The sequence below is a fragment of the Sandarakinorhabdus sp. genome, assembly GCF_051860625.1.
Lineage (GTDB): Bacteria > Pseudomonadota > Alphaproteobacteria > Sphingomonadales > Sphingomonadaceae > Sandarakinorhabdus.
The window spans coordinates 333797-391467 of the sequence record NZ_JBHYDQ010000001.1 but is presented as its reverse complement, the minus strand read 5'-3'; the positions used below and the strand labels follow the sequence as shown (position 1 = coordinate 391467).

The 57671-nt window shown below is 65.3% G+C and carries 45 protein-coding genes (2 of these 45 running past the window's edge); 29 read left to right on the top strand and 16 right to left on the bottom strand.

Translation table 11 applies throughout. From position 1 onward, the window contains the following. Positions 1-114, bottom strand: the 5' end (the start) of a protein-coding gene (locus tag ACTIEZ_RS01820) for a YggS family pyridoxal phosphate-dependent enzyme (protein WP_439544933.1). 558 nt of this gene lie to the left of the window's left edge; 114 of the gene's 672 nt are visible here — the first part of the coding sequence; its start codon is at positions 112-114; its stop codon lies beyond the left edge, outside the window. Between the two features lie 4 nt (positions 115-118). Further along, on the bottom strand, positions 119-871 hold the full coding sequence (locus ACTIEZ_RS01815; RefSeq protein ID WP_439544932.1) for a hypothetical protein: 753 nt from the start codon (positions 869-871) through the stop codon (positions 119-121). A 247-nt stretch (positions 872-1118) separates the two neighbouring features. Here ACTIEZ_RS01815 and ACTIEZ_RS01810 point away from each other — a divergent pair, with 247 nt between their 5' ends. Genes ACTIEZ_RS01810 through holA form a run of 4 tightly spaced genes read left to right on the top strand, consistent with a single transcriptional unit; the run spans position 1119 to position 5654 of the window. Beyond that, the gene (locus tag ACTIEZ_RS01810) at positions 1119-1556 is read left to right on the top strand and encodes a DUF3576 domain-containing protein (protein WP_439544931.1); all 438 of its coding nucleotides are present in this window, start codon (positions 1119-1121) and stop codon (positions 1554-1556) included. A gap of 17 nt (positions 1557-1573) precedes the next feature. Next, positions 1574-4132, top strand: a complete 2559-nt coding sequence (leuS, locus tag ACTIEZ_RS01805) for a leucine--tRNA ligase (RefSeq protein WP_439544930.1) — start codon at positions 1574-1576, stop codon at positions 4130-4132. Between the two features lie 28 nt (positions 4133-4160). Further along, the gene (gene lptE, locus ACTIEZ_RS01800; protein WP_439544929.1) at positions 4161-4625 is read left to right on the top strand and encodes an LPS assembly lipoprotein LptE; all 465 of its coding nucleotides are present in this window, start codon (positions 4161-4163) and stop codon (positions 4623-4625) included. Positions 4626-4634: 9 nt separating this feature from the next. Continuing rightward, entirely contained in the window at positions 4635-5654 is a 1020-nt protein-coding gene (holA, locus tag ACTIEZ_RS01795) for a DNA polymerase III subunit delta (protein ID WP_439544928.1), read from the top strand. On the opposite strand, the gene ACTIEZ_RS01790 is transcribed toward holA, so the two are convergent. The 6 genes from ACTIEZ_RS01790 to ACTIEZ_RS01765 are packed head-to-tail and all read right to left on the bottom strand — an operon-like array spanning position 5651 to position 12095. Next, positions 5651-6517, bottom strand: coding sequence for a ParB/RepB/Spo0J family partition protein (locus ACTIEZ_RS01790; protein ID WP_439544927.1), 867 nt, complete (start codon positions 6515-6517; stop codon positions 5651-5653). The genes holA and ACTIEZ_RS01790 overlap by 4 nt on opposite strands. 12 nt (positions 6518-6529) lie before the next feature. Then, the gene (locus ACTIEZ_RS01785) at positions 6530-7306 is read right to left on the bottom strand and encodes a ParA family protein (RefSeq protein ID WP_439544926.1); all 777 of its coding nucleotides are present in this window, start codon (positions 7304-7306) and stop codon (positions 6530-6532) included. Continuing rightward, entirely contained in the window at positions 7303-7923 is a 621-nt protein-coding gene (rsmG, locus tag ACTIEZ_RS01780) for a 16S rRNA (guanine(527)-N(7))-methyltransferase RsmG (protein WP_439544925.1), read from the bottom strand. Before rsmG ends, ACTIEZ_RS01785 begins: the two co-directional genes overlap by 4 nt. Then, positions 7923-9764 (bottom strand): tRNA uridine-5-carboxymethylaminomethyl(34) synthesis enzyme MnmG, encoded by a 1842-nt coding sequence (gene mnmG, locus ACTIEZ_RS01775; protein WP_439544924.1) that lies wholly within the window; start codon positions 9762-9764, stop codon positions 7923-7925. Before mnmG ends, rsmG begins: the two co-directional genes overlap by 1 nt. Positions 9765-9823: 59 nt before the next feature. After that, positions 9824-10600: an IclR family transcriptional regulator domain-containing protein gene (locus ACTIEZ_RS01770; RefSeq protein WP_439544923.1), complete on the bottom strand. Its 777-nt coding sequence runs from the start codon at positions 10598-10600 to the stop codon at positions 9824-9826. 31 nt (positions 10601-10631) lie between these two features. Next, positions 10632-12095 (bottom strand): NAD-dependent succinate-semialdehyde dehydrogenase, encoded by a 1464-nt coding sequence (locus tag ACTIEZ_RS01765; protein ID WP_439544922.1) that lies wholly within the window; start codon positions 12093-12095, stop codon positions 10632-10634. Between the two features lie 221 nt (positions 12096-12316). Between ACTIEZ_RS01765 and ACTIEZ_RS01760 the strand changes: the two genes are divergently transcribed. The 14 genes from ACTIEZ_RS01760 to ACTIEZ_RS01695 all read left to right on the top strand — a co-directional run bounded on the left by ACTIEZ_RS01760 (position 12317) and on the right by ACTIEZ_RS01695 (position 33799). Then, positions 12317-13990: an FAD-dependent oxidoreductase gene (locus tag ACTIEZ_RS01760; protein WP_439544921.1), complete on the top strand. Its 1674-nt coding sequence runs from the start codon at positions 12317-12319 to the stop codon at positions 13988-13990. A 3-nt stretch (positions 13991-13993) separates the two neighbouring features. Beyond that, the gene (locus ACTIEZ_RS01755; protein ID WP_439544920.1) at positions 13994-15145 is read left to right on the top strand and encodes an NAD(P)/FAD-dependent oxidoreductase; all 1152 of its coding nucleotides are present in this window, start codon (positions 13994-13996) and stop codon (positions 15143-15145) included. A 176-nt stretch (positions 15146-15321) separates the two neighbouring features. Continuing rightward, the gene (locus ACTIEZ_RS01750) at positions 15322-16680 is read left to right on the top strand and encodes an ABC transporter substrate-binding protein (protein WP_439544919.1); all 1359 of its coding nucleotides are present in this window, start codon (positions 15322-15324) and stop codon (positions 16678-16680) included. Continuing rightward, complete coding sequence (locus tag ACTIEZ_RS01745) at positions 16673-17575, top strand: carbohydrate ABC transporter permease (protein ID WP_439544918.1); 903 nt, start codon at positions 16673-16675, stop codon at positions 17573-17575. Before ACTIEZ_RS01750 ends, ACTIEZ_RS01745 begins: the two co-directional genes overlap by 8 nt. Continuing rightward, the gene (locus tag ACTIEZ_RS01740; RefSeq protein ID WP_439544917.1) at positions 17572-18402 is read left to right on the top strand and encodes a carbohydrate ABC transporter permease; all 831 of its coding nucleotides are present in this window, start codon (positions 17572-17574) and stop codon (positions 18400-18402) included. The genes ACTIEZ_RS01745 and ACTIEZ_RS01740 overlap by 4 nt, the downstream gene beginning before the upstream one ends. A gap of 5 nt (positions 18403-18407) precedes the next feature. Beyond that, positions 18408-19496 (top strand): ABC transporter ATP-binding protein, encoded by a 1089-nt coding sequence (locus ACTIEZ_RS01735; RefSeq protein ID WP_439544916.1) that lies wholly within the window; start codon positions 18408-18410, stop codon positions 19494-19496. Between the two features lie 18 nt (positions 19497-19514). After that, complete coding sequence (locus ACTIEZ_RS01730) at positions 19515-20420, top strand: dihydrodipicolinate synthase family protein (RefSeq protein ID WP_439544915.1); 906 nt, start codon at positions 19515-19517, stop codon at positions 20418-20420. A 25-nt stretch (positions 20421-20445) separates the two neighbouring features. Beyond that, a complete protein-coding gene (locus ACTIEZ_RS01725; RefSeq protein ID WP_439544914.1) occupies positions 20446-21879 on the top strand; it encodes a diaminopimelate decarboxylase family protein in 1434 nt (477 codons plus the stop codon). Between the two features lies 1 nt (position 21880). Beyond that, positions 21881-22663 carry an SDR family oxidoreductase gene (locus ACTIEZ_RS01720; RefSeq protein ID WP_439544913.1) on the top strand — a complete coding sequence of 261 codons (783 nt, stop codon included), beginning with the start codon at positions 21881-21883 and terminating at the stop codon, positions 22661-22663. A gap of 26 nt (positions 22664-22689) precedes the next feature. Continuing rightward, complete coding sequence (locus ACTIEZ_RS01715; RefSeq protein ID WP_439544912.1) at positions 22690-23403, top strand: SDR family NAD(P)-dependent oxidoreductase; 714 nt, start codon at positions 22690-22692, stop codon at positions 23401-23403. A gap of 428 nt (positions 23404-23831) precedes the next feature. Continuing rightward, a complete protein-coding gene (locus ACTIEZ_RS01710; protein WP_439544911.1) occupies positions 23832-26987 on the top strand; it encodes a TonB-dependent receptor domain-containing protein in 3156 nt (1051 codons plus the stop codon). A gap of 183 nt (positions 26988-27170) precedes the next feature. Beyond that, entirely contained in the window at positions 27171-30329 is a 3159-nt protein-coding gene (locus tag ACTIEZ_RS01705; protein ID WP_439544910.1) for a WD40/YVTN/BNR-like repeat-containing protein, read from the top strand. 13 nt (positions 30330-30342) lie between these two features. Then, positions 30343-31788 (top strand): M24 family metallopeptidase, encoded by a 1446-nt coding sequence (locus ACTIEZ_RS01700; protein ID WP_439544909.1) that lies wholly within the window; start codon positions 30343-30345, stop codon positions 31786-31788. Positions 31789-31819: 31 nt separating this feature from the next. Then, positions 31820-33799 carry a TonB-dependent receptor plug domain-containing protein gene (locus ACTIEZ_RS01695; RefSeq protein WP_439544908.1) on the top strand — a complete coding sequence of 660 codons (1980 nt, stop codon included), beginning with the start codon at positions 31820-31822 and terminating at the stop codon, positions 33797-33799. Here ACTIEZ_RS01695 and ACTIEZ_RS01690 read toward each other — a convergent pair. The 5 genes from ACTIEZ_RS01690 to ACTIEZ_RS01670 all read right to left on the bottom strand — a co-directional run bounded on the left by ACTIEZ_RS01690 (position 33791) and on the right by ACTIEZ_RS01670 (position 42976). Next, a complete protein-coding gene (locus tag ACTIEZ_RS01690; protein WP_439544907.1) occupies positions 33791-34993 on the bottom strand; it encodes a YihY/virulence factor BrkB family protein in 1203 nt (400 codons plus the stop codon). The two genes, ACTIEZ_RS01695 and ACTIEZ_RS01690, sit on opposite strands and share 9 nt — an antisense overlap. Before the next feature lie 2 nt (positions 34994-34995). Next, positions 34996-39150: a translocation/assembly module TamB domain-containing protein gene (locus ACTIEZ_RS01685; protein WP_439544906.1), complete on the bottom strand. Its 4155-nt coding sequence runs from the start codon at positions 39148-39150 to the stop codon at positions 34996-34998. Then, positions 39147-41150, bottom strand: coding sequence for an autotransporter assembly complex protein TamA (locus ACTIEZ_RS01680; protein WP_439545080.1), 2004 nt, complete (start codon positions 41148-41150; stop codon positions 39147-39149). Before ACTIEZ_RS01680 ends, ACTIEZ_RS01685 begins: the two co-directional genes overlap by 4 nt. Positions 41151-41400: 250 nt before the next feature. Beyond that, positions 41401-42702: a tRNA uridine-5-carboxymethylaminomethyl(34) synthesis GTPase MnmE gene (gene mnmE / locus ACTIEZ_RS01675; protein ID WP_439544905.1), complete on the bottom strand. Its 1302-nt coding sequence runs from the start codon at positions 42700-42702 to the stop codon at positions 41401-41403. A gap of 10 nt (positions 42703-42712) precedes the next feature. After that, on the bottom strand, positions 42713-42976 hold the full coding sequence (locus ACTIEZ_RS01670; protein ID WP_439544904.1) for a DUF6489 family protein: 264 nt from the start codon (positions 42974-42976) through the stop codon (positions 42713-42715). Positions 42977-43122: 146 nt separating this feature from the next. Between ACTIEZ_RS01670 and ACTIEZ_RS01665 the strand changes: the two genes are divergently transcribed. Further along, complete coding sequence (locus ACTIEZ_RS01665) at positions 43123-44088, top strand: quinone oxidoreductase family protein (RefSeq protein ID WP_439544903.1); 966 nt, start codon at positions 43123-43125, stop codon at positions 44086-44088. 4 nt (positions 44089-44092) lie between these two features. Here the strand turns inward: ACTIEZ_RS01665 and ACTIEZ_RS01660 are convergent, their stop codons facing one another. Continuing rightward, the gene (locus ACTIEZ_RS01660; protein WP_439544902.1) at positions 44093-45496 is read right to left on the bottom strand and encodes a M20/M25/M40 family metallo-hydrolase; all 1404 of its coding nucleotides are present in this window, start codon (positions 45494-45496) and stop codon (positions 44093-44095) included. 11 nt (positions 45497-45507) lie between these two features. Then, positions 45508-46920 (bottom strand): M20/M25/M40 family metallo-hydrolase, encoded by a 1413-nt coding sequence (locus ACTIEZ_RS01655; protein WP_439544901.1) that lies wholly within the window; start codon positions 46918-46920, stop codon positions 45508-45510. Positions 46921-47153: 233 nt separating this feature from the next. Here ACTIEZ_RS01655 and ACTIEZ_RS01650 point away from each other — a divergent pair, with 233 nt between their 5' ends. From ACTIEZ_RS01650 to ACTIEZ_RS01605, 10 genes are all read left to right on the top strand, one after another. After that, entirely contained in the window at positions 47154-47729 is a 576-nt protein-coding gene (locus tag ACTIEZ_RS01650; RefSeq protein ID WP_439544900.1) for a TerD family protein, read from the top strand. A gap of 16 nt (positions 47730-47745) precedes the next feature. After that, positions 47746-48975: a TerD family protein gene (locus ACTIEZ_RS01645; protein WP_439544899.1), complete on the top strand. Its 1230-nt coding sequence runs from the start codon at positions 47746-47748 to the stop codon at positions 48973-48975. Positions 48976-49015: 40 nt separating this feature from the next. After that, positions 49016-50092 carry a DUF475 domain-containing protein gene (locus ACTIEZ_RS01640; protein WP_439544898.1) on the top strand — a complete coding sequence of 359 codons (1077 nt, stop codon included), beginning with the start codon at positions 49016-49018 and terminating at the stop codon, positions 50090-50092. 30 nt (positions 50093-50122) lie between these two features. Continuing rightward, positions 50123-50701: a TerD family protein gene (locus tag ACTIEZ_RS01635; protein ID WP_439544897.1), complete on the top strand. Its 579-nt coding sequence runs from the start codon at positions 50123-50125 to the stop codon at positions 50699-50701. A 77-nt stretch (positions 50702-50778) separates the two neighbouring features. Continuing rightward, positions 50779-51849 (top strand): ATP-grasp domain-containing protein, encoded by a 1071-nt coding sequence (locus ACTIEZ_RS01630; RefSeq protein WP_439544896.1) that lies wholly within the window; start codon positions 50779-50781, stop codon positions 51847-51849. Positions 51850-51852: 3 nt separating this feature from the next. Next, a complete protein-coding gene (locus ACTIEZ_RS01625) occupies positions 51853-53031 on the top strand; it encodes a phosphoribosyltransferase domain-containing protein (protein WP_439544895.1) in 1179 nt (392 codons plus the stop codon). Then, complete coding sequence (locus tag ACTIEZ_RS01620) at positions 53028-53813, top strand: hypothetical protein (protein WP_439544894.1); 786 nt, start codon at positions 53028-53030, stop codon at positions 53811-53813. The genes ACTIEZ_RS01625 and ACTIEZ_RS01620 overlap by 4 nt, the downstream gene beginning before the upstream one ends. Beyond that, positions 53810-54907 (top strand): cysteine protease StiP domain-containing protein, encoded by a 1098-nt coding sequence (locus ACTIEZ_RS01615; protein WP_439544893.1) that lies wholly within the window; start codon positions 53810-53812, stop codon positions 54905-54907. The genes ACTIEZ_RS01620 and ACTIEZ_RS01615 overlap by 4 nt, the downstream gene beginning before the upstream one ends. Before the next feature lie 29 nt (positions 54908-54936). Beyond that, on the top strand, positions 54937-55866 hold the full coding sequence (locus ACTIEZ_RS01610; protein WP_439544892.1) for an HpcH/HpaI aldolase/citrate lyase family protein: 930 nt from the start codon (positions 54937-54939) through the stop codon (positions 55864-55866). 39 nt (positions 55867-55905) lie between these two features. Then, positions 55906-56430, top strand: a complete 525-nt coding sequence (locus ACTIEZ_RS01605) for a hypothetical protein (protein ID WP_439544891.1) — start codon at positions 55906-55908, stop codon at positions 56428-56430. 6 nt (positions 56431-56436) lie between these two features. Here ACTIEZ_RS01605 and purH read toward each other — a convergent pair whose 3' ends face one another. Beyond that, a protein-coding gene (gene purH, locus ACTIEZ_RS01600; RefSeq protein ID WP_439544890.1) for a bifunctional phosphoribosylaminoimidazolecarboxamide formyltransferase/IMP cyclohydrolase crosses the window boundary here: on the bottom strand, positions 56437-57671 show its 3' portion. Its footprint extends 352 nt past the window's final position; the window shows 1235 of its 1587 coding nt (coding positions 353-1587); its start codon lies off the right edge, out of view — the gene reads right to left on this strand; the stop codon is at positions 56437-56439.

Here is a 57671-nt window from a genome sequence, read left to right as displayed (position 1 = left end):
AGCGAAGGTTTTGGACACGGCGACGAGCAGTGGCCGGTCGCTGCGCCCGGCATCGCGGCAGGCCCGGTAGAGCCCGGCCTGCACCGCAGCCAACCGTTCGGAAGCATCTGTCATGCGATCAGAAGGCGATGCTGGTGCCGAGATAGACAGCCTGATCGTCACGGTCGGGCAGCACCAGGCTCGGCGGTTCCGGCGCGATGCGATAGCGGACGCCGCCGGTGACCGACAGGCGCGGCGCCACGCGATAGGCGCCGCCCAGTTCGAGCGAATAACGGCGGGTGAGCGGCGCGAAGGCCAAGGGTTGGCTCTGTTCGGCGGTGCCCTCCAGCTTGGTGCGCCAGTTGTTGCCACCATAGGACAGGCCCAGGTTGAGCGCGTCGGTCATCCGGCCGGCCAGCGGCGCCGAGAGCACCGGTTCGGCATGGCTGTAACCGGTATCGAGCGCGAAGCCCTTCCAACCGAACGAAACATTGACGCCATAACCGGCGGGCACGACCAGATTATCGGCCGGCGTCGCCGCCTTGGAGCGATCGGCCGCCGGCGCGGTGACTCGCGTCGCCAGCGCCAGCGACAGCGCACGCAGATTTTCGGCCTGGCCCGATGGCGTGAAGCGGAAGCCGCTGGACAGTGACTGCGGCTGTGCCGGTGCGCCCGGCGCCGTGAAGGCAAACCGCCCGAATTCAGCAATCTTCGGCTGGAACGGCGTGATCGGCGTGTCGACCGTCAAGCGCTGCTTTGGTGTCTTCGATGCTGGCTTTGCGGCCTGCGCCGATGCGGCCAGCCCGACGCATAGCAAGCCGGCCACCAGCATCTGCGCGATGCGGTGAGCAGAGGCGCGCGTGTGCGCGACCGAATCGGCCCCAAGCTTCATGTCATCAACCTAGCAACAGCCATGCGCCAAGCCCATAAAACTTTGGACGTATAGCCAGCCTGAACGGCGCCAAGCCCGCGTTTTTGCAAAGTTTGTGGCGGGAAGCCCACAGTTGTTGCAGCCAAGCCTTGGTACAGCGCGCCTGCAGGCCTGTCTGTGGGCGCGTCGGGCTTGGCGGCAGAGGTGCAACATGCCAATAAGCAGCGCGAGCCGGCCCGACGGGGCCGCATCCGATGAAGGGCCTGCCATGCGGCGTATCGTTACCCTGGTTTTCCTGTCTTCGCTGGCACTGATGGCGCCGGCCTGCGGCCGCAAGCAACCGAAGATTGCCGCTGAAGCGCCGCCGCGGGTGACCACGCTGGGCATCAATGCCTATCTGTGGCGCGCGGCGCTGGATACGATCGGTTTCATGCCTTTGGCCCAGGTCGATTCCAATGGCGGCGTGATCATTACCGATTGGTATGTGTCCCCCCAAAGCGCCAATGAGCGGGTGAAGGTGACCGTCACCGTGTTGGATACCGAACTTCGCGCCGATGCGTTGACGGTGAATGTGCAGCGCCAGACGTTGGGTGCCACCGGTTGGACCGATGCGGGCGTGCGCGCCGGGACCGTGCAGCGCATGGAAGAAACCGTGCTGGCCAAGGCGCGGGATCTGCGGCGCAGCACCATGGCGCCAGACCGTTGATCCGCTGACCAGACGCCATGCCCCGTTTTGACCATCAGGCCGCAGAAGTGCGCTGGCAGGCCATCTGGGAGGCGCGCGAAAGCTTCGTCGCCCGCGACGACAGCCCGCGGCCCAAGGCCTATGTGCTTGAAATGTTTCCCTATCCGTCAGGGCGCGTGCATATTGGGCATGTGCGCAACTATACGATGGGCGATGTCGTGGCGCGCACCCGCCGCGCGCAGGGTTTCGAGGTGCTGCATCCGATGGGGTGGGATGCGTTCGGCATGCCGGCCGAAAATGCCGCGATGGAGCGCGGCGTAGACCCCGGCAGTTGGACCCGCGCCAATATCGAGGCGATGCGCGCCCAACTGAAGCGGCTGGGCTTTGCGCTGGACTGGAGCCGTGAGCTGGCCACCTGTGATCCGGGCTATTATGGCCAGGAACAGGCGCTGTTCCTGGATATGCTGGCCGCCGGGCTGGTCTATCGCCGCGAATCGGCGGTGAATTGGGATCCGGTCGACATGACCGTGCTGGCCAACGAGCAGGTGATCGACGGCCGTGGCTGGCGATCGGGCGCGCTGGTGGAGCGTCGCAAGTTGAACCAGTGGTTCCTGAAAATCACGGACTTTGCGGATGATCTGCTGGATGGGCTGAGCGGCCTCGATCAGTGGCCCGACAAGGTGCGGCTGATGCAGGAGAACTGGATCGGGCGTTCGACGGGGCTGCGGTTTCGTTTCGAGTTGGCGACTGACTTCCCCACCCCCGGCCCCTCCCCTGAAGGGGAGGGGAGAGGTTTCGACGTGTTCACCACGCGGCCGGACACGCTGTTCGGCGCCAGCTTCGCCGCCATCGCCGCCGATCACCCATTGGCGCAGCAATGTGCACGCGACAACCCGGCGCTGGCCGATTTCATCGCGCAGTGCCAAGCTGGCGGCACCGCGGCGGCGGATATCGAAACACAGGAAAAGCTGGGCTTTGATACCGGCTTGTCGGTGATCCACCCGCTGGATCCCGGCCTTCAGTTGCCAGTATTCGTCGCCAATTTCGTGCTGATGGATTATGGCACCGGCGCGCTGTTCGGCTGCCCAGGCCACGACCAGCGTGACCTCGATTTTGCCCGCAAATATCAGCTGCCGGTGCTGCGCGTGGTGGCGGCTGAGGGCGAGGAGCAGGCGCCGATCCACAACGATGCCTATACCGGGCCGGGCCGCATGGTGAATTCGCGGTTCCTGGACGGCATGACCGCCGAAGATGCGCGCGCTGCGGTGATTGCCCGTGCGACGTCCGAGGGCTGGGGGACAAGCGTCACGCAATATCGCCTGCGTGACTGGGGTGTCTCGCGCCAACGTTATTGGGGCACGCCGATCCCGATCATCCATTGCGACGCGTGCGGTGTGGTGCCGGTGCCCAAGGCCGATTTGCCGGTGATCCTGCCCGAAGACGTGAGCTTCGATGTGCCCGGCAACCCGCTGGAACGCCACCCGACCTGGGGCCAGGTGGCCTGCCCGACGTGCGGCGCGTCGGCGCGGCGGGAGACCGACACGCTGGATACCTTCACCAATTCATCCTGGTATTTCATCCGCTTCGCCAGCGCGCCGCTCGATCGTCCGTTCGATCCGGCGGTGGCGGCGCAATGGCTACCGGTGGGCCAGTATATCGGCGGGGTGGAGCATGCCATCCTGCACCTGCTTTATGCGCGCTTCTGGACGCGGGCCTTGCAGCGCATCGGGGCCCTGGATGTCGCGGAGCCGTTTTCCGGGCTGTTCACGCAAGGCATGGTCACCCACGAGACCTATAGCCGGCCGCAGGGCGAAGGCCTGCCGCCGATCTGGTTCGCGCCCGAAGAGGTTGATCGCCGCAGCGACGGCGCCTGGTTGAAGGCGGATGGTGACAAGGTCGAGGTCGGCCGCGTCATCAAGATGTCGAAATCGAAGAAGAATGTCATCGATCCCGATGCCATTCTCGGTCGCTATGGCGCGGACGCCGTGCGCTGGTTCATGTTGTCGGACTCGCCGCCGGAGCGCGACTTGGCCTGGTCGGAAAGCGGTATCGATGGTGCCTGGCGCTTCGTGCAGCGTGTGTGGCGGTTGGCGGAAGAACATGTCGCGACCGCCGAAGGTGTCGCAGACGGCAAGCTGGATCGCCAGGTGCATCGGGCCATTGCCGCAGTGACAAGCGATATCGATCGGCTGCAGTTCAACAAGGCGGTTGCGCGCCTGTATGAACTGGTCGGCGCACTGGAACGCGCCAGCCCCGGCCCCAGCCGCAGGGCCGGCGTTGTCACGCTGATTCAACTGGTTGCGCCGATGGCGCCGCATCTGGCCGAAGAGGCCTGGGCGCTGCTGGAGCAGGACGGGCTGGTGTGTGACGCGGCGTGGCCGGTGGCAGACCCGGCGTTGCTGATCGACGATGAAGTGACCATCGCCGTGCAGGTGAACGGCAAGTTGAAGGGCAGTTTCACCGCCGCCAAGGGCAGCGAGAAGGCCGTTCTGGAGGCCGATGCGCTGGCCCTGCCGACAGTGCAACGCAGCCTGGATGGCGCGAGTCCACGCAAGATCATCGTGGTGCCCGATCGCCTGGTGAACATCGTTGCGTAGCCCCGGTCTGCTTCACGCCCTGCTGTTTTTGGCGCTCGCCGTTTCCGGCTGCGGCCTGCAACCGGTCTATACTGGTGGCAGCGCCTCGGCGCCGGCCAGCCTGATGGCAGACATCGGCATTGCGCCGATCCCCGAACGCGCGGGCTTTCTGGTGCGCCAGGCGCTGGAGGATCAGTTTGGTCGCGCCGTCGACAATCCGCGCTATCGGCTTGAAGTCGTTCTGGACGATCAGATCACGGCCTTTGGTTTGCGCGGTGATTCTTCGGCGGCCCGCGAACGGCGCACGTTGCGCGCGCGCTTTCGGCTGGTGGAGGCGGCCACTGGCCAGGTTGTGCTGGATGACAGCGCGTCGGCCGATGCCGGTATCGATCGCGTCAGCTCCAACTATGCCGTGGTTGCAGCGGAAAATAGCGCGCTCGACCGGCTGTCCGTTGATATCGCTCGGCAAATCAGCGCCCGGCTGGCACGCCATGCCCGCGCCACCGCCAGGTGAGCGGCGGCGATGAAGGCCGACCCTGGCCGCATCGCCAGCATCGCCCGGGTCTGGCCGCCGGAGCTGCGGCTGGTGCTGCTGTTCGGGCCGGATGATTCCGCCTCGCGCGATCTGGCCGGCCAGCTGGTGGCGGGGATCGCGCCAGAGACGCTGACCGAGATTGATGGCAGCAGCCTGAAGCATGACCCGCAAGCGCTGGTCGCCGCCGCAACCAGCCTGTCGATGTTTGGCGGTCGCGAGTTGGTGCGGGTGGACGGTCTGGATGAGGCCGGGCTTCCTGCTGTCGAGGCCCTGCTGTCGGCGCCTGCGGGGCATCCGGTGGTTGCCGTGGCTGGCGATCTGAAGGCTGCCAACAAATTGCGCCAAGCTGCGGAAAAACATGCCGCAATCGCCGCCTGTGCCCAGTATGAGGCGACCTTGCGTGATGCGCCCAAGCTGCTCGCCGAGATGGCTGCGCCGCTGGGTTTGCGGTTGGAGCGCGGGGTGGCTGAAACATTGTTTGCATCTGCCGCGGGCGATCGGCAGGTGATGCGCCGCGAGCTGGAAAAATATGCGCTTTTCAAGGACTCAGCGGCCGATAATCCACAGCGCTTGGACGCGGACGATCTCGCGGCGCTTGGCATTGCCAGTGGTGAGGCGGAACTGTTCGCTCCGATTGCAGCCATCACCACTGGCGACGTTGCGACAGCGAGCGATCTGTTGGCGCGGCTGCCCGATGGGACTGCGATTCCACTGCTGCGCGGATTGGAGCGCCGGTTCGTGCAATTGATCGCGTTGCGCGTCGAGGTAGATGCGGGTCGCAGCCCCGATGCCGTGGTGGAAGGTGCAAGGGCAATCTTTTTCAAGGAGAAGCCGATAATTGCCAAAGCCTTGGCGATATGGACGCAGGATCGTCTGCGCCGCGCCATGGGCGAGATTCTGGCTGCAGAACGCGCCGTCAAGGCCAGTGGAGGGCTTGCCGATGTGGGCGCGCATGCGATGCTGCTGGCAATGACGCGCCGGGCGGCAGCGGCGGCGCGCAGACGTTAGCTGGCGCCGAGGCGGGCGCAGAGCATGTCGAGTTGATCGAGATCGGCAAAGCGGATGGTCAGGCTGCCGCTGCTGGCGCCGGCAGCGACCTGCAGGGCGACGGGCATGCCGAGTGCCTCAGCCAGTTGGCTTTCCAGGGCTTCGCTGTTGGGATCATTGGCCGTTGCGGGGGGCGGTGATGGCGCGCCTTGTTTGCCACGCCCGCCAGCGAGCTGCTGTTCCAGGGCACGCACAGACAGGCCCTGACGCACCACCTTGTCGGCCAGTGCCTCGGCATCGGCGGTTCCGACCAGCGCGCGGGCATGGCCCATGGAGAGTGTGCCGGTTTCCACCATGGCCTGCACCGGGGTTGGGAGGTCCAGCAGGCGCAGTAAATTCGTGATGTGGCTGCGGGATTTGCCGACGATATCGGCCAAAGCTGACTGGGTATGGCCATGTTCGGCGATTAGCCGTTGATAGCCGCGGGCTTCTTCGATGGCATTGAGATCGGCGCGCTGGATGTTCTCGATAAGTGCAATTTCAGAGACTTGACGGTCATCGAGCGGGCGGACGACGACGGGAATCTCGTGCAGGCCGGCGGCTTGCGCTGCGCGCCAGCGGCGTTCGCCGGCGATGATCTGGTGGCGGCCGGCGTGTGGGCGGACGAGGATTGGTTGCAATATGCCGTGGGCGCGAACCGAGGCGACAAGTTCGGCCATGGCCTGCTCATCGAAGTGGCGGCGGGGCTGATAGGGATTGGTGGCGATGTCGGCGACGGGCAGGCGCACCACGCTTGGGGCATCGACGGATGGCGGCGAAGCGATGTCGTCCAGCAGGGCCGACAGCCCGCGGCCGAGGCCGGATTTTTTTCTCGTTTCAGCCATTTGTTTGGCTCCTTATCCCGCCAGTGCCAGTCTGGCATCGATGCGGCCGAGCAGTTCGCGGGCCAGCGCGACATAGGCTTCGGAGCCGAGGCAGCGGCTGTCGTAGATCAACGCCGGCAGGCCGTGGCTGGGGGCCTCGGACAGGCGGACGTTGCGCGGTACCATCGTTTTCAACACCTTTGCACCCATCACGGCGCGGACATCGTCGCAGACCTGATCGGACAGCCGGTTGCGACGATCGACCATGGTCAGCACAATACCCAGCAATTCCAAGCGCCTGTTGAGGCCAGCCTTCACGCGATCGATGGTGCCGAGCAGTTGCGACAGGCCTTCGAGGGCGAAAAACTCGCTTTGCAGCGGCACCAGCACGCTGTCGGCCGCGACCAGTGCATTGACGGTGAGCAAGCCGAGCGATGGAGGACAGTCGATGAGCATGAAATCAAAGGGTGGCAGTGTGGCGAGCGCGTCAGCAAGGCGGTGGGTGCGGCGGTCGGTGCTGACCAGCTCGACTTCTGCACCGGACAGGGCAGACGTTGCCGGGATCAGCGACAGGCCCGGAACGGCGGTGGGCTTGACGGTGTCTGCGGCCGGAACATCGCCGATAAGCAATTGATAAAGCGAGGGTTCGCGATCCTTGCGGCCGACGCCGAGGCCAGTGGAGGCATTGCCCTGCGGGTCGCTGTCGATCACCAGCACGCGCTTGCCGATGGCGGCCAGTGCGGTGGCCAGATTGACCGCCGTCGTCGTCTTGCCGACGCCGCCCTTCTGGTTGGCAATGGCGATGATCATCGGCGTTTCACCCCTGTTGCCACCACGATGCGGGCGGCCGAATCGGTGCGGCTGGGAATCAGCTCGTGACCAAAGTGGAAGCGCTGTGCCGCGCTGGCAAGTTCTTCCTGCACGCGGGCGCCCTTTGGCAGGATCCAGCGCGTGCGTGGGCCGGCAAAGCGGACGCTCCAATCGAACAAGGTGGCCAGCGGTGCGGCAGCTCGGGCAGTGATGATGTCAAAACGCTGGGTTGGTGTGTCCTCAACGCGGGCGTTGGTCACTGTAACCTGGGCAGATGAGCCAGTTTCTTGGGCTATCGTGGCCAGAAACGTGCATTTCTTGGTGATGGATTCGACCAACATGAAGTTGGCGGTGGGGTCCATGATGGCGAGGACGAGGCCGGGGAAACCGCCACCGGCGCCGATGTCCAGCCAGCGTTGGCCGGGCCCGGCGATGGGCAAGAGCTGTGCTGAATCGCGGAAGTGGCGGTCCCAGATGTGCGGCAGTGTGGATGGCCCGATCAGGTTCATGCGCTGCTGCCAATCGGTGAGCAACTCGGCGTAACGGTCCAGACGCGCCAATGTTTCACGTGAAACATCAAACTCGGCTGCAAAGGCTGCGCGTTCCGGATTGTCCATCAGGCGGCCCGGCGCGATGCGAGCGGCAGCAAGGCGATGAGCGCCGCCGGCGTGATGCCCGGAACACGGCTGGCCGCGCCGATGGTCGCTGGGCGCGCGCGGGTCAGGCGTTCGACCATCTCGTGGGACAGGCCAGGGACTGCTGCAAAATCGATCGATGCGGGCAGCACCAGGCCCTCATCGCGGCGCAGCGCAGCCACTTCGGCATCTTGCCGGGCCACATAGGAAGCGTAGTTGGCATCCACCGCGAGGCTGGCGAACAGCTCGTCAGGGATGCTGGCCAGTTGTGGCCAAACACGGCGCGCCGCTTCATGGGTAACGGCCGGGAAGCGCAGCCAGTCGAACAGGTTGCGTGATTGGCCATCCTGACGCACATCAATCCCGTGGGTGGCGAGTTGGTGAGGGGTGGCGGATAGCGTGTCGAGCAAGCTACGGGCCACGTTGCGTGCCGTGGTTTCGGCGACAAAGCGCTCAGCCTGCGCGGCGGGGATCAGGTCCAGCGTCTGTCCGAGCGGTGTCAGTCGCTGATCGGCATTGTCGGCGCGCAGGCGCAAGCGATACTCGGCGCGGCTGGTGAACATGCGATAGGGCTCAGCGGCACCGTGGGTGGTGAGATCGTCGATCATCACGCCGATATAGGCCTGGGTGCGATTGATGGTCAGTTCGGGCAGTCCAAGCGCCGTCGCGGCGGCATTGGCGCCGGCGACCAGGCCTTGGGCGGCGGCTTCCTCGTAACCCGTGGTGCCGTTGATCTGGCCAGCGAGGAACAAGCCGGCGATGTCCTTGCAGGCCAGGCCGGGCGTCAATGCGCGCGGATCGACATGATCATATTCAATGGCATAGCCCGGCCGCAGGATGTGCGCGCGTTCCAGGCCCTTGATGGTGGCGATGAATTCTTCCTGCACGGCCAGCGGCAGGGAAGTGGACAGGCCATTCGGATAGATGCTGATGTCGTCATAACCTTCCGGCTCCAGGAATATCTGGTGGCCTTCACGGTCACCGAAGCGCACGACCTTGTCTTCGATGGACGGGCAGTAGCGTGGGCCAAGCGAGTCGATGTGGCCGCCGTAAAGCGCCGATTCGCCAAGGTGATCCCGGATGATCTGGTGGGTCTTTGCATTGGTGCGGGTGATGGCGCAGGGCAGGGGCGGGCGCGGGTTCGGCTCGCTGCTGCGGCTGAAGCAGGGATTGTCGCCGTCGCCGTGTTGCCAGTCTAGCACAGACCAGTCGATACTGCGGCCATCGAGGCGCGCCGGAGTGCCCGTCTTCAGCCGGTTGACCGGCAGGCCAAGTGCACGCAGAGCAGCGCCGAGGTCTGACGCTTGTGCACCGACGCGGCCGCCGGATTCGCGCTGGTTGCCGATGTGCATCATGCCGCCCAGGAAGGTGCCGGTGGTGAGGACTACGGCGGGGGCGCTTAGACGGCCCTGTGCGGTTTCCACACCAGTGATTTTGCCCTGGTCGATGATCAGCGCTTCAACGGCGGTGGTGATGACGGACAAGTTCTGGTGCTCGGCCAATACGCTGGCCATGGCCTGACGGTAGAGTTTGCGGTCGACCTGCGCGCGAGGACCGTGGACAGCCGGCCCCTTGGAACGATTCAACAGCCGTGATTGCAGGCGCGCTGCGTCGGTGACGCGCCCCATGATGCCGCCGAGGGCATCGATCTCGGTAACGAGGTGGCCCTTGCCGATCCCGCCGACCGCCGGATTGCAGCTCAGGGTACCTGGATCATCAGCGCGCAACGTGACGAGGGCCACGCGCGCGCCGCGGCGGGCAGCGGCGGCAGCCGCTTCGCAGCCGGCGTGGCCCGCGCCAACAATGATGACATCGAAGTGCATGAACGGGCTTTAGCCGGTTGGTGCGCGATGTTCCACGTGAAACATCATTGGCTGGCGCCCTAGAGGCCGGCAGTGATCTTCTGGCTGGCGGCCATCATTTCCGGCAGGATCTGCTTCTGCATGTCCTGAATCGTGGTGCGTGATGACGGGCAGCAGACGTTGAGCGCGGCGATCACCTTGCCTTCGCTGTTACGGATCGGCACGGAGATGGCGCCAAGGCCGACCTCCAACTCCTGGTCCACGATGCTGTAGTTCAGGACACGCGCTTCCTCGATCAGTGCACGCAGCTTGACCTTGGAGGTGACGGTGTTGGGGGTGAGTTTCTCGAGCTTCACGCGCTCCAGATAGTCTTCGCGCACATCCTCGGGCTCGGCAGCCAGCAGGATGCGGCCGGTTGACACCGCAAAGGCCGGCGAGCGCTTGCCAACAGTGATGCCGACATTGATCAGCCGTTCCGACGTGGCCCGCGCGACATAAAACACGTCGTCGCCGGCGAGGACGGCGGCAAACACCGATTCCTTCAGGGTGTCCGCGAGTTCATTCATGACCGGCTGGATGACATCGAGCATGCTCATCGACGAAACAGCCGAGTAACCGAGCTTGAGCACCTTTGGTTTCAGATAAAAAAGCTTGTCATCCTTGTCGGCATAGCCTTCGCGCACCAGGGTGAGCAGCAGCCGACGGACAGTGGCGCGGGTCATGCCGGTGCTGCGCGCGATATCAGAGAGGGTCATTTTCGGGCGGGATTTGGTGAACGCCGAAATAACTTCCAGACCACGCGCGAGTGACGCGACATAATCACGGTCACTCACATCGATCACGTCCATCGAATTCATGAAACTGCTTCCAGCGATTGAACCGGCCCCGTCAACCTAGCGGCGGGATACCTGCCATACAAACATATTTGATTTCAAGAAACTCATCGAGGCCGTGGCGGGAGCCTTCGCGGCCGATGCCCGACGCTTTCATGCCGCCGAACGGCGCGCCTTCATAGGATGTGGCACCGGTATTGACGCCAACGATACCGAATTCGAGCGCTTCACTGAAGCGCCAGACGCGCGCGTGATCCTTAGTGAAGAAATAGGCGGCCAGGCCGTATTCGGTGTCGTTGGCCAGGCGCACAGCTTCGGCTTCGGTATCGAAACGGAACACTGGCGCGACCGGGCCGAAGGTTTCCTCGCGGGCGATCTGCATGGCCTGGGTGACGTCCTTCAGGATCGTCGGTTGGAAAAATGATCCGCCCAGCGCGTGGCGGCCGCCGCCGGAAACCACGCTGGCGCCGTGGCTGAGTGCGTCGGCGATATGTTCTTCGCATTTGGCCACCGCAGCCATGTCGATCAGTGGGCCTTGCACGACGCCGTCGGCAAAGCCGTCCCCGATCTTCATCGCCTCGACCGCCGCGGTCAGTGCAGCCAGATAGCGATCATAGATGCCCGATTGGACATAGATGCGATTGGCGCAGACGCAGGTCTGGCCCATGTTGCGGAATTTGGTGGCAATGGTGCCGGCCACCGCCGCTTCGAGATCGGCATCATCGAACACCACGACCGGGGCATTGCCGCCCAGTTCCAGCGCGATCTTCTTGATGGTGGGCGCGGCCTTGGCCATCAGTTCGCGGCCGACTTCGGTCGATCCGGTGAAGGTGAGCTTGCGCACCGTATCGCTGCTGACCAGCTCATCGCCGACCGCGGCGGCGGAGCCGGGCACGATGTTGAACACGCCAGGCGGCAGGCCGGCGCGGATGGCGAGTTCGCCGAGTGCCAGCGCCGACAGCGGCGTGGCGCTGGCCGGTTTCAGCACCATCGTGCACCCCGCAGCGATGGCGGGTGCGGCCTTGCGCGGGATCATCGCCATCGGGAAATTCCACGGGGTGATGGCAGCGACAACGCCGATCGGCTGCTTGAACACCGCGAGGCGGCGATCGCGGGCGTAGCTGGGCAGCAATTCGCCGTAGATGCGCTTGGCTTCCTCGGCATAAAATTCAAAGAACGCAGCGCCATAAAGGATCTCGGCGCGGGCTTCGGCCAATGGCTTGCCTTGTTCAGCGGTCAGGATCTGCGCCAGATCCTCGACATGTTCGACGACCAGATCATGCCAGCGGCGCAGGATGGTGGCGCGTTCCTTGGCGGTGCGGTCGCGCCAATCGGGCAGGGCGGCGTCGGCCGCGGCGATGGCGGCGGCGGCTTCGGCCTGGCCGCCTTTGGCAACCTGGGCCAGTATGGCGCCGGTCGAGGGATTGGTGACATCGAAGCTGGCCAAACCGGCCGGTTTCAGCCATTCCCCATTGATGAGCAGCGCGTCTTTCAACAGGCTCTGGTCGGTCAACTTCATGTCATGCTCCTCATAACGCGCTGGGCATCGCGCCGGCCACGCAGAAGCTTGCTGCGCACATAATGACGCATAGCGAACATGTTGCGGCAGCGTCTACAGGCTGATAGCGCGGTAAGCCCATGGCAACTCTGTTGTGGGGCAGCTAGACTATCGAAGTCAACCGGCGAACCCGCGTTCGCATGGTGAACAATTTGCGGGGAAACGGACGTGCGGGCGCAGCAATGACCGGATTTGTGCGGATCCTGTTCGAAGGCGAGCCCGTGTTGGCGCGCGCTGGCGAGAGCGTTGCTGCGGCGCTGACGGCGCATGGGATCAAGGGTTTCCGCACCACGCGATCCGGGGCCGAGCGCGGCCTGTTCTGCGGCATGGGCGTGTGCCAGGATTGCTTGGTGGAAGTGGATGGCCAGCCGAATCGGCGGGCCTGCATGACCAGTGTGAAGGAGCCGCTTAGCATCCGGCGGCAGCAGCACGGGCAGTCGGGCGTTTGCGATCCGAAATCGCTGCCGCCGGCGACGATCGCGGACATGCCGGTCGACCGGCCGGAATTGCTGGTGATCGGCGCCGGGCCCGGCGGGCTGTCGGCGGCCATTGCAGCGCGCAAGGCCGGTGTGGACGTGCTGCTGGTGGATGAGCGGCGCTTGGCCGGCGGGCAATATTTCAAGCCGGTGGCGGTGGCAGGCGACGATGTGGTGCCGCCGGATGCGCAGCATCGCGAAGGCCTGGCTTTGGCGCGGCAGGCGCTGGATGCCGGCGTGGTGATCCGCAACGGGGTGACGGTGTGGGGGGCGTTCAAGCCGCTGGAATTCGTGGCGTCGGTGGAAGGCGCCGGGTCGCGGCGGATCTTGCCCAGGGCTGTGATTGTGGCGACGGGCGCCTTTGAACGGGCCTGGCCGGTGCCGGGTTGGCATCTGCCCGGCGTGATGACCACCGGGGCGGCGCAAACCTTGTGGCGCACGGCGCGGCGGCTGCCGGGGCGGCGAGTGCTGATTGCCGGCAATGGCCCGCTGAATTTGCAGTTGGCGGCGGAATTGCAGGGCGGCGGTGCCGACGTGCTGGCGGTGGTGGAGGCGGCGCCGGCGGCCACGCATGATCTGGCAGCGGTGGCGGCGATGGCTGCGGCGTCGCCGGGGCTGGTGGTGCAGGGCTTGCGCTATCACTGGCAGCGGCTGCGTGGCGGGGTGGAAATGCTGCATGGCATGGTGGTGCGGGCTGTCGAGGCGGCGCCTGCGGGGCTGCAAGTCACGCTATCTGGCAAAGGCAGAGAGCGGGTGTTCGACACCGATGTGCTGTGCCTGGGCTATGGCTTTGAACCGTCGAACGAATTGCTGCGCGCGCTGGGGTGCCGGCATGATCATGATGCGGCGCAGGGCCGCCTGGTGACGTGGCGCGACGCGGACGGTCGCACCAGTGTGGCGGGCATTTATGCGCTGGGCGATTGCACCGGGCTGGGCGGCGCCCGGGTGGCGGCAGCGGATGGGCTGCTGGCGGGCTTTGCGGCGGCTGCCGATCTTGGCCATGGCATCGGGCCGGCATTGGCGCGGGAACGGCAGGCGGCGGCTGCAGCGGGGGAGCGGCATCGCCGTTTTCAGCGGGCGCTTTGGCAGGTGTATCGCGTGCCGCCGGCGATGGCCCCAGGCGACGAGACGCTGATCTGCCGGTGTGAAGAGATTAGTTTCGGCGCGGCACGGGCGGCGCTGGCCGATGGCCATGGCCAGGCCGGTGCGGTCAAGCGCGCGACCCGCATCGGCATGGGGCCGTGCCAGGGGCGTTATTGCCGGCCGCTGCTGGAGGCGCTGATCCGCGAAAGCGGCGGCGCGGCGCCCGATGAGATGTCGGGCTTTGCGCCGCGGCCGCCGGTGAAGCCGGTGCTGATCCGCGATTTGGCTGGCCGCTGAGTGATGGCGCCGGATTTGCCCGCCGAGATCGGTACGCTGGTGGTTGGCGGCGGTGTTGTCGGAAGTTGCGTGGCGGGGTTTCTGGCCGACGAAGGCCAGGATGTGCTGGTGGTGGATGATGGCGGCGGGGCCGGATCGTCGTCGAACGCCGGCAGCCTGCATGTGCAGATGCAGAGCCGCTTCATGCGGCTGTACCCGGAAAATGTGCCCAATATGGAACGGCAATTGCCGCTCTATCCCAAGGCGGTGGCGTTCTGGCAGGCGCTGGGTGCGCTACTGGGCGCCGATTTCGATCTGAAGATGACCGGCGGGCTGATGGTGGCCGAAAGCCAGGCGCAGCTGGATTTCCTGGGCATCAAGGCCGCGCGGGAGCGGCAGTTCGGGCTGGATGTCGAGATTCTGGATCGCGCGGCGCTGGACCGGATTGCACCCTATTTCGGGCCGGCGATTGTCGGCGCCGAGCTGTGCGCGAACGAGGGCAAGCTGAACCCCTTGTTGTGCAATGCCGCGATCAGGGCCTGGATCAAGGCGCGCGGCGTGGTGCTGGCGGAGCAGGTGCGGGTGACGGCGATTGCGCGGGCCGGCGCGGGCTTTGCGGTGACGACATCGCACGGCAGTGTGCGGGCCGGGCGCGTCGTGCTGGCGGCGGCGGCGGGCAGCAAGGCGCTGGCGGCCAGTGTGGACGCACGGATCGCCATCCCCGCCACGGCCGAACCGCTGCACATGAACATTACCGAAGCGACGGCGCCGATGATCGGCCATCTGGTGCAGCATGCCGATCGGATGATCACGCTGAAACAATTCGGCACCGGGCAGATCGTGATCGGCGGCGGCTGGCCGGCGCGGCAGGATGTGCCGGGCGGCCATGCCGAGGTCGAGCTGGCCAGCATGATCGCCAACGCCAGCCTGGCGCAGCATATCGTGCCGCGCATCGGCAATCTGCGGATCATCCGGACCTGGGCCGGGATCAACACGTCTGTGGACGGGATGGGCGTGCTGGGCGCGGTGCCGGCGGCGCCGGGCTTGTTCATGGCCATTCCGGGCGATGCCGGCTATACATTGGGGCCGTTGTCGGCGCGGCTGGTGGCCGATGTGGTGCTGGGCCGTTCGCCGGGGGAAGATATCGGCCCGTTCCGGCCGGACCGATTCTTCTGAAATTCGTTCGCTATGCGTACAGACTGCGCAGAAATCGTCAAAAGCCTGGGCGGTGCTCGTGGGTCCACACTCTCACAACGCTGATAAGTTACAGGAAAATTTGGTCTTGCGCGGCGTGACCCTTCTGCCCATAGTGAACAGATGGTCGCACTGCGAACAATATAGGAGCGGAATCGTTGGGGGCGACTCAGCCGGAACGCGGTCCATTGGGGCAGCATATCACGCGCCGCAGCGCGCTGCGCCTGCTGGCGGCCACCGGCGCGGCGACGGCTGTCGGGTTGACGGCTGGCTGTGGCAGCGACGACAAGCGCACCACGTTGCGCTGGTGGTCACCGCAGGCGGCGCCCGATCAGTTGCGCGTCTACAAGGCGCAGATCGCCGCTTTCGAAGCCGCCAATCCCGCCATCCGCGTGGTGTTCGAACCGACGTCGGACGAAGGCTATCCGGCGCAATTCGCGGCGGCGTTTGCGGCCAAGCAGGTGCCCAACATCGTCACCCATTTGCCGTCCTTCGCTGCGCAAAATTATTATGCCGAAGGCCTGCTCGAACCGGTCGATGATGTGATCGCGGCGGTTGGTGCGGACCAATATTTCCCCGGCGCCAACGACGTGTATCGCACCGCCGACGGTCATTATTGCGCCACCGGTATCGGCAATACCGCGGTCGACATGTTCTGGTATCGCAAGGATTTGCTGGCTGCTGCCGGTATCGCGGCGCCGCCAGCCACGTGGGATGAACTGCGCAGCGCAGCGCAGAAAATGCAGCGCGGCGGCGTGTATGGCGCGGCGCTGCCCTATGGCATGAACGCGATGACGTCGCTGATCTTCATCGGCTTCATCCACCGCGCTGGCGGCCGTGTGTTCACGCCCGATCTGGAGGTCGGCATCGATGCCCAGGCGACCTATGACGCGCTGGAATTCTTCCGGTCGATGTGGGAATTTTGCCCGTCGGGCGCGTCCAATTTCAGCTGGGGCGAAAGCCTGACGGCGTTCGTGTCGGGATCGACCGCGACGGGCATCTACGGCGGCCGCGTGCTGGCCAATGTTGCGGCGCAGAATCCGGCCATCGCCGATGCGATCAGCTGCACCACCTACCCGACCCTGTCGCGCGACATTCCGGCGTGGACGTTCAATGATTTCCCCTGCCTGCTGATCCCGAAGGGCGCGCCCAACCTGGCCGAAACCAAGGCGTTCGCCGCCTCGCTCTACCAGACCGAGCTTTATGTGCAGCAACTGCACGCGGCGCCCGGCCATGTGCTGCCGGTGCTGCGCACTGTTGCCGCGGACCCGACCTATCTCGCCAATCCGCTCATCGCCAAATATGCCGGTGAAGTCGATCTGATGACGCGCACCGCGGCGGCCGGCCATAATCTGGGCCAGGAAACGGCGGCCCACAAACCCAATCTGAAGGCCAACGAGATCATCGCCAGCAACACCATTGCCGAACTGGTGCAGCGCGTGGTGCTGAACAAGGAAAATCCGCGTACGAGCGTCGCCGCCACCGCCAAGAAGCTGGCGGAGCTGATGCGTGCCTGACGCCGCCGCCGCGCGGGGGCCGTCGCTGGAACGCCGGGATGCCCTGCTCGGGCTGGTGCTTATTGCGCCGACCATCCTGGTGCTCGGCGCGGTGATCGTCTATCCGCTGCTGTCGGCGATCTATCTGTCCTTCTTCTCGATCTACACGCCGACGCTGGACGGCAACTGGGTCGGCCTCAGCAATTATCGGGAATTGCTGGCCAATGGCGGTTTCTGGAGCGCGCTGCTGACCACCGCGATCTGGACGGTCGGCACGCTGACGCTGCAGATCATCGTCGGGGTCGGCATGGCGTTGCTGCTGCACCAGAATATCCTGTTCCGATCCCTCGCGCGTGGTCTGGTGCTGTTCCCCTATTTCCTGTCGACCGTCGTGGCCGTGCTGGTCTGGCGTTGGCTGTTCAATGATCTCTACGGTATTCTCAATGCCATGCTGATGTCGGCCGGCATCATCGATGCGCCGGTGAACTGGCTTGGCGCCATGCCCAATGCGATGCTGAGCATCATCGTGGTCGGCGCCTGGAAATTCTTCCCGTTCGTGGTCATCGCCGTGCTGGCGCGGCTGCAGACCATCCCCGAGACTCTCTATGAAGCCGCCAAGATCGATGGCGCCGGGCCGATTGCGCGCTTTTTCGATGTGACGCTGCCGCAGTTGCGCGATGTGTTGACCATCGTGATCCTGCTCAGGACGGTGTGGGATTTCAAGGAGTTCGATCTCATCTACCTGATGACCGGCGGCGGGCCGGTGAACGGCACCCGTACCTTGCCGTTGATCGTCTACCAACAAGCTTTCGGGCTGAACCAGATGGGCATGGCCGCAGCCTATGCCGTGTCGATGATGCTAGTGATGCTGGTGTTCATGCTGGCCTATCTGCAGCGCGCGCGGGCCGCATCATGAGCACGCGCCGCCCTGCCGTGCTGGCCAGCCTGATTACCTGGCCGCTGGTGCTGATCATCTCCTTCCCGTTGGTGTGGATGCTGCTGACATCGATCAAGCCGGCGGTGGAATTGTTCAGCCGGACGCCGAAGTGGCTGCCCGAAGCCGTCACCTTCGAACATTACACCCGCGTGCTGACGGACACGCCGTTCCTGAAATATTTCGGCAATTCGATGATCCTGGCGATTTCCACCACCGTGCTGGTCATCCTGATCAGCGTGCTTGGGGCCTACAGCCTGGTGCGCTTCAAATATCGCGGGCGCGAGACGCTGGCGACCTTGGTGCTGTTCACCTATCTGCTGCCGTCGGTGGTGCTGATCTCGCCGCTCTATCTGATGCTGGTCAATCTGGGGCTGGCCAACACGCTGGCCAGCCTGGTTGCGGCCTACATGACCTTCGCTCTGCCCTATGCGCTGTGGCTGCTGCGATCGTTCATGGCCGGCATTCCGGAGGATCTCGAATCCGCCGCGATGGTCGATGGTGCCAGCCGGATGGGGGCGTTTATTGATGTGGTGCTGCCGCAGGCGTTGCCAGGGATCATTTCCACCGCGCTGTTCACCTTCATCCTGGCCTGGAACGAATATCTTTATGCGCTGGTACTGGTGAACAGCGATGAGGCGCGGCCGTTGACCACCGGCGTGATGAACATGCTGATTTCGGCGTTCAACATCGAATGGTCGCTGCTGATGGCGGCATCGGTTATGATGAGCGTGCCGTTGGTGATATTGTTCGCCTTTTTCCAGCGTTATCTGACCAGCGGCTTCGGCGCTGGCGGCGTGAAGGGCTGACGCGCGTGAAAGTGGTATTTGAACAGGTTCGCAAGCTGTTTGGCGAGACGGTCGCCATCCCCAGCCTGGACCTGACGATCGAGTCCGGCGAATTCGTGTCGCTGTTGGGGCCATCGGGCTGCGGCAAGACGACGACCCTGCGCATGCTGGCCGGGCTGGAACAGACGACCAGCGGCAATATCTGGATCGGCGATCGCAATGTCGTCGATCTGGCGCCAGCGGCGCGGGATATCGCGATGGTGTTCCAATCCTACGCGCTCTACCCGCACATGACGGTTGCCGAGAATATCTGTTACCCGCTGAAGAAGCGTGGGCTGGCCAAGGCGGACCGGGCGACGAAGCTTGCCGAAGTGGCCGAGTTGCTGAAGCTGGGCGCGCTGCTCGACCGCAAGCCGAAGCAATTGTCGGGCGGCCAACAGCAGCGGGTGGCGCTGGGCCGGGCGCTGGTGCGCGATCCGTCGGTGTTTCTGCTCGATGAGCCGCTGTCCAACCTCGATGCCGCGCTGCGCGCCCATATGCGCGCCGAGCTGATCGAGCTGCATCGGCGGCTGGGCAAGACGATGGTCTATGTGACGCACGACCAACTCGAGGCGATGACGATGTCGACGCGCATCGCCGTGATGAAGGACGGCGTGCTGCAGCAATTTGCGCCGCCGGCGGAGATCTACAACCGGCCGGCCAATGCCTTTGTTGCCGGATTCATCGGCACGCCGGCGATGACGCTGGCCGATGGCATTCTGGACCATGAAGGCGGCACGGCCCGGCTGCATATCGGCGAGATGGTGATCGAACTGCCGTTCGCGGTGGCCACGGTGGGCCCGCGCGCCGTTTCCATCGGCATCAGGCCGGAGGATGTGCGGGTGGGGACAGGCCCCTGGGCTGCCGAAGTGCGCCTGGTCGAGCGGACCGGCCATGAGACGATCCTGTTTCTGGATGCCGCCGGCCAGTCGCTGACCGCGCGCCTGGCCGGATCGGTGTCGCTGCGCGCCGGCGAGATGGTGCCATTCGATTTGCGGCGGGACCGCCTGCATCTGTTCGACAAGGCTGACGGACGCCGGATCGAGGCCATGGTGGCCGATCCGGTGACTGCGTGATTGAGAAGGAAGAAGCAAGTGGATCGGAACAGTGTCAATTGGTCGGGCCCGATGCCGGCTGTCACCACCGCCTTTCATGATGACGGCCGCATCGATGAGGCGGGCTTTGCCGCCAACCTGCTGGGGCTGATCGAGGCGGGTGCCACCGGTGTGGTGGTGGGCGGCTGCACCGGCGAATTCTGGGCGCTGAGCCATGACGAGCGCAAGCATCTGTTTGCGGTGGCGTACGAAGCCATCGCGGGCCGCGCGACGCTGATCGTCGGCACCGGTGCGATCACCGTGGAGGAGACGGTGGCGTTGACCCGCCATGCCGAAGCCATCGGCTGCGACGGCGCGCTCATCCTGCCGCCCTATTTCGTGAAACTGTCGGATGACGAGATTTTCGCGCATTATGCGGATGTGACGGGCCAGATTGGCCTGCCGGTGGTGCTGTACAATATCCCCGGCAATGCCGTGAACGCGATCTCGCCGGCGCTGGCGGTGCGGCTGGCAGCGCTTGATCCGGTGGTGGCGATCAAGGAAAGCTCCGGCGACTGGAACAATTTCTATGGCACCTATCTGGCGGTGCACGACCAGTTGCGGGTGTTCTGCGGCCCGTCGTCGGTGTTTGGTGTGCCGGCCGTGCAGCTGGGGGCAGATGGCACCATCGATTGCTTCCCGAATGTCTGGCGGCGCGGTGGGCTCGATCTGTATTTTGCGGCCAAGGCCGGCGACAGCGCGCATGCGGCAGATTTGCAGGCAATCGGGCGCAAATTGACTGACCTGTTTACCAGCGAGGGCCGCACGCTGTATCCGGCAACCAAGGCCGCGATGGACATGCTGGGCTATCCGGCGGGCGGCCGGCCGCGGGTGCCATTGCGGCCGTTGACGGGGGCGCCGCTCGATGGCCTGCGCACGGGCATGCAAGCGCTCGGCCTGTTGTGATCAGCGATAAAAAGGGAGTTTTGTCATGAATGTTCAGACCAGAATATCGCGGGCTCCGGCACTGCAGCCGCCCGAATATGCGGTGGCCTTTGGTGATTATATCGGGATCGGGCCGAACGGCAATTTGTGGGTGGACGGCTGCGATGTGGCCGATCTGGCCGCCAAATATGGCACGCCACTCTATATCATTTCCGAAAACCAGCTGCGCACCAGCTATCGGGCGTTTCGCGACGCGTTTCGCGCCCATTACCCTGACGTAGAAATATTGTTCGCCAACAAATCCAACAACGGCCTGGCCATTCGCCACATCATGAACAGCGAAGGCGCCGGCGGCGATTGTTTCGGCGCGCAGGAAATGTACATGGCGCTGCTGGCCGGCACCAACCCGAAAACACTGGTGCTGAACGGCTCGAACAAGCAGACCGAAGAGCTGGAAATGGCGATCGCCAACGGTCTGTGCGTGAATATCGATGCGATGGACGAGCTGGACCGCATCAACGAAGTCGCGCAGCGGCTGGGCGTGGTCGCCGATGTCGGTATCCGCCTGAAGCTGGATCTCAATCCGCTGCATGACCGGATGGGCGTTTCGATGCACGGGCCGGGCACGCTGAAGCAGCAGAGCGATTCCACCAAATGGGGCATGACCCGCGAACAGACCGCCGACATCGTCGAGCGCGCGTTGGCGATGCCGGCAGTGCGGCTGATGGAGACGCATTTCCACCTGTCGCGCATGTCGAATGACCCTGCGGATTTCGCCGTGATGGCGCGCGAGATGATCACATGGTCCGGCTATTTGCGGGATCACACCGGCTGGGTGCCGCCGTGCATCGATATCGGCGGCGGCTGGACCTTCGGCAAATGGTACGGCACCGGGCCGAACAGCCAGCTCGATGACCAGACCGCGCCGACGGCGGAAGATTATGCCCGCCTGTGCTGCGCCGCGATCAAGGATGAGGCGCAGAAACTAGGGCTGCCGCTGCCCAAGCTGCGGCTGGAGCCTGGCCGCGCGCTGTCGGGACCGGCGGGCGTCGCCGTGGGCCGGGTCGGTGCGGTGAAGGAAGGCGAAACCCGCAAGTGGGTGAACATGGATATTTCCACCAACCATCTGTCGTGGGCGGCGGTGCTGGATTGGTATTATCATGCGGTGCCAGTGGTCGATGCCGGGGCCGAACCGACCGAGACGGTCGATCTGGTCGGGCCGCTGTGCAACAGTGATGAGGTGGGCAAGCATCGGCGCATGCCGGCGTTGCAGCGCGGCGATCTGGTCGCCTTCCTCGATACCGGTGGTTACACCGAATCCTCGGCGGCGCGGTACAATGCGCAATTGCTGCCGGCGACGGTGCTGGTGACGGGCAGCCGCGCCGAAGTCACCACCGAACGCGAGCAACTGAAGGATGCTGTCGGCCGCTTCCGCGTGCCGGCGCACCTGCTCGCCGCTTCGTTTGCGCCGGCCGAATAACATGGATCTTGGTATTTCAGGGCGCCGGGCGCTGATTTGCGGCGGCAGCAAGGGGCTGGGCCTGGCCGCGGCGCAGTCGCTGGCGCGCGACGGCGTTCACCTGACGCTGGTGGCACGATCACCCGACACGCTGGCGACGGCGGCGCAGCAGCTTGCCGACGAAACCGGTGTCGAGGTCAACTTCGTTGCAGCAGACCTGACCTCACCCGAGGACCGGGCTGCGGTGCTGGCGGCGTGCCCGGACCCGGATATCCTGGTCTGCAACCCCGGCGTGCGGCAGACGCCGGACGATTTCCGCACCATGAGCCGGGCCGACTGGGATTTCTGGCTGGAGGCACATTTCCATTCGCCGCTCGATCTGATCCGCGCGGTAGTGCCGGGCATGTGCGACCGCAAGTTCGGCCGCGTGGTCAATATCTCGGTGAGCAACATCAAGTTTCCGCAGGTGAATTTCGCCCACAGCCACTCGGCGCGGGTTGGCCTGGCCGGCGCCATCGCGTCGATGGTGCGCGAACTCGTGCCGCACAATGTGGTGATCAACAGCGTGCTGCCGGGGTTTTTCGATACCGACGCGCTACGTACCAATCTGCACAGCCACGCCGCGCGCGGCAACACCACCTACGAAGCGATTGTCGAGGATCGGCTGAAACTGACCCCGGCCCGGCGCTTTGCCGATGCGGCGGAGTGCGGTGAGCTGATCGCCTTTTTGTGCAGCGCCAATGTCGGCTTCATGACCGGGCAGAATATCGTCATCGACGGCGGCGTTTACCAGGGATTGTTCTGACGATGGAGGCTGCGGCGCCCGCGTTGATGCTCGTGCCGGCTGGCCGGGTGGTGATGATATCGGGGGCGTCGCGCGGCATCGGGCTGGCCATCGCGCGCAAGCTGGCGGCCGAAGGTTATTGTCTGTCGCTTGGCGTACGCAGTCCTGCCCGCTTCGATGCCGGTGGCTTCGATCCGGCGCTAACGTTGATTCATGGGTTCGATGCGACCGTGCCGGAGACGGCACTGGCCTGGGTGGAGGCCACTGCGGCGCGGTTCGGGCGCATCGATGGCCTGATCAACAATGCCGGCGTGCTGCGTCAGATCGATTTCGCGGACGGCGACGAGGCGATGCTGGACGATATCTGGGCGATCAATGTGAAGGCGCCGTTCCGCCTGATCCGCCACGCGCTGCCGCATCTGGCGCACGGCGACAATGGCCGTATTATCAACATCGCTTCCACCGACGGTAAGCGCTACCGGCCCGGTGTTTCGGTGGGTTACACGATGAGCAAGCATGCGGTGCTGGCGCTGACCCATGCTGCCAAGTTCGCCGGCTGGGAACATGGCGTGCGGGCAACCGCGCTGTGCCCTGGCGCGGTCGACACCGATCTGATTGCGAATATCCCCGGGGTTACGCCGCGACAGGACCGGATCGATCCGACCACGATCGCCGAAACCGTCGCCTTCCTGTTGCGCCTGCCGAACAGTTCGTCGGTGGCGGAGCTGGTGATGAACACGCGGCTTGAGACCTCGATCTAGCTGCTTTGTTTGCGCTCTGCCGGGGTACATTTCGACTCAGAATGTTGCCGCATAGCGGTTGCCTGTGCGCTCTGCGCCCACATTGGGAGGCGCTATCCAGTGCAAATGGGCCACAGTTTTCGGGCAAATGATCGTGACTCGCAACACAGTGCAGCCGGTTGCCGACTTGCAAAAGCGATCATTTATATATTAAAAACAGTATTTTACCCAGAACGCCAGCTGCGTTGAGCAACAGTGCGATGTGGCATCGACGTCCAAATTTCGGCGGCATGAAATGTTCGCATAGCAGATGCCTTGCAACACTATTGACACTCGAACGCGTTGACATTCAGACTGTGATTCCAAGGCCGCGCGTGGGGAAAGAGCGGGCCAGCCGAACATTCAAGGGGGAGCTGGACGCGGTCCGGCCTGCACAAGGGGAACGATAAATGTCGAGACTATCAACGCGTCGCCATCTGATGTCGTCGACGCTGCTTTCGGCCATGCTGGCGATGTCTGCTGGTGCCGCCTTTGCGCAAAGCGCGCCGGCCGCCGACCAGACGATGACGACTGCCAACGTGGCGGCCAATGCGGCCGAAGACCCGGCGGAAACCATCACGGTCACCGGCTCCCGGCTGGCGACCAAGAATGTCGTCTCGTCCAGCCCGGTGCAGACGATCACCGAGGAGGCGTTCGACATCCTGGGCGCCACCGACACCATCGATCTGCTCAACACGCTGCCGTCCGTCACCCGTGCGCAGGACACCAGCTTTGCCAACGGCGCCAACGGCACCTCGACGCTCGATTTGCGCGGCCTCGGTTCGATCCGCACGCTGGTGCTGGTCAACGGCAAGCGCCTGCCGCCAGGCTCGCCGACGCCGGGTGGTTATCCGTCGGATATCAACCTGATCCCGGCGCAGTTGATCCAGCGGGTCGAAATCGTCACCGGCGGCGCGTCGGCCGTCTATGGTTCGGATGCGATCGCCGGCGTTGCCAACTTCATCATGAAGAAGGATTTCGAAGGCCTGGAGATCGATGGCCTGTTCGGCTTCAACCAGTCGGTCAACAACAGCCTCGATCTGCAGCGCCAATTGGTGGCCGCCAATATCGAGCCGCGCACCGGCAGCACCACCGGCAACCAGACGGTCGATATTTCCGGGGTGTTCGGTGCCTCGCTGGGTGGCGGTCGCGGCAATGTGACGGCCTACGGGCGCTATCTGCGCAACGAGGGCCTCAACCAGTCGGAGCGCGATTTCTCGCAATGCGCGCTTGGCCTGTTTGCCAACACCGAAGCCACCTGCATCGGCGCGACCACCGGGCCGTTCCCGACCAATTTCGTGCTGAACCCGGTGTTCGCACCGGGCAGCACCACCGCCGTGCCGCTGCGCAATCCCGATGGCAGCATCCTTTTGAATGCCCAGGGCCAGCCGCGCACGTCGGGCGGCTTTGCGCTGCAGGAGGATGGCACGCTGCGTGAAGGCGCCAACAGCTTCAACTTCAACCCGTTCAACCCGCTGCGTCGCCAAGTGACGCGCATCAACGCCGGCTTCAGCGGCTGGTATGATATCACCGACGATATCGAGGCCTATGCCGAGTTCGGCTTCACCAAATCGACATCGCCGCAGATCATCGCGCCGTCGGGCGGTTTCGGTTCGGAAATCAACCGGCTGAACTGCGACAACCCGGTGCTGACCACCCAGATGCGCCAATTGTTCTGCGGCAGCGATTCGCTCACCGGCCCGTGGCCGCGCGATCCCGATGGCGATCGTTATGTGCAGGCGCAGGTGCAGCGGCGTTTCGTCGAAGGCGGCCCGCGCACGGATGATCGCACGCTCACCAACTTCCGCGCGGTTTATGGCGTGCGCGGCGACGTGACCGACAACATCAAGTTCGACGTGTTCGGCCAATATGCCGAAACCTCGCTCGATCGCCTGCAAACCAACAATGTCACCCGCCAGCCGTTGCTGAACGCGCTGGACATCATCACCGATCCCGCCACCGGCCAGCCGGCCTGCCGCGTCGCGGTGCAGGGGACAGACCGCAACTGCGTGCCGTTCATCACCAACTATGATCCCAACGGCACCAATGATCCGCGCTTGGGGGCTTATCTCGACACCCCGACGCTGACGCGCGGCAAGACCGCCCAGACCATCGTGGGCGGTACGTTGCAGTCTGATCTGGGCGCGTTCGGTATCGCCAGCCCGTGGGCAACGGATGGCATCTCCCTGCTGATCGGCGCCGAATATCGCAGCGAGACGCTGGTCACCCGGCCGGATGCGACCGCATCGTCGGGCACGCTGCTGGCTGGTGCCGGGGCGCTGCTGCCCGGCGACGGCACCACCGAGGTGCGGGACTTCTTCCTCGAAACCTCGATCCCGCTGGTGCAGGACAAGCCGTTCTTTGAATCATTGGCCTTCACCGGCGCCGTGCGCCATTCCAGCTACCAGTCGCGCAACAATCTGACTGGTGTCGAAGGCGGCAACTTCAATGCCACCACCTTCGCGCTGGGCCTCAGCTGGGCGCCGGTGCGTGAACTGCGGCTGCGCGGCCAATATCAGCGCGCCATCCGCGCGCCGAACATCCTGGAGCTGTTCCTGCCGGTCAACACCGGCCTCGCCAACGTGTCTGATCCGTGCGGCGGTTTCACCGGCAGCGCGGCGCCGCCCACGCGGTCGGCTTCGGATTGCGCGCGCACCGGGCTGCCGACCGCGCTCTATGGTTCGGTCCCGCCATCGGGTGCACAGGTCAATGTGCAAACCGGCGGGAACCCCAATCTGCTGCCCGAAGTCGGTGACACGGTCACACTTGGCGCCGTCTTCCAGCCCAGCTTCGTCAGCAACCTGTCGATCTCGGTGGATTATTTCAATATCCGCCTGAAGGGCGCGGTCGGCACGGTCCCGGCGGTGTTCACCCTGAACCGGTGTCTGGATACGGGTGAAGAACAATTCTGCAATCTGATCTTCCGCGGCCCTGACGGCTCGCTCAGCTTCCGCGGCGACCAGCCCTCGTTCGTCGATCAGCGCACGCAGAACATCGCCGGCCTGTCCACGTCGGGCCTTGACGTGCAGATCAGCTATAATCACGACATCGGCAAGCTGGGTCGGCTGATGTGGAATTATGCGTCCACCTATCTGGTCGATTTCAAGACGACGCCGGTTGCCGGTTCGATCACCACCAACTGCGTCGCGCTGTACGACAGCCAGTGCCAGACGCCGCGCTTCCGCTATCGCCATGTGTTGACGACGACATGGCGGACGCCGTGGACGATCGATATTGCGGCAAACTGGCGTTACACGTCCGGCGTTGACCGTATCAATTCGATCAATGCCACCACTGGTGAACCTGTCACCTGGACTGAGGCTGGTCGCGGCAACGCGACCGGTGCACGACTTCCCGCCCAGAACTATGTCGATCTGACGGCTTTCTGGAAGGTCCGCCCGAATTTCCAGATGCGCGTTGGTGTCCGCAACCTGCTCGACAAGGATCCGCCCGTGGTGCCGCAGTTCGGCCCGTCGCCGTCGTTCATCGTCGAAGGCAACACCGTGTCCGGCACCTACGAAGCCGCCGGCCGCTTCATCTTCGTTGGCGGCAACGTCCGTTTCTGAGGATGGGCCTTGCCGAGGAGACAGCTTGCAGCCTGGTCTGATGTCCGCTTCAATCGGCTGATTGATGATGAACCCTGGTCCAGTGGCTGCGCATGGGGCCCGTCTCGCTTCCCCCGAGACGGCCCCCCATGTTGTTTTGCGGGTCCAGCCCGTTTTGATTGCATAGCAAGGAGAAGAGCCGACATGTCCGCTTCCGCACCCCGGCTGATTGCGCCGCTCACCCGCATGACGGCAACCGCCTTTGCTGCATTCCTGCTGGCATCATCCGCCTGGGCGGCAGCGCCCGATGGCCTGGTGGCCGATGATCTGGCGGCGCTGCAATGGCGTGAAGTCGGCACCGCGATGTCGAGCGGGCGCATCACCCGCTTTGCCGTGCATCCCACCGATCAGCGGATCATTTATACCGCCAGCGCGTCGGGCGGCCTGTGGAAGACGGTGAACGGCGGCACCACCTGGACGCCGGTGTTCGAAAAGGGCGGCACCATCTCGATGGGTGAAGTCGTGCTCGATCCGAATGATCCCGAAACCGTGTGGATCGGTACTGGCGAGCAGAATAATGTGCGCAGCTCGCTTTATGGCGATGGCGTCTATCGCTCGCGCGACGGCGGCACCACCTGGGAGCATATGGGGCTGAAAGAAAGCCGCCACATCGGCCGTATCGTGGTGCACCCGAAGGACAGCAACACCGTGTTCGTCGCGGCGCTGGGTTCGTTGTGGGGACCGAACGAGGAACGCGGCCTGTATCGCACCAAGGACGGCGGCAAGACCTGGACGCGCCTGCTGCGGCCGAGCCAGTTCACCGGTGTCGTGGACGTGGCGATGCACCCGAACAATCCGAATATCCTCTATGCCGCCACCTTCCAGCGCGAACGCCGCATGTGGAGCATGATCGGCGGCGGCCCGGAAGGCGGCCTGTGGCGCAGCACCGATGGTGGTGACACCTGGGCGCGGGTCGGTAATGGCTTCCCGACCACGGCGGTCGGCCGCGTCGGGGTGACCTTCTGCCCCAACAATCCCGATACGATGTATGCCACCGCGGTTGGCCCCGATGGCGGCACGTTCCGGTCAACCGATGGCGGCAACAACTGGGAACGCCGCAACGCTCAGGTCCAGAGCCATTGGTATTATGGCGAAATCTTCTGCGATCCGAAAAATCCGAATAGTGTCTATGTGCCGGTCACCCCGCTGCTGCATTCCAAGGATGGCGGCAAGACGTTCACCAACCTGTTGAAGACTCAGGTCCACGGCGACAATCACACGCTGTGGATCAACCCGAAGGATAGCAACCATCTGCTGATGGGCGGTGATGGCGGCATGTACACATCGCATGACGCAGGCCAGCTTTGGAACTGGCAGGCCAACCTGCCGCTGATGCAGCTCTATACCGTCGCGGCCGACATGCAGGAGCCGTTCTACCATGTTTATGGCGGCACGCAGGACAATGGTTCGTGGGGCGGCCCGATCGGCACGCGGTTCGATGACGGCATCACTAACGAGGATTTTTCCTTCCTGTCGGGCGGCGATGGTTTCTATGCGGTGGCCGATCCGACCGATCCGGACATCATCTATTCCCAGTCGCAATATGGCGGCCTGGTGCGCACCAACCGCGCCAGCAAGGCGCAGAAGCGCATTCAGCCATGGCAGCCGCAGAAGGGCGAATTCCCGCCCTATCGCTGGAACTGGAGCGCGCCGCTGGTCATCTCCCCGCATGATGCCAAAACCATCTATTTCGGCGCCAATGTGCTGTTCCGCAGCCGCGATCGCGGCGATACCTGGGAACGGATCAGCCCGGATCTGACGCGGCAGCTGAGCCGGGACAAGTTGCCGTTGCAGGGCAAGATCCAGCCGGCGGGCACCATCGACCTGCATTCGAGCACGGCGCTGTATGGCAATCTCCACTCGGTGTCGGTCTCGCCGATGCGTGCCGGCTTGCTGGCGGCGGGCACCGATGACGGGTTGATCCAGGTCAGCCGCGATGACGGCCGCACCTGGCAGAAATCGGCCAGCTTCCCGGGCGTTGCCGATCAGATGAAGGTTGGCATGGTGACCTGGTCACCGACGAAGGAAGGCACGCTTTATGCCGTGTTCGATGGCCACAAGGACAATGATTTCAGGCCGCACGCGGTGCGCAGCGATGATTATGGCGTGACCTGGCGGAACATCTCCGCCGATCTGCCGGCGTTCGGCCCGACCAAGAGCATTGCCGCCCACCCGAAGAACGGCGAACTGCTGTTTGTCGGCACCGATATGGGCGTCTATGTCTCGCGCGATGGCGGCGGCCACTGGTTGCCGTTGCGGTCGGGCCTGCCGACCAATTCGGTGCAGGGCATATTGGTTCACCCGCGCGAGAATGATCTGGTGATCGGCACCCATGGTCGTGGTTTCTGGGTGCTCGACCAGCTCAATCTTGTCGAGAAGCTGACGCCGGAGGTGGTGGCTTCGCACTCCTATCTGGCGCCGCCGCGGCGGGCGACGCAGATCCGCGATGTGGCCCGTGGCCGCAAGAACACCGGCCACAGCTATTTCACCACCAAGAATCCGCCGCGCGGCGCCATCATCGATTACTGGGTGGGCACAACGGGCGCCGGCCAGCCCGTGTCCATCGAAATCATGGACGGCCAGGGCAATGTGGTGCGCAAGCTGACGCAACCGACCGCCAAGCGCGGTGCGCAGCGCGCCGTGTGGGATCTGCGCTTCGAAGCGCCGCCGAACGCGTCGACCTCTTCCTATCGGCGCATGCCGGGGCGGTTCGTGATGCCCGGCACCTATCAGGTGAAGCTGACGGTGGGTGACCAGGTGCACACCCAGCCACTGGAGGTGCGGCTCGATCCGGCGATCAGCATCGCGGCCATCGACAGTGCGGCGCTGGAAAGCCTGTTGGCGTCACAGGCCAAGCTGGTCGCGGCCACCTATCATGCGGGCAAGACGGTGGGCGACAGCCTGACACAGACCACCGCAGTGGTGAAGGCGCTGAAGGATGCCAAGGCGGACCGCAAGCTGATCGCGCGGGCCGAAGCAGCGATGAAGGAAGCGGATCGGCTGAATGTCGTGCTGAACGGCCGCGAGGAAGGCCTCGCCCAACAGGAAACCTTCCTGCCGCTGGGCGATCTGACGCAGCGCCTGTATACGACCACTCAGGAATACACGGCGGCGCCCAGCCAGGCGCAGCGGCAGATGACACAGGTGGCGCAAGGCGATGTGCAGAGCCTGTACAAGGATCTGACCGCGCTGGTGGCGCAGATGCCGGCATTGCAATCGGCAACGACGGCAGCCGGTGTGGCGTGGCCGACCGCGACGCTGCCGCAATTGCCGGCCGAAGCGGTTGCCGCAGCGCAGCCTTGAGAAAGTGGAAAGCATGACGAAGCGTCTCTCTATCCGCCTTGGCCTCGCAGCGGTCGCCGCCCTGATCGGGGCCGCGCTGGCGGCCCCGGCCGCGGCGCACGGTGTCACCCTGCTGCCCTTCGAGACGGCAAAGTTTCGCGAAGGGCATCGTGAGGCGGCGATTGCACGGCGGGCTGATTTTGCCCGCCGCATGAAAGGCGGCATCGCGGTCATCACCAGCGCCGACCGCACCCAGCCCAATCTGTATGAAAGCTACACGATCGACACGGAAAACAAGGATTTCGTGTTCCTGACCGGCATCTATGACACCGTGCCGCCCGGCCATATCCTGGTGCTCAACCCCGGCGGCACCACCTACAAGGAAGTGCTCTATACCGACATGAGCCCCTATGAGGCGGCGCGGCTGTCGGGCATCAAATATGTGTTCCCCAAGGCCAAGTTCCTGGAGCACATGAGCAGCGCGCTGAGCGATTATCGCAACCTGCGCATCACCCAGTTGCGCTTCAAGGAGGTCGCGTCGGACTTTTCGTGGGGCTGGGGCGACAAGGAAAAGCTGCTCTATGTGAACTACCCGCGCATCGACAATCTGAACGAGCCGCCAGCGCCGCGGCTGGCGTTCCTCGATCGCATCCGCGCCACCACCAGCGAAGTGGTGTTCAAGGATGCCGGCGATCTGCTCGATCCGATGCGCATGATCATCGATGGCTTCGGCCGCAAGAATCTCGATCGCGCTATCGCCATCACCGGCATCGGCCTGATGGAAGGCATGAAGGCGGCCAAGGCAGGCATGACCACCCTGCAGGTGATGGAAACCACCGATTATCTCTATCGCTTCAACGGCGCTACGCTGGGCTTCAACACCGGCGTCTCGCTGGCCAGCAACATGAACGATGAAATCAAGTGGGAGTCTGCTGCGGCAGAGGAGGCAGCGCGCAAGGGCGATGCCCGCATCGTGCCCGGCAGCCTGGTGCATTTCGACACCGGCGCGGCGATGAACCATTATTCCGCCGACATCCAGCGCACCGTGCCGGTCGACGGCAAGTTCACCGCTGAACAGCGGCGCGTCTATCAGGGCGTGCTCGATGTGCAGAAGGCGGTGATCGCGGCCGTGAAACCCGGCGCGACCTGGGCACAATTGCAGCAAATCGCCGAAACGGAACTGCGCAAGAAGGGCGGCTGGGACAAGAGCTACACCTATGGCATCGGCCATTTCATCGGCCTGGAAACCCACGAACATGGCGATTATGTCGGGCCGCTGAAGCCCGGCATGGTGATTGCCATCGAGCAGGGCGCCGTGGTGGATGGCACGCGCGTTGCCTTCGAAGATGATGTGCTGGTGACCGAAACCGGCCATGACTGGCTGACTCGCTTCATCCCGATCGAGATTGACGAGGTGGAGGCACTGCTTCAGCAGCCTTCAATCTATGTTCCCAAGCAACCGGCCAAGCCATCACAATGAACGGACGGCGCCCATCATAAGCCCGATGCCGGTGGCAAAGGCGCTGTTCATCGCATTGGCGGTGGTGCAAGCTGGGGCGGAGCCGGCGCGCGCGCAGGCCGTGCCGCCACCCCCGCCAGCGCAAGCGCCAGAAGAAGCGTTCATCACGGTGACCGCGCCGACGCTGCCTGGCCGCGTCGCGACGCCGCTGGTCGGCCTGAAACCCGAAGCTCTGCTCGATCGCCAACCGCGCAATGTCGCCGATGCGCTGCGCGGCTTGCCCGGCGTGTCGATCCGCACCAATTCGCGCGGAGAGACGTCGCCGCGGGTGCGTGGCGGCGATGAACGGCAGACCTTGGTGTTCCTGGATGGTGCGCCGCTGGCGGTGCCGTGGGATGGTCGTATCGATCTTGGCCTGATTCCGGCCGGCATCATCGGCAGCCTGTCGGTGCGCAAGGGCGCCGGCGCCATCGAATATGGTGCCAATGCGGTCGCCGGCGTCGTCGATCTGCAAAGCCGGCTGACTGGCGCCGTCGCCCAGGCGCAGGCCGGGCCTTTTGGCCTCGTCAATCTGTCGGCGGCCGCCGCGGTGCCGGTGGGCGGCCTGATGGTCACGCTGGGGGCGGCGCATCAGGCGCAGGATGCGCTGGTGGTGGCACGGTCGTCGGCGCTGCCGTTCAATCAGCCAGCCGGGCGCCGCCGGCTCAACACCGATCTGGCCGCCACCAGCCTGTTCGGCGCAGTGGGCGGCGAGACCGGCGATCTGAAATGGCGGGCCAGCCTGCTCCATATCGATGCGCGGCGCGGCATTGCACCGGAATCGGATCGTGACCCGGCCGAGGCGGCGCCACGCTTCTGGCGCTACCCGGATTGGCAGCTGACGCAGGCGCAGGTTGCGCTGCAACTGCCGCTGGGTGCGGCCATGGCGCGGGCGGTGGCGTGGCGGCAATGGTTCGGGCAGCGCATCGATGGCTATCGCGACGCCAGCTATACCACGCTGCGCGGCCGCGAGGAGAATGATGACGATATGGTTGGTGGGCGGTTCACGCTCAGCCATCCGGCCGGCCCCGCCATGCTGCGCTGGAGCCTGTCGGCACAGCGCGGCGGGCATCTGCAGACCGACACGGCGTTTCCGACTGGCGTGGCCAGTCCCACCCTGCGCTTTGCCCAGGTGCTGGCGTCAGGCGGCGTCGAGGCCGATCTGCCGATTGCCCGCGGCACGGCGTTCACCCTCGGGCTGGCGCTCGATCGCGCCAGCTATCCGCTCACCGGCGACAAGCCCCCGCAATCGGCCCGCCAGGCCGCTGCCTTTTCCGCCGCTGTGAAGACCAGGCTTTCTGACGAGCTCGATCTCACCTTGTCGGCCGGGCGGCGCAACCGCTTTGCTTCGGCCCGCGAGATGTTCGGCGAAGCTATCGGGCGGTTTTTGCCAAATCCCGCGCTGGCGCCGGAGCAGGTCTGGCTGGTCGATGCCGAGCTGGTCTGGCGCCGCGCCCCCATCAGCGTCACCTTCAATCCATTTATCGCGCGCACACTGAACAGCATCGGCCAGCGCATCGTGCCGGTGAACGGCGCACCCTTGCGCCAGCGCTTCAACCAGAGCGCCGCGACCAGCGTGGGGGCCGATATGGCGGTGCAGGTGAAACTGGCGCCAGACTTGACGCTGGAGTTCACTGGCACCGCGCTGAATGCCAGCGCGGACGGGCAAGCCTTGCTGCAGCGACCTTTCCACGAGGGGATGGCAGCGATCGACTGGGCGCCCGGCGAGGTCTTCGACATGCGCGCCGAGCTCCGCCGCACGGGCCCGGCGCGCGATCAGGATATCGATGGCCGCCTGGTGCGGCTGCCACCGGCCACCGAGATCAACTGGCGCGTGCGTGTGCCGATGCTCTGTGTGGGCGGCGCGCGGCTGTCGGCGACGGCGGCGGTGGACAATCTCACCAACGCGGTCGTGTTGCCGCAACTGGGGCTGCCGCTGGCCGGCCGCACCGTGCGCATCGGCATCGCAGCGACATCGTCTGCGTCATGCTGATCCACCGGCATCCAGCGCCGCGCTCATGTCCGCCACGGTGGCGCCGCGCTGGCCAATCGGCGCGGGCGGGCCGGTCGTGCTGTCCACCGCCGTCTGCCGTTCCGCCTCGGCATTGATCAGCCCGCCGACAAGAATGGCGTAGGCCGAGACGTAGAGCCACATCAGCAAGACGACGACGGCGCTCAAGGAGCCGTAGGTCACATCATAATTGGCGAAATTGCCGGCATAGAGGCCGAAGCCCAGGGTTGCCGCCAGCCACAGGATGGTCGCGGTAACGGAGCCCACGCTGAGCCAGCGCCAGCGCGCATGGGCGCGGTTCGGCGCAAAGCGATACATGGCGCCAATGGCGAGGCAGCACAGGCCGCCCGCCACGCCCCAGGTGAGCAATTGCACTGCCAGCACCGCGAGCCGACCCCAACTGGCCAGCAGATCATTGGCATAGCCGAGCATGGTTGCCGCCAGCACACCGACGATGCCGGTGAGCACCGCGCCGATGATCAGCGCGATCGAGGTGAAGAAGCCGCGCACCAGGCCCCGGCGATTATCCTCGTCATAGATGACGTTCAGCGCCGAGATGATGGCGCCCGACGCGCGGCTGGCGCCGAAGATCGACACGCCGAGCGCCAGCAGCAGCCCGACGCCCTTGCGACCGGACGCGGCGGTGGTCAGGGCGATGAGCTGTTCATAGATCAGCTTGGCGGCTTCGGCCGGCACCAGATCGATAATGCGCATCATGTGGCGCGACACCACGGCGGGATCGGCGATCAGGCCATAGCTCATCACCAGCGCCGCAAGCAGCGGCACGAACGACAGAAAGGCGTAGAAGGCGACGCCAGCCGACATCAGGCTGAGATTCTGGGCGTTGTTGGCCGCCCAGACGCGTTTCAGGATGCTCTGCCAGGTTGCCTTGGAAAATTGCACCGGGGAGCCGGCGGCGGCGCCGGCCGCTTCGCTTTGCGGGGGCGCGGGCTCTGCCGGTGGTGGCGGTGCCGGAGGGGGCGACGCGGGATCGGCCAGCAGGCCGTTGGCGGCCACGGCACTGCCCGCCGCCACCCAGGCAAACAGCAAGCCCAGCACGGTCCGCCCGCGCTGCCCTTCGCGCGATGCAGCGGGCAGGCGGCGGGCGCTGGCCAGCGCGACGGCGACGATCAGCGCCCAGCGCAGCGTGCCCGGCTTGTTGTGCGCATCCGCCATGCTCAATAATCCCGCGAATAGCGCAGCGTGGCGTTGGAGCCGCCAAACGAACCGGTGGAACTCAACAGGCTGAGGGTGCGGGTGAGCGCAAACTCGATCTGGGTGGCGGTGAAGCCGCGCGCGTCGGTGATGATTTCGACATAGATGTTGCTGCCGATATATTGCCCGGCCGCCACCGCGGTGCCGCGGCTGTTGGTCTGATCGGCGCCGAGCACGCGCAACCGGTCGATGCCGGTGACCGAGCGCAGCTTGCCCAGCGGATTGAGGCCGCCACCAGACCCGCGCAACGAATTCAACGCGGCGGCCAGCTGCACCGCCTGGATCGGCGAGATGTTGGTGACGGACTCGCCGAACAACAGCCGCGAAAGCACTTCATCCTGCGGCAGCGCCGGGGTGGAGGTGAAGCTGATCTGCGGGCTTTGTGCGCGGCCGCCGATGTTGATGGTGGCGGTCATGCCTTCCACCGTTGTCTGCGCGGCCAGGGAGAGTTCGGGGTTGGTGAATTCACCGCCGTCGAAGGTAATGGCGCCGTTTTGCGCCAGCTCGAAGCGGCGGCCGGCGAAGCTGTAGGTGCCGCGGATCACCTCCAGCCGACCGACGATGCGTGGGCTCGCGGCGGTGCCGGTGATGCGCATATCGGTTTCCCATTCGGCCTCCAGCCCCATGCCTGACACGAAAATGCGGTTGGCGGCGCGCACCCGGATATCGAGGCGGATGCTGGCCGGGCCGGGCGGCGCCGGCGCCGGTTCGGCTGCGGGCGCGTTCTTGCGGCGCACACCGGCCAGTTGCACCACGGCGGAGTCACCCTGGCGGATGATCTGATAGCGCGCCTCTGGCAGATTGATGGTGCCGGCGATCAACGCGCCATCGGACCCGTTGGTGATCGCCAGTTCCCCGGTGGCGCGGGCGCCCAGCGCATCGCTGCGCGCCAGTTGCGCATTGTCGAACTGCACCCCGATGCGCGCCGGGAAGCCGCGTGCTGCATCGAGGCCGATCGTGCCGTTGGCGGCGACCGTACCGTCGCCGGCGCGGCCGGTCAGGCGGGTGATCTGCAGTTCCGATTGGCTGAACTGGCCTTGCAGCGCGATATCGCGGATCGCGGTACCATAGCTGTCGTTGCTGTAGCGCAGCGCATTGGCGCGAACAGTGCCATTCAGTTGGGGCGCCTCGACCCGTCCGCCGAAATCGGCGGCGATGGCGATCGGGCCAGACAGCGTCTGTCCGGCGATACCGGTCAACGCCCACAGCACTTCGGCCGGGCCGCCATAGCGGATGCCGCCGGACAATGGCGCGGCCAGCAGGCGCTGCGTGATGCTGCCGCTGGCGGGCAAAGGCGCGATGCGGCCCTGCAGGCGGCCGATGCTGGTGCTGCCCTGGCGGATGGCGGCCGACAGCCGCCCGCCAGCTGCCGACAGTTGCGCCGTGGTGGCGATGTCGACCGGCGCCGAGATGGTGTAGGCGGCGGTGCGGGTGAAGCCGGCAACATCGATGCGCGCGTCAATGATCGGCACGTCTGCCAGCGTGGCAGCGATGGTGCCGGAGGCTTTGCCGCCCAGCCCGAGGCCCGGCACAAAGGCGTTGACGATACCGAGATCGACGGCGTCGAGCGCGGCGTTGAGACGGGTGGCCTCGCCATAATTGCCGGAGATGCGCGCGCGGCCTTGGGGGAAGATGATGGTGGCGGGCTGCAACTGCCATTCGCTGCCGCTGCGGGTGGCGATGGCGGGTGACGCCAGCCGGAAATCGACACCGCTGAAGGCGCCGGTGGCATTGGCGACAACGCGGTTGGGGGCGAGCCGCACCTGCGCCGCGATGTTGAACGGCGCCGAAGCGCTGCCATTGGCGACCAAGCCGATATTGCCGCTGCCGCCGCGATAATCGAAGCGGCTGCGCGCGCGTGCCACCAGCAAGCTGCCGGAACGGACATCGGCCAGATGGGCGCTGCCACTGATCGAAGGCGCATCGGGATAGAGGATGACCGCAGCGCGGGCGCGGCCGCTGCCTATCGTGATCGGCGCGTTGCCCGGAATGCGCGCCGATTGCGCCCGAGCGTCGATATCGGCGCGCTGGGCGGCGCCGGCGGCGGCCAGGGTGACGCTGCCGGTGATGCCCGATCCCGACAAAGCGATCGTGCCGGCGAACGGGCCGGCAGCGGTCTGGGTGATGCGGCCGCGCGCGTCGATGCCGGCGACGCGGGCGCGGCTGATGTCGATGCTGATGGCCGGCTCGGTGCGGATCAGCACGTCACCCGACAACGGGCCATAGGCGGACTCGCCAGTAGCAACGACGCGGTAGCCGGCAGCGCTGCCGGTAAGTTCGGCGACAAGGTTGCGGATATCGAGGCCGAGGCCGGGCCGTTCGGCGCGCAATTGCACCACTGGCCGGGCGACCGTGCCGGAGCCGGTGACGCTGGCCGGGCCATAGGTGGTGGACTGGGCCCGCGCCGACAATGCGACGCGGCCATCGTTCAGATTGTAGCTGCCGCTGCCGTCCATGATGCGCAGCAGCGGCGCGGTCAGCCGCAGATTGCGCAGCGTGGCGGCGCCGGCGGGATCATAGCCGAAGGCTGCCGTGACCACGGCATTGCCGCCCAATTGCGCCAGCACAGCTGCGTTGCTGATCTGGCGGGTGGCGACGCGCAGTGTGCCGGCCAGGCCAAACCCGCCGCCCGGCGCGGTGAGCAGCCGGGCGTTTGTAACCAGATCGACGCGGCCGAGGCCATCGACCGGGTAATCGTTGACGCGGCCGTTCAGCGTGCCGGCATAACGGCCCCTTGCGATATCGGCGACGATGACGGCGGTGGCATTGATCCGGTCCGACCGCAGGCGCAGATTGTCGGACAATAACTGGCCGTTCTCCCAGGCCAGATCGCCGTCGACGGCCAGGTTGGTCAGCAGGCCGCCAGCCGCGGCGTTGAGGCCGGTGACGCAGCGGACACGGGCGTTGATCGGCACCAGGATGCGATCCGGGGCGACGACGGCGCGGCCACTGGCGAACAGGCCTTCGGCGGTGGTGCTGTCGAACGTCAGTGACCGGGCGCTGATGCGATAGGCCACGGCCGGCGTGCTGAACTTGCCGTCGATGGTGGCGGCAATGCGCACATTATTGCCGGAAAGATCGGGCGCTATGGCGCCGGGCCGCAGCAATTGGGCGTTGATCGCCAGATCGGTGAAGCGGTTGTCGCCCAGATCGACGAGGCCGCTGGCGTCGACCACGAACACGTCGTTGGCCAGTTTCACCACGCTGTCGACGCGGCGTTCGGCAAGGCGGGCGGTGATCGCCACGTCGATGCCACGCAGCAGGCTGGCGGGCGTGCCGGCCAGGATCGCGCCGGGATCGGTGGTGCCGTTGACGGTGAAGCGGCCATCGGCGGCTGTGATGGCCAGCGCCGCCAGCGATGCGTCAGCGCTGCTCGCCGAGAGATTGCCGCGCCAGCCGGACCAACTGCCCTGCCCGTTGATGCGGGCCGTCAATGGCCGGCCCAGCCTGGTGAAACTGTCGACGAGGCCGCCCGCAGGTGCCGTCAGCCGCGCGTCGATAAGCAGCCGGTCCGCCTCCGGCACCGCATCCAGCCGCAGCACCAGCTGGTCGCCGCCCGCAACACCCTTGCCGCGTCGCGCGTCGGCATCCACCGAGACCGTGGCGCGGCCATCGGCAATGCTGATGGCCCCGGCCAGCCCGACGATGTGGCGGCGACCCGTGGCGGCGGGTTCGATCAGCAACCGCCCGATGCGCAACGTATCAATATCGATATCGAGATCGGGCAGCAGCGGGTCATCCGGATCGGACGGATTGAGGTCGGGCAGCCGCAACAATCGCGCGGTATCTGCGCTGGCTTCGGCCATCGCGATGCGGCCGCCGCTGATCAGCGCGCCGGGCGACCAGTCGACCACCACTGCCGGGGACGTGGCCAGCAGGCCGGCACGGTCGCGGATTTCGAGACCGCGGATGGTCATGCGGCCATAGAGCGAGCCGTTGATTTGGCCCGCGCTGTAGTTGAGCCCGCTGGCGGTGGTGAACCCGGCGAGCTGGCGCAGCAGAAAATCCTTGCCCGGCCCGGTGTTGAGGCCGAGCAGCGCCAGCGCCACAAGCAGCACAAGCAGCACAAGCAGCGCCAGCGCGATGCCAAACCACGTCAGAACGCGCCGGGCCGTCAAAACGCCTGCCCGATCGAGATGTAGAGCGTAATCCGCGATTCGCGTGGCCGGCGATTGATCGGCGTCGCGACATCGATCCGCATCGGCCCGAAGCTTGTGTAATAGCGTGCGCCGACGCCGGCGCCATACCGCATGCCGTTCAGTGATGGCGTCGATGCCGCGCCCAGGCGGCCGGCGTCGATGAACGGCACCACGCCGAAATTGCCGAAGCGATAGCGGGCCTCCAGCGCGAACTCGGTCAAGGAGCGCCCGCCGATCGGATTATTGTCGGCATCGCGCGGCCCCAGTTGCTGAAAACCGAAGCCACGCACCGAGCCACCGCCGCCGGCGTACAGCCGCCGCGATGGGGCGATCTCGTCACGCGCAGCGCCGATGATGCTGCCGACGCGCGCTCGCCCGGCCACCACCAGCGACGACGACACCGGATAATAGGCGCTGCCTTCGACCAGGAACCGACCATAGCTGTCGAAGCTGCCGCCGGCGCGCTTCTGCGCCTCCGGGCTGGCACGGGCGACCAAGCGAAACCCGTTGGTGGGATCGAGCAGGCTGTTGGACCGGTCATAGCCAAGCTGCATCGGTAGCGCGGCGATGAAGAAGGTGCCGCGCTCCCGCGCCGCTGCGGCGGGATCGAAATTGGTTTCGCGCGACGCGATCAATTCGGCGCCGAGCGACCAGGTCCAGCGTTTCTGCCAGAGCGGCGTGCTGACCCGCGCCAGGCTGGCGTTCAGGTTGATCGCCTCGGCATTGAACGCATCATAGCGTTGCCGCGCCACCGACGCGCCAAGCTGGAAGGCGCGATCGCGCTGCCCGGCGTTGGAGCGGATGAACTGGCCGCGCACGCTCTGTTCGTTGGTGCCGGCGACGACGCCGCCCACCAGCGCGCCTTCGGGCGGGAACAGGTTGCGGTGCGTCCAGGTCGCACTGACGCGCACGCCTTCGCCGGTGCCATAGCCGCCGTTGGCGGCCAGGTTGCGCGCCGGCGCCTGTGTCTGGCGCACCAGCAGATCGACCGTCTCCACGCCGTCGGCATCGATCACGCCGGTGCCAACCGGCTCGATGGCGACGGTGGACAGCAGGCTGGTGGCGATCAGCGCCTGGCGCAGATCATTGACGCGGCGGCTGTCGTAAAGCTCGCCGGCCTTGAAGCGTGGCAGGATGGCGATGTGATCGACGTCGAACACCGGATCGCCGGCCAGCCGAAAGTCGCCGAAGCGCGCCTTATTGCCGGCGGTGACCGGCAGGCGATAGTCGCCGGTGAAATCCGCATCGTCCAGCAGGATATCGCGCTGTCCGACCACCGCGAACGGATAGCCTTGTTCGGGCAGGCGCAGCGTCACATTGGCTTCGGCCGCTTCCACGGCTGGCGCCACAATCGGGTCGCCGGTTGACAGGGACAGCGCTTCGCGCGCCAATTTGCGCGGCTCGTCGCCAAGCGGTGCATCGCCATCGACCAACGCAATTGCGCCAAAGCGATAGCGTGGGCCGGGTGTCACCGTAATGGCGGCCAGCAGCTGGCCGTCGTCGCCCGGCAGCGGGCCGACGACGGCGCTGGCCACTGCATCATGATAGCCTTCGGAGCGCAGCAGACTTTCCGCCAACTGGACATCGGCGTCAGCGCGGGCCGATACTTGTGCGGCGCTGCCCGCGGTGCGGCCATCCTGCAGCAGGGCGGACAGATCGCGAAACCGGTCCTCCAGCCCGACCGCGTCGAGACCGGTGATGGTCAGGCGATAACGGATTTCCGGCAGGTCAACATCCGGGCTGGGCGGCGGCGCGTCGGGGACGGTGACACTGTCCAGCGGCTGTAGCGGTTGGTCCAGCGCTGGATCCGGTACCATGGCTGGCGGCGCGGCAGCGGCTGGCGGCATCTCGCGCTGTACCGCATCGGGCAGCTCCAGCGACGGCAGCTCCGCCGACAGATCGGGCACCGGATCGCCGGGCAGGCGTACCTGGGCCGCAGCCGTGCAGGCGCCGGCAACCGCCCCGATCCCGACGATCACCGGCAACAGCCGGAACGCGCACCGCTGCAGCGGCGCTGAAGGTCTTGTTTCTTTCGGCATGCCGCAATCTAACCCGCCGCCCGTTGTAGGGTTCCCCGGCGGCATAGGGAACCCACGCGCCTGAATCCGGTGCCGGCACCGATCGTGTTGTGGATGATTTTCGGATCGACCCTGATGTACGGCCTCACCGCTGGGCGCGTAATGGCGCAGCTGGATCAGCGGCGGACCAACCGACCTGCCGGCGTGCCGCCTATTTCCCGATGCAGAAGCGGCTGAAGATGCGGTCCAGCACGTCGTCAACCGCGACCCGGCCGGCGATGCGGCCAAAGGCATGAGCGGCCGCGCGCAGGGCTTCGGCACGTAGGACCGGTTCGGGGGCGTCGGCGGCGTCCCGCAGCGCGGCTTCGGCAGCGGTGAACGCGGCGCGGTGACGGGCGTGGGACAGCAGCGCCGGCTCGCCGGGGCGGGTGGCGGAGCGGGCCCAGTCGGTCAGCCAGGCGCGCAGATCGGGCAATCCGTGCCCGGTGATCGCGGAGACGACGAGCGCATCGGTAGGCATCGACGCCGGCACGCCCAGATCGGCCTTGTTGACCAGCAGCAGGCGCGTGGCCGGCGCCTCTGGCCACACCGGCGCATCGACGCTGGCCACCGCGATGACCAGATCGGCGTCGGCGGCGCGGCGGCGGGCACGGGCGATGCCTTCGGCTTCCACCGGATCGTCGGTATCACGCAGGCCCGCTGTGTCGATCAGCACGGCGGCGACACCGCCGAGATCGATCGGCACTTCGATGGCGTCGCGGGTGGTGCCGGGGATGGCGGTGACGATGGCCACGTCGCGCATCGCAAGGGCGTTGACCAGGCTGGATTTGCCGACATTCGGCGCGCCGGTGACGGCGATGGTCAGGCCGTCGCGGATGCGGGCGGCGCGGGCGGCATCGGCGATCAGCGCGGCCAGATCGTCGGCCATGGCCAGCAATTGCTGCCGCGCCGCTTCATCCAGCCGTTCGGCGACATCGGCCTCGTCTTCGGCAAAATCCAGCCCGGCTTCGGCCGCGCTCAGCACATCCAGGCAGCGCCCGCGCCAATCCTCCGCAAGCCGGCCCAGCGCGCCGCCAGCCAGCGCCAGCGCCTGATCGCGCTGGCTGGCGGTTTCGGCAGCGACAAGATCAGCAAGGCCTTCGACCTGCGCCAGGTCCATGCGGCCGTTGGCAAAGGCGCGGCGGGTATATTCGCCAGGTTCCGCGAGGCGCACGCCCGGCATGGCCGTGACGGCAGCCAGCACGCCGCTGATCACCGCCGGGCCGCCGTGCAGATGCAGTTCAGCAAGGTCTTCCCCGCTGGCGCTGTTGGGGCCAGGGAAGACCGCCACCAGCGCGCTGTCGAGCAGCGTGCCGGCCGGATCGGTCAGCCGGCACAGGCTCATCCGGCGCGGCGGCGGCAATCGGCCGGCCAGCGCGCGCACCACGGCAAAGGCCGCGGGGCCGGACAGGCGGATGACGGCGAGAGCCGCAGGTGGCCGGCCGCTGGCCAGCGCCGCGATCGTGTCGGTCATGGCGACGGCATCAGCCCTTTGGGGATTTGGCGACGCTGCCCATGGTCCCCGCGGTCAAGCCGGACATGAACAATTTCTGCCATTGTTCATAGCTGCCGGCGATCCCCGGTGCCCAGGTGCGCATCAGCTTCTCCCAATCGGCCGGGGTGATGCCGTCGGTCATCGCGGCCTTCATGCGATCGAGATAGACATCGTGCAGCGGCTGCAAATCGGGCAAGCCGAAAAAGGCGCGGGCTTCCTGCGGGGTGCACTCGATATCGAACGTGATCTTCATGCGCGCATTGCCTCTTTTCGCCGGCCGGGAAGCCGTTAGTGTAGCGGCCTGTTGCCGGTATCGGCAAGCGATGCAGCAGTTTTGGACGCTGCGAATGAGAACAAAGACTTACCGCGCAGCAAAGCTGCAGCATGAAGAGGTGATTGATGAAGGCGATCCGGATCGAGGCGACAGGCGGCCCTGACGTGATGCAGTGGCAGGACATCACGCTGCCGCCGCCGGGCCCGGGCGAAGTCCGCATTCGCCATACCGCGATCGGCCTGAACTTCATCGACACTTATCACCGCTCCGGCCTCTATCCGCTCGGCTTGCCGTCCGGCCTGGGGCTGGAGGCGGCGGCCGTGATCGAAGCCGTGGGGGAGGGCGTGACTCTGCCGGTCGGTGCGCGCGTCGGCTATTGCTGGGGGCCGATCGGCGCCTATGCCACGCACCGCAACATCGCCGCTGCCATGCTGGTGCCGTTGCCCGACGGTGTCAGCGAAGAGGTGGCCGCCGCCGGGTTGCTGAAGGGCTGCACAACCGAATTTCTGGTCGAGCGTTGTGCCCGCGTGAAGGCGGGCGATTGGGCGCTGGTGCCGGCCGCGGCGGGCGGGGTCGGCCTGCTGCTGGTGCAATGGCTGAAATCGCTCGGCGCCACCGTGATTGCGGTGGCGGGCAGTGCCGACAAGCTGGCGCTGGCAGCGGCCCATGGTGCGGATCATGGCGTGCTGGACACCGATGATGTCGCTGCACGCGTGCGCAGCCTGACCGATGGCTGCGGCGCAGATGTCGTGTTCGATGGCGTCGGCAGGGCGAGTTGGGAGTCCTCGCTCGACAGCCTGAAGCGGCGCGGATTGATGATCAGCTTCGGCAATGCCTCGGGGCCAGTTTCGGGAGTCGATCTCGGCATATTGGCGCGCAAGGGATCGCTGTTTGCGACGCGCCCGACGCTGTTCGATTATTACAGCACGCCCGAAGACCGCGCGACCTACGGTGGCCGCGTGCTCGCCATGATGGCGTCGGGCGCACTGAAGCTGGCGGTCAATCAGCGTTATCCGCTCAGCGAGGTTGCCACCGCGCACGCCGATCTGGCGGCGCGGCGTACAACCGGGTCAACGGTGCTGCTGCCCTGATGGCTCAGGGGTTCGCCAGCGTCAGCACCAGCTCGCTGAGATAATCGCGGCCCCTCATCACGCTTTCCACCCGGATGCGCTCATTCAGCCCGTGGACGCCATTGCCATCGGCATCGATGAACATGCCCGGCGCGCCATAGACCGGTACGCCGATCGGCGTGATGAAGATCGCATCGGTGGCGCCGGTGGACATCATCGCCAGCATCGGCACGCCGGGGAAATGCTTCGCGGCCAAGCGCTCCATGGGGCCGATGATCGCCGGATTCATCGGTGTCGGCTTGGCCACCGGGCGGATTGGCGCCTTCAGGCTGACCGTGACCTTGGGGTTGGCGATGATGCGATCAAGATCGGCCTTGAGCGCTTGCGGGTCGGTGCCAGGAAACATGCGGCAGTTCACATTGCTGCGTGCCCGTTGCGCCAGGGCATTTTCGGCATGGCCGGCCTCGATCAGGGTGGCGACACAGGTGGTGCGCAGCACGCTGTGGTTGGTCGGGTCCATCGACACGATGCGATTGGCTTCGGCATCGTTGGGATTGCTCAGCAGGCGGGTGATCGACGGCCCGACCGGCGCGGGCAGCACCTTGGCCAGCCCGGTGAAATAGGCGCGGGTGGTATCGGTGAACTGCACCGGGAATTCGTGGGTATTCACCGCGACGATGGCACGGGCGATATCGGTGATGGCATTGTCGGGGCGCGGCACGCTGCTGTGGCCGCCGGGGTTGGTTGCCTCGATCCAGAAATTCTGCACGGTCTTTTCGCCGACCTGCACGGCGAGGCCCAGTGGCTTGCCATTGGCGCCATATTGGCCCCCGCCGCCTTCGTTCAGCGCGAATTCGGCCTTGATCAGATCGGGGCGGTTCTTGGCCAGCCAATCGGCGCCGTTGAAGGCATAGGTAGTCTCCTCGCCGCAAGTCAGCGCCAGCTTGATGGTGCGTTTCTGTGGGCGATTGGCGGCCTTCAGGCGGATCAGCAGATCGGCCCATACGCTGGCCTGCGCCTTGTCGTCCAGCGTGCCGCGGCCATAGAAATAGCCGTTTTCCTCGATCAACTGGTAGGGATTGCGAGTCCAATCCTCGGGCTTGGCCGCCACCACATCGAGGTGGCCGAGCAGCAGCATCGGCTGCGCCTTTTTATCGGTGCCGTTCAGGTGGACGACGATGCCGCCGTCCTTTGGGAATTCCGGCACCGAAAATTGCGTGATCTCGTCATCGCCAAATCCGGCAGCGCGAAACCGCACCGCCAATTTGTCGGCCAGCGCGGTGCAACTGCCGGTGGTCAGGCTGGTGTCGGTTTCCACCATCTCCTTGTACAGCGCGCGAAACGCGGCTTCGCCCGGCTGGGGAGTGGGTGACTGCGCAGCGGCTGGCAGGGCGGCCAGCAGCGCGGCGGCAAGAATGGATGAGCGCACTGGGAAATTCCTCATTTGTTGGCGTAGGTGACGATCAGATCGAACAGATAATCGCGCTCATCGAGCACGCCCTTCACCGAAATGCGTTCGTTGAGGCCGTGGACGCCATTGCCATCGGGCATGCCGAAGCGGCCGGGCATGCCATAAGTGGCGATACCGGCAGCGTTCAGATAGCGGCCATCGGTGGCGCCCGTCGCCATCGTCGGAATGATCGGGATGCCGGGGAAATACTTGTTGGCCAGCGCCTCGGCCGGATCGTAGACTTGGGCGCTCAGCGGTGGCGGCGGCGCGGCCTTTTCGGGATTTTCCGATGCCCGCGGCGTGATGCTGATGGTGGCGTCGGCCAGGCGCTCTGCGATCTGGCCACGGACCTTTTCCACGCTTTCGCCGGGGAACATCCGGCAGTTCACATTGGCCTGCGCGCGCTGCGGCAGGGCGTTGCGGGCATGGCCGGCGTCCAGCATGGTGGCGACGCAGGTGGTGCGCAAGCTGCTGTGCCAACCGGGATCGCGTGAGACGATTTCATTGGCGTGCGCATCGGCCGGATTGGCCAGCAGCGCGCGGATGGCGACGGCATTTTCGGGCGTGGTCAGCCCGGCCATGGCAGTGAAATAGGCGCGGGTCGTATCCGACAGGATGATCGGGAAATCGCTTTTCGCCAGGCGCACCAGCCCGGCAGCGAGTTCATAAATGGCATTGTCGGGACGCGGTCGGCTGCTGTGACCGCCGGGGTTGCGGGTTTCCAGCGTGAAATCCTGATAGACTTTTTCGCCGGCCTGGAAGGCGAGGCTGACCGGCTTGCCATTCTCGTCGGCCTTGCCGCTGCCGCCTTCGTTCAGCGCGAACTCGGCCTCGATCCAGTCGCGATGATTCTCCACCAGCCATTTTGCGCTGTTGAACGGTCCGCCTTCCTCGCCGCAGGTCAGCGCCAGTTTCAGCGTGCGTTTTGGGGGTTTGCCGGCCTGTTTCAGGCGGATCATCGCATCGCTGAAGATGGCGCCATGCGCCTTGTCGTCGCTCACCCCGCGACCATAGAACCAGCCGCCTTCCTCGATGAAGGCAAAAGGGTCGCGCTCCCAATCTTCGCGCTTGGCCTCTACCACATCGAGGTGGGACAGCAGCAGGATCGCCTTCGCATTCGGGTCACTGCCCGGCAGCGTTGCAACCAGCCCGCCATCCTGCGGGCGATCATCGGGGCCCTTGAACAATCGGATGTCGGCATCGGCGTAACCCGCGGCTTTCAACCGCGCGGCGATTTTCTCGGCAGCCAGGGTACAACTGCCGCTGGACACGCTGGTGTTGGTTTCCACCAGTTCCTTGTAGAGCGCGCGAAATGCCATTTCGCCGGGGCGCTGCGTCGATCCCTGGGCAGCGGCCGGAACGGCGATGGCGGCAACCAACAGGCCTGCAAATATCTGACGCATCAATATCCCCCTTGGATTGCCCGCATCAAAGCCGGGCCAATGCGCCGTGGCAAGGGCAAAGGGGCGGAAGCCGGCGCGCAAAACCGATCATGGCGCATAACATGATTGAAACATGCGTGCCCGACACTCATCTATGTATGGTGGTGGTGCCCCGGCGTGACGCCGGCGGCAGCGACCCGTTACGAACGATCCAGATTATGGCGCTCAACCCCCAGAGAAAAGGACCCTCCCGCATGGTATCGCTCAGCAAAGGCCAGGGCATCAGCCTGACCAAAGCCAATCCCGGTCTCAGCATGGTGGCGATGGGCCTGGGTTGGGATGTCGCCAAGAAGCGCGGGTTCTTCGGCGGCTGGAAAGACGGCGATGATGTCGATCTGGATGCGTCATGCCTGTTGTTCGACGCTGGCGGCAACCTGGTCGATCAGGTCTGGTTCCGGCAGCTCACCAGCCGCGATGGCAGCGTGCTGCACACCGGCGACAATCGCACCGGCGCCGGTGACGGCGACGACGAGGTGATCAACGTGAAACTGAATGATGTACCGGGCAATGTCCAAACGCTTGTGTTCACGGTCAATTCATTCACCGGCATCAATTTCACCAAAATCGAAAATGCTTTTTGTCGGGTGGTGAACATGGCCAATGATCAGGAACTGGCGCGCTTCGATCTTTCCAATGCCGGCCCGCACACGGCTCAGGTGATGGCCAAGCTGGTACGCAAGGATGGCGGCTGGGATTTCGTGGCAATCGGCACCACCGGCCGCGGCCGGACCTTCCACGATCTGGTGCCGGTCATCGTGCCGTCGCTCTGATCACAATGGGATCAACATGACCATACTCACCCAAGGCGCCAACGCGGCGCTGGCCGGGCCGAGCGCGCGGATCGCGCTCGATTGGCCGACCTCCGCCGGCAGCCTTGATGCCACCGCCTATATGCTCACCGCCGCCGGCAAGGTGCGCGGTGATCAGGACATGATTTTTTTCAACCAGCCCAAGGATGCGCTGGGCAGTGTCGCGATCCTGTCCAGCGCCAATGGATCGGCGGTGTTTCAGGTCGAAACCGGCCGACTGCCGCCCGAGATCGAGAAAATCGTGTTTTGCCTGACGGTCGAAACACCGGGCAAGACGATGGCGGCGTTCAATGGCGCGTCGCTGGCGTTGACGGCCGGTGGCCAGACCATCAGCTTCGAGCCGGTATTGGCAACGGCCAATGAAGCCGCGCTGATCCTGGCGGAGTTGTACAAGCGCGGCGGCGTCTGGAAAATTCGCGGCGTGGCGCAGGGCTTTGTCGGCGGCCTGGCGCCGCTGGCGCGATCATTCGGCATCGAGGTTGATGAACCGGCGTCGGCCCCGCCGCCGGCACAGATCATCACGCCGCCGCCATCGCTTCCCAACACACCGCGCCCGGCCCAGAAACCACCAGCGCCGCCACCTGCGCCAGCTCCGGCCCCGGCGCGCCCGGTCAGCCTGTCCAAGATCACGCTCGACAAGAACCAGCCCACCGTCAGCCTCGAAAAGCGCGGCACGACCTTTGGCTCGATCCAGGTCAATCTCAACTGGACCAGCGCCGCCGGCAGTGGCTTCTTCGGCAAGCCCAAGCCGCTCGATCTCGATCTGGGCTGCCTGTTCGAGATGAGCAACGGCGACAAGGGCGCCGTCCAGGCGCTGGGCGGCCGCATGGGGGAGCTGGATTATCCGCCCTACATCATGCTGGATCAGGATGACCGCACCGGGGCGGCCGCCGGCGGCGAGACGCTGCGCATCAACGGCCGCTTCTGGAACGAGCTGCGGCGGATCGCCCTGTTTGCCTATATCTATGATGGCGCGCCCAATTGGCGGAGTACCGATGGCACGGTGACAATCACCATGCCCGACCAGCCGCCCATTGAATTCGCCATGAAGGACGGCCCCAGCGGCATGGGCTTCTGTGGCCTGGCGCTGATCGAGAATGTCGGCGGCACCATGAAATTCACCCGCGTGCTCGAATATTTCAAAAGCCACCGGGAATATGATCAGCGGCTCGGCTGGGGCTTGCGATGGACGGCGGGGTCCAAGTGATGATGATGTGTCCGCCCCCGTCGCATGAGAAAGTATCAGGATGCTGAAGCATTTCACCGGCTCGTTCGTCTTCACCGGCGTCGCATTGGCGCTGGGCACGGCCTATGGCTATTCGTCGGGCGGCAGCATCGCTGCAGCGCTGTCGGTGCTGTGGATCTGTATCGTGCTGGGCGTGCTGGAGGTTTCGCTGTCCTTCGACAATGCGGTGGTCAACGCCACCACCTTGAAGGACATGGATGCCGTCTGGCAGCGCCGTTTCCTGACCTGGGGCATCCTGATCGCGGTGTTCGGCATGCGCGTGGTGTTCCCGATCCTGATCGTCGCGGTGGCCGGCAAGCTCGGGCCGATCGAGGCGGTCAACCTGTCCTTCACCCAGCCCGATGAATATGCCCGCATCGTATCGGCGGCCCACCACACCATCATGGGCTTTGGCGGTGCCTTTCTGTTCCTGGTTGGCCTGAAATTCTTCATCGATGCCGAAAAGGAGCATCACTGGTTTCCGGCCATCGAGGAAAGGCTGACCAAATTCGCCAATCTCGAAGCGCTCGAAATCTTTTTCGTGCTGCTGCTGGCCTATGGCATCAGCACGGCCCTGCCCATCGAGGAAGGCCATGGTTTCTTCGTGGCGGCGGTGTTCGGCGTGTTCACCTATTTCGCGGTCGATTGGGTCGGCAATGCGATCGGCGCCAGCGAAGACGATGCCAACACCGCCAAGCGCACCGGGCTGGGCGCATTTCTCTATCTGGAAGTGCTGGATGCCTCCTTCTCGTTCGATGGCGTGATCGGGGCGTTTGCGCTGTCCAACAATCTGATCATCATTGCGCTGGGCCTTGGCATCGGCGCGATGTTCGTCCGTTCGATGACGGTGTTTCTGGTCCGCCAGGGCACGCTGGCGCAATTCCGCTATCTGGAACACGGCGCCTTCTGGGCGATCCTGGCGCTGGCCGGCATCATGTTTGCCTCCACGCTGGTGCATATCCCGGAAGCCATCACCGGCCTGATCGGTGCCAGCCTGATCGGCCTCGCGCTTTGGTCGTCGATCCGGTACAACAAGGCCAACCCCGAAACCGGTGAGGATGCGGCAGTTGCCAGCACGCCGGATGCTCCCCTCGTCTAACCTTTCCCCCAACCATCAAAGGATCTTTCCATGGGTATCAGCCTCAGCAAAGGCGGCAATATCAGCCTGTCCAAGGAGGCCCCCGGCCTCGCCCGCATCCTCATCGGCCTCGGCTGGGATGTCCGCGCCACCGATGGCAAGGAATTCGATCTGGATGCCTCGGCCTTCTTGCTCACCGCCAGCGGCAAGGTGCGGTCGGATGCCGATTTCATCTTTTATAACCAGCTCAAGAGCGTTGACGGGTCGGTCGAGCACACAGGGGACAACCGCACCGGCGCTGGCGATGGCGACGATGAAGCCATCAAGGTCGATCTGACCAAGGTGCCGCCCGCCATCGAACGCATTTCGATTGCGGTCACCATCCACGACGCCGCCATCCGCAACCAGAATTTCGGCATGGTTTCGGGCGCGTTCATCCGCGTCGTCAATTCCGACAATAATATCGAGATCACCCGTTTCGATCTGTCCGAAGACGCGTCGGTGGAAACCGCGATGATCTTCGGCGAAGTCTATCGCCATGGCAGCGATTGGAAATTCCGTGCCGTCGCACAGGGCTTTGCCGGCGGCCTGGCGCCGCTGGCGACCAGCTTCGGCGTCAACATCGGCTGACGGCAAATTGTGGGCGCGGGGTTGGCTATTGCTGCCCCGCGCTCACGCCTTTCCTATTTTGTGATGGCGTGAACTAAATGCATATCTGGTTCAACGCCGGCTATTCCCAGACCTGCGATGCAATCCTGCTGATCAAGGCCGCGGCTGGTGCCGCGCCGATCAGCGTCAACATCCACGCCAGCCATGCGCGCCGTGATGCACCTGCGCTGGCCGTTGCCGACACGATGGCGATTGAACCGTCGCACAACCGCAGCACAGCCGACGGCGCTGCCGCCTATGTCGACTGGTGCCTTCAGCATGTCCAGCAACACCGCATCGACCTGTTCATTGTTCAGCGCGGCCGCGGCGCCATTGCTGCGCGCCGCGCCGAATTCGAAGCCATCGGCTGCACGCCCGTGTTGGCGGCCGATGCCAAGACGCTGGCGACCATCGAGAACAAGCGCGAATTTTACGACGCCTGCACGGCCGCCGGCCTGCCGACGCCGGTCAGCATCCCCGTCCACGATTTGGCCGAATTCGATACGGCGCTGGGTCATCTGGCCGCGCTCGGCCACGCGGCCTGCATCAAGCCGCCCCAGGGTGTGTTCGGCACCGGCTATTTCCAGCTCGATGATGCCACGCCGCTGTTCCGCCAACTGATGCAGATCGACGATCGCGCCATCCAGACATCTGTGATGCGGGGTGCGATTGCCGAAATGGGCAGGATCCCGGAAATGCTGGTGATGCAGCATCTGCCGGGCACCGAATGGAGCGTCGATTGCCTGTGCGACCGCGGCCGCATCATCACCGGCTTCGTGCGCGCCAAGCGCCAACACAGCCAGTTCATCGACGCCAACCCGCTGATCATGCGCGAAGCCGCCCGCATCGCGGCGCTGTTCAATCTGTCCAACCTGGTCAATATCCAATTCAAATCCGCAGTGCACGATGCGGACGCGCCCCACATATTGGAGATCAACCCACGCATGAGCGGCGGCTGCGGCTATGGCGCGCTGGCGGGCATCAACCTGCCGTTCCTGCAGATATTGTTCGCCGCCGGCCTGCTCGATGAAGCGCAGATTCCGCCGCTGCGCCCCACGCTTACCAGCAGCATCGCCCAGGCCATCGATCTGACCGGCCTGGCAATCGAAGAGCGCGCCCATGATGCATAACCCATGACCAAAGCGCCTGTCGAAACCCGCCGGATCACGCTGCCGAGCGGCACGCTGGACATCGAAGTCCATGCCCAGCAGTCCCCTGCATTTCCGCTCGACGTGCTGTGTGATTTTGCGGCGCGCAACAATCCCAAACGCGGCTTTCTGGTCGTGTCGAAACTGCTTGGCCGGCACATCCCGGCCTCACCGCTCGTCATGGATCGGCTGCACCACAGGCTGGCGGCCCAGATCGGCGATGATTTGCCGGGTCCGGTCCTGTTCATCGGCATGGCCGAAACCGCCGTCTGCCTGGGCCAGGCCATTCACGCGGCCTGGCGCGACAGCACCGGGCGGCCGGATTCGATGTTCATCCATTCGACGCGGCAGGTGATCGATGCGGCGGACATCGTTGCTGAATTCAGCGAACCGCACAGCCACGCCGCGCGCCACATCCTCTATGCGCCGCTGGATACCGCCTTGCGCGCCATGTTCCTTGTCGCCCGCTCGCTGGTGCTGATCGACGACGAGGCGTCGACCGGCACCACCTTCCTCAACGCGGTGCGCGCGCTGGCGCCGCTGCTGCCGCACCTCGAAACGGTCACCACGTCGGTCATCACCGATTGGTCGCCCAACGATGATTGGCGCGCGGGCCTGGGCTTTCCCGGCGCGTCGCTGTCGCTGCTGCGCGGCCGCTTGCAGTGGACGGCCAACCCCGGTCATGTCAGCGCCCAGCCGCCGGTCAGCCGCACCGGCGCGCTCGGGCGCATCGCCAATCGCAGCAACTATGGCCGACGCGGCGACAGCGATGGTCGTCACGCACTGCCCGATGGCCTCGACTACGCCGGCCTGGCGCGGCGGATGGCTGGACATCACCCTGGCCAGGCCTTTCTGGTGATCGGCACCGGCGAATTCACCTATCCGCCCTATCGGCTGGCGCTGGAAATGGCGCATCAGGGCCACACGGCGCACATGTCCTCGATAACCCGCAGCCCGGTGCACGTTGGCGGCGCGATTCGTTCGGCGCTCAGCTTCGACGACAATTATGGCGCCGGCGTCCCCAATTTTCTTTACAACGTTACCCCTGAGCCGGGCCAAACCGTCATCATCTGCTGCGAAACCGGCGCGGAAAGTATCGATCCTGTGCTGGTGCATGCGCTGGGTGCCGAGGTGCTGAATTTCGGCACGATGGGGAAAACATGACCAATTATCGCGCCATCGCGCTCGTCGATCTGGACGACACGCTGTTTCAGACGCGGCGCAAATGCCCGGCCGAACTGCCGTTCGAAGTGCTGACACCGATGGCATTCGGCGCCGACGGCCAGCCGATCAGCTATGCGACGCCGCGGCAGATGACCCTGATCCGCTGGCTGGAGGAGACCGCGCTGGTGGTGCCGGTCACCGCCCGCAGCACCGCGGCTCTGCTGCGCACCCGGCTGCGCTTCGAACACGCCGTCAGCGCGCATGGCGCGGTGATCCTGAATGGCTTCCCTGAGCGCGCGGATGATATCCACAATGTCCGCTGCAGCCGCTGGCATGCGCAGATGGACGCCGCCCTGGCGCCCTTCCAACCCGCGCTGATCACCATGGAAACGGCCATCCTCAGCCACGCCAGCGCGCAGGGCTTGCGGGTGCGCGCCCGGATTGTCAGCGAAGACGGCCTGCCGCTGTATCTGGTCATCAAGCATCAGGAGGCGGACGGCAATGATGCCGAACTGCAGGCCGCCACCGGGCCGGCGCGCCAATCGCTGCCGGCGGGCTGGACCTGCCATCTGAACGGCAACAATGTCGCTTTCCTGCCGCCGGGCCTGGGCAAGGCGCATGCCGTGGCGGTCGTGCTGGAAGCCCTGCGCGCCGACCATCCGGACTTGCCAGTGATCGGCATGGGGGACAGCCACACCGATGCCGGCTTCATGGCGCTGTGCGATTTCGCGATGACGCCCACCGGGTCGCAACTCGCCGGCCGGCTGCTGGCGCGGGCATGACCGGCAGTGGCCCCCTGTCAGGCAGCTATGACGCCAGCGACGTCGCGTTCCTTTTGAAACCGATCACGCAGCCCACCATCGATATCGCCGAAAAGGAACGCCGCATCCAATCGGGCAGCTTTCATTATTCGCAAATGCTCTCGCCTGAACACGCCCCCGATGTCGATTATATGGCGGCCTACCATCAGGCGCTGGCCGACAATGGCGCGACGCTCGCCGGCCACATCAACCTGCTGGCCGACGCGATCATTGCCAGAGGTTGGGCGCCATCCGGCAAGCGCATCGCGCTGGCATCGCTGGCCCGCGCCGGCACGCCGATCGGCGTGTTGCTGGCCCGCGCGCTGCGGCGGCGCGATATTGCCGTCGATCATTATTCGATCAGCATCATTCGCGGCCGCGGCATCGATCATAATGCGCTGCGCCATATCCTGCAGCGCCACGACGCGGGCGACGTGATCTTCCTCGATGGCTGGACCGGCAAGGGCGCCATCGCCCAGGAACTGCGCGGCCCCGATGGGCCGTCCGCCGTCGGCATCACGCCGCGCTTGGTGGTAGTTGCCGATCCGGCCGGCGTCGCCGATCTGGCCGCCACGGCGCAGGATTATGTCATTCCGTCCGGCATATTGAACGGCATCGTTTCGGGCCTGGTCAGCCGATCGGTGCTCAACGAACAGATCGGCACCGGCGATTTTCATGGCTGCGTGATTTTGGAGCACCTCGCGCCGCACGACGTCAGCCGCGCCTTCGTCGACCATATCGACGCACTGGCCATCGCGGGCGAGCAGTTGCCCAACACGCAAATCCTGTCGGGCGAAGCACGGGCGTCTTTGCGCCAGGCCTGCGAAACCCTGCTGGCCTTCATTCAGCACCATTATCATGTGGCCGACCGCAACCGGATCAAGCCCGGCATTGCCGAGGCCACCCGCGCCGTGCTGCGTCGCGTGCCGGATCGCCTGCTCGTCTGCGATGAAGACGAAGCCGCCGTGCGTCACCTGGTCCTGCTGGCGCGGCAGAAGGGCGTGATAATCGCGCGTCTGCCTACTCTGTCCGGTTACCGGGCTGTGGCCATCATCGCCGCGATGGGCGATGAATGATATCGGGCGACAGATTCGACCATGAAAGAATGATGATGCAGCTGCAGGTCGCGACGCTGGGCGCAACCCTTTATGTCCCCGCCACCCGCGGTGATCTGCTGGCTGTCGCCAGCGGCCAGAAATATCCCGATCTGCGTTCGGTGGTGTTCGACCTCGAAGACGCGGTTCTCGAAGGCGACACCGGCCTTGCGCTGGCCAATCTCGCCGCGCTGCTCCGGCAGATCGAAATCAACCCGGCGCTGACCGAGAACGGCCCGCTGTTGTTCGTGCGGCCGCGCCATGCCGAGATGTTTGCCCTGATCACCAGCCTGCCCGGCATCGGTGCCATCGCCGGCTTCGTGATCCCGAAGGCCACCGCGGACGTGATGCCGGCCTATATCGCCAGCCTTTCGGGCACGCAGCAATTGATCATGCCGACGGTGGAAACCCGCGAAGCCTTTGATCCGGCCGAAATGCGGCGGCTGCGCGAACAGTTGACCGCGATCCAGGATCGCGTGCTGGCGGTGCGCATCGGCGGCAATGATCTGCTGCAAATCCTTGGCTGCCGCCGCTCGCTCACCCGCACCGCCTATGATGGCCCGCTCGGCAAGATCATCAGCGCGCTGGTCGCCACCTTCGTGCCGTGGGGCTTCGCGATGAGCGCGCCGGTGATGGACAGCTTCAGCAACGCCGCGCTGCTGCAATCGGAGATCGATCAGGACATCGAACACGGCCTGATGACGAAAACCGCCATCCACCCCGATCAGGTGGCGATGATCCATCGCGCCTACATGGTCGATCATCTTGATCATGCCAACGCGCTGCAGATCCTGGATGCCGATGCCCCGGCGGTGTTTGCCGTCGCCGGCGTCATGTCGGAACCCGCCACGCACCGCGCCTGGGCCCATGCCATCGTCACCCGCGCCGCGAATTTCGGCGTGCGCCCGGCCGAACCGGCACCGCTGGCGCTGGTCAGTTGAGCGGTGGAACTCTGCGCTGTTCACCGATAGAAGAAGGTCGTGGGCAAGACCAACTTCCTGACTCGCCTCAGGCTGATGCTGAACCGCTCAGCCGAGACGCGCACCCCGGAGCCGCCGCCCGTTGCGGCACCGACCAGTCCTGCCCCAAATCCGTCCCGTCCCGAATCCCTGCCCGAGTTCGATTTCGCCGACCCCCGCATCCCCAGCGCCTCGCAGCCGCGCATGGCGTCGATCCAGTCGCTGCTGGCCGAAATCGAACGCCAGGCGGACATGACCGGCGGCGGCCACGACGCGCTGGATGAAGCGCGGCGCATCGGCCGCATCTTCCTGCCCGAATTGATGACCAGCTATTTCGACATTCCGCCGGCCCACCGCGCCGAAATCTTTCGCCGCACCGGCAAATCGGCCAGTTTTCAACTGAACGAGCGGCTGGACACGATGATCGATGAGCTGCGCCGCATTTCGGCCGGCTTTGCTGCGGGCCAGATCGACAGTTTCTCGGTGAATCTGAAGTTCATCGACAGCCGTTTCCAGTCGCCGAACGACCCCTTCTCCGTCAGCTGATGCGCCTCAATGCCGGAAATGGCGCATGCCGGTGAAGATCATCGCCAGCCCGCGTTCGTCGGCAGCGGCGATCACATCCTTGTCGCGGATCGACCCGCCGGGCTGGATGATGGCAGTGGCGCCGGCGTCTGCTGCCGCAATCAGGCCGTCGGGGAAGGGGAAGAAGGCATCGGATGCAACGCAAGACCCAACTGTGCGCGGTTGTGGCCAGCCAGCGGTTTCGGCGGCATCGATGGCCTTGCGGGCGGCAATCCGTGTTGAATCGAGCCGGCTCATCTGGCCCGCGCCGATACCGGCGGTCGCGCCGCCGTGGGCATAGACGATGGCATTGGATTTCACGTGCCGCGCCACCGTCCAGGCGAACAGCAGATCGGCCCATTCGGCTTCGGTGGGGGCACGCTGGGTCACCACCTGGCAGGCGTCCCGCAACACCGCGCCATTGTCGCGGCTCTGCACCAGCATGCCGCCCGATATGGGCCGCAGCATCAGGCTTGGCCTGCGCGGATCGGGCAGTTCGGCAATCAGCAGGCGCAGATTCTTCTTGCCCGCAAACACGCGGCGCGCATCCTCATCGGCGCCCGGCGCGATCACCACTTCGGTGAAGATCTGGGTGATGGCTTCGGCCGTCGGCCCATCGAGCGGCTGGTTGACCGCGATAATGCCACCGAACGCCGACACCGGATCGCAATCGAACGCCTTGCCATAGGCCTCGGCCAGGGTCGCCCCGGTCGCGACGCCGCACGGATTGGCATGCTTGATGATCGCGCACGCCGGCCCAGCGTCGCGCCATTCGGCAATCAGATCGAGCGCACCATCGGCGTCATTCAGATTGTTGTAGCTCAGTTCCTTGCCTTGCACCTGGCTTGCCGCTGCCAGGCCGTGCGCGCCGGTTTGCGGCACATAGAGCGCGGCCTGCTGGTGCGGATTTTCGCCATAGCGCAGCGTTTCCTTGCGGGTCAGCGCGATCGGCAGCACGGCGGGGAATTGCTCACCTTGATCCGCAAACGCGAACCAGCTTGCCACGGCGGCATCATAGGCGGCGGTGTGTGCAAAGGCAGCGGCCGCCAGTTGCCGGCGCAGCACCAACGGCGTCGCGCCCTCATGCGCGTCCAGCGCGGCGATGAAATCGCCATATTGATCCGGGCTGGTCAGGATGGCGACAAACGCGTGGTTCTTTGCCGATGATCGCACCATCGCCGGGCCGCCGATGTCGATATTCTCGATGATGTCGGCGCGGGGCG

Bases quoted from the DNA above. Each gene is read 5' to 3' on its own strand.
- ACTIEZ_RS01815 (WP_439544932.1), bottom strand. From the start codon at position 871: ATGAAGCTTGGGGCCGATTCGGTCGCGCACACGCGCGCCTCTGCTCAC.
- ACTIEZ_RS01810 (WP_439544931.1), top strand. From the start codon at position 1,119: ATGCGGCGTATCGTTACCCTGGTTTTCCTGTCTTCGCTGGCACTGATG.
- leuS (WP_439544930.1), top strand. From the start codon at position 1,574: ATGCCCCGTTTTGACCATCAGGCCGCAGAAGTGCGCTGGCAGGCCATC.
- holA (WP_439544928.1), top strand. From the start codon at position 4,635: ATGAAGGCCGACCCTGGCCGCATCGCCAGCATCGCCCGGGTCTGGCCG.
- ACTIEZ_RS01790 (WP_439544927.1), bottom strand. From the start codon at position 6,517: ATGGCTGAAACGAGAAAAAAATCCGGCCTCGGCCGCGGGCTGTCGGCC.
- ACTIEZ_RS01785 (WP_439544926.1), bottom strand. From the start codon at position 7,306: ATGATCATCGCCATTGCCAACCAGAAGGGCGGCGTCGGCAAGACGACG.
- rsmG (WP_439544925.1), bottom strand. From the start codon at position 7,923: ATGGACAATCCGGAACGCGCAGCCTTTGCAGCCGAGTTTGATGTTTCA.
- mnmG (WP_439544924.1), bottom strand. From the start codon at position 9,764: ATGCACTTCGATGTCATCATTGTTGGCGCGGGCCACGCCGGCTGCGAA.
- ACTIEZ_RS01770 (WP_439544923.1), bottom strand. From the start codon at position 10,600: ATGAATTCGATGGACGTGATCGATGTGAGTGACCGTGATTATGTCGCG.
- ACTIEZ_RS01765 (WP_439544922.1), bottom strand. From the start codon at position 12,095: ATGAAGTTGACCGACCAGAGCCTGTTGAAAGACGCGCTGCTCATCAAT.
- ACTIEZ_RS01760 (WP_439544921.1), top strand. From the start codon at position 12,317: ATGACCGGATTTGTGCGGATCCTGTTCGAAGGCGAGCCCGTGTTGGCG.
- ACTIEZ_RS01755 (WP_439544920.1), top strand. From the start codon at position 13,994: ATGGCGCCGGATTTGCCCGCCGAGATCGGTACGCTGGTGGTTGGCGGC.
- ACTIEZ_RS01740 (WP_439544917.1), top strand. From the start codon at position 17,572: ATGAGCACGCGCCGCCCTGCCGTGCTGGCCAGCCTGATTACCTGGCCG.
- ACTIEZ_RS01725 (WP_439544914.1), top strand. From the start codon at position 20,446: ATGAATGTTCAGACCAGAATATCGCGGGCTCCGGCACTGCAGCCGCCC.
- ACTIEZ_RS01720 (WP_439544913.1), top strand. From the start codon at position 21,881: ATGGATCTTGGTATTTCAGGGCGCCGGGCGCTGATTTGCGGCGGCAGC.
- ACTIEZ_RS01715 (WP_439544912.1), top strand. From the start codon at position 22,690: ATGCTCGTGCCGGCTGGCCGGGTGGTGATGATATCGGGGGCGTCGCGC.
- ACTIEZ_RS01710 (WP_439544911.1), top strand. From the start codon at position 23,832: ATGTCGAGACTATCAACGCGTCGCCATCTGATGTCGTCGACGCTGCTT.
- ACTIEZ_RS01705 (WP_439544910.1), top strand. From the start codon at position 27,171: ATGTCCGCTTCCGCACCCCGGCTGATTGCGCCGCTCACCCGCATGACG.
- ACTIEZ_RS01700 (WP_439544909.1), top strand. From the start codon at position 30,343: ATGACGAAGCGTCTCTCTATCCGCCTTGGCCTCGCAGCGGTCGCCGCC.
- ACTIEZ_RS01690 (WP_439544907.1), bottom strand. From the start codon at position 34,993: ATGGCGGATGCGCACAACAAGCCGGGCACGCTGCGCTGGGCGCTGATC.
- mnmE (WP_439544905.1), bottom strand. From the start codon at position 42,702: ATGACCGACACGATCGCGGCGCTGGCCAGCGGCCGGCCACCTGCGGCT.
- ACTIEZ_RS01670 (WP_439544904.1), bottom strand. From the start codon at position 42,976: ATGAAGATCACGTTCGATATCGAGTGCACCCCGCAGGAAGCCCGCGCC.
- ACTIEZ_RS01665 (WP_439544903.1), top strand. From the start codon at position 43,123: ATGAAGGCGATCCGGATCGAGGCGACAGGCGGCCCTGACGTGATGCAG.
- ACTIEZ_RS01655 (WP_439544901.1), bottom strand. From the start codon at position 46,920: ATGCGTCAGATATTTGCAGGCCTGTTGGTTGCCGCCATCGCCGTTCCG.
- ACTIEZ_RS01650 (WP_439544900.1), top strand. From the start codon at position 47,154: ATGGTATCGCTCAGCAAAGGCCAGGGCATCAGCCTGACCAAAGCCAAT.
- ACTIEZ_RS01645 (WP_439544899.1), top strand. From the start codon at position 47,746: ATGACCATACTCACCCAAGGCGCCAACGCGGCGCTGGCCGGGCCGAGC.
- ACTIEZ_RS01640 (WP_439544898.1), top strand. From the start codon at position 49,016: ATGCTGAAGCATTTCACCGGCTCGTTCGTCTTCACCGGCGTCGCATTG.
- ACTIEZ_RS01635 (WP_439544897.1), top strand. From the start codon at position 50,123: ATGGGTATCAGCCTCAGCAAAGGCGGCAATATCAGCCTGTCCAAGGAG.
- ACTIEZ_RS01630 (WP_439544896.1), top strand. From the start codon at position 50,779: ATGCATATCTGGTTCAACGCCGGCTATTCCCAGACCTGCGATGCAATC.
- ACTIEZ_RS01625 (WP_439544895.1), top strand. From the start codon at position 51,853: ATGACCAAAGCGCCTGTCGAAACCCGCCGGATCACGCTGCCGAGCGGC.
- ACTIEZ_RS01620 (WP_439544894.1), top strand. From the start codon at position 53,028: ATGACCAATTATCGCGCCATCGCGCTCGTCGATCTGGACGACACGCTG.
- ACTIEZ_RS01615 (WP_439544893.1), top strand. From the start codon at position 53,810: ATGACCGGCAGTGGCCCCCTGTCAGGCAGCTATGACGCCAGCGACGTC.
- ACTIEZ_RS01610 (WP_439544892.1), top strand. From the start codon at position 54,937: ATGATGATGCAGCTGCAGGTCGCGACGCTGGGCGCAACCCTTTATGTC.